The sequence below is a fragment of the Hymenobacter saemangeumensis genome (genome assembly GCF_039541835.1).
GTDB lineage: Bacteria > Bacteroidota > Bacteroidia > Cytophagales > Hymenobacteraceae > Hymenobacter > Hymenobacter saemangeumensis.
The window spans coordinates 1-47,502 of sequence record NZ_BAABGZ010000064.1 but is presented as its reverse complement, the minus strand read 5'-3'; the positions used below and the strand labels follow the sequence as shown (position 1 = coordinate 47,502).

Below are 47,502 nucleotides of genomic sequence, written 5' to 3'. Positions count from 1 at the left end.
CTCGTTCCCGCAAATCTTGTGAATACGCTTTCATGCCCGAAGGTAAGGCTGAATCATGTACACTAACCCCGAAACCGCTCTAATAAATGAGTTACCTCGACACCACCGCCGACGTGTACCGCCAGGCGGCCCAGGAGCCCCAGGTAGGGCTGTGCTGCACCACCAACCCCGTATGGCAGCTGCCCGGCCTGAGCATTCCCAAGCGCATGCTGCAGATGAACTACGGCTGCGGCAGCACCGTGAACCCGCGCGACCTGACCAACAGCCCCACCGTGATGTACGTAGGCGTGGGCGGCGGCATGGAGCTGCTGCAGTTTGCTTATTTCAGCCGCCGCCCCGGGGCCGTTATCGGCGTGGATGTAGTGGAGGAGATGCTCGACGCTTCCCGCGACAACATGGTAGAAGCCGAAGCCCAGAACGAGTGGTTTAGCCGCGACTTTATCGACCTGCGGGCCGGCGATGCCCTGCACCTGCCGGTAGCAGATGAAAGCGTGGACGTGGCCGCCCAGAACTGCCTGTTCAACATCTTCAAAACCGACGACCTGCGCCGGGCCCTGCAGGAAACTTACCGCGTGCTGCGGCCCCACGGCCGACTCGTGATGTCGGACCCCACCTGCGAGCAGCCCATGTCCGAGGAGCTGCGGGCCGACGAGCGGCTGCGGGCCCTTTGCCTCACCGGCTCCCTGCCCCTGCAGGAGTACCTGAACATGATTACCGAGGTGGGCTTCGGCACCGTGGAAGTGCGCGCCAAGCGGGCCTACCGCGTGCTCTCGCCCCAGCACTACGCCACCGATGAGCTGATTTACATTGAAAGCGTGGAGGTGTGCGCCATCAAAGACCCCATGCCGGCCGACGGGCCCTGCATCTTCACCGGCCGCACCGCCATCTACTACGGCAGCGAGGAGCTGTTCGACGACCACAAGGGCCACGTGCTGCTGCAAAACCAGCCCCTGGCCGTGTGCGACAAAACCGCCGATGCCCTGCTGGCCCTGGGCCGCAACGACATCTTCGTGTCGCCTTCCACCTATTTCTACGACGGTGGCGGCTGCTGCTAACGTTAAGGTACCGGCCCCGGAGTCTGCTCCGGGGCCGGTTTTTTATTGCCTGCCATGAAAATGCTTGCCGGTGTGGCCGCGCTGCTCTGCCTCAGTACTGCGCCTGCCCGGGCCCAGGGGAGCGTGCCGGCTGCCGAAACCCGGCGCTATGCCATTGAGGTAGCGGGTGTGCGCGTGGGCACCATGACGGCCACCCGCACGCCCCAGGCCGGTGGCACCGACGTGGTGTATTCCCTGGTTAGCGACGTGCAGGTGAACTTCCTGGTTTACCGCCTGAAAGTGTATTACCACGTGGTAAACCGCTTTCGCAACGGGCAGCTTATGCTCTCCACCGTAGACGCGCACACCAACCAGGGCGACTTTGCCTCCCGCGCCGAGTGGAAAGGCAAGCACTACGACATCGTGGCCCGGCAGTACAAGCACGAGTACAAGGCCACCGAAACCCAGCCCATCACCTTTGCCGTCACCAACCTGTTCTTTGGCGGGCCGGGGGCCAATGCCAAAGCCTACGCCGAGTACTTCGGCGACTACTTCACCCTGCACCCCGGGAAAAACGGCGTTTGCCTGGCCCGCCGCGACGGCCGCGAAGACGAGTACCGCTACGCCAACGGCCAGCTGGTCACCATCATCAAGAAGAACCCCCTCAAAAACTTCGTCATCCGCTGGCTGCCCGAGTCTTAATGAGTAATGGCGTTCAACGGACCATTAATCAGTAAACACCACTCATTAATAAACCTTCTCGCCGCGCCTGAGCCATACGCCCCAGGTGCGGGAATAGGCGTGCACTTTGGCCGTAGGGTGGCCATTGGCCCCCACGGTGGGCTGGCCTTCGTTTACCCACTCAAACAAGCCGCCGTAGAGGTTGCGCACATTGGTAAAGCCCGCCTGCTGCAGCTTTTCGCCCACTTTTTCGCTGCGGAAGCCCACCGAGCAGTACACCACGATGGGCGTATGGCGGGGCAGGTCCTGCACCCGGCTAAGTGAGAAGTCGTCGTAGCCCACCCAGCGCGCACCCCGCAGGTGGCTGACGGCGTATTCCGGGGCGGCCCGCGCGTCGAGCAGCACCGGGGCCGGCTGGGCTTTCAGGCCCTGCACGCTCACAAAAGGCACGCTGCCCTTCAGCAGGCTGCCCAGCATGGTATTGAACAAAGGGCTGCTCGTTTTGGGGGCCTCGGGCTGCTGGCCCTGGCAGGCCAGGGTGCCAAGCAGCAGGAGGGAGGCCAGCCAGGAGGTGGGGGTAGGCATAAGAAAGCAAGGCTTCGATGCACACAGAATGCGAGGTGTAAAGAAAAGCAGTGTGGCCTTTTAGGAAGAACCCCGCAGCATGCTTCGGGACAAGCTAAGCTCCTGCCCCTGCGTACAGCCCGGGCAGCACCTGCTCGCCAAACACCTCGATAAACCGCGTCTGTTCCCGGTTCACGTTGTGGAGCAGCAGCTGCTCGAAGCCCAGCTCCAGGTCTTGCTGCAGCCAGGCCAGGTGCTGCTGCGGGTCGGCGGAGGTGCGCACCATCTTTTCCACTTCAGCCAGGTCAACCAGCTCGCCAGCGGCGTCGAAGTCGGCGGGCATGCGCAGCTCGGTCAGCACCTGGTTGGGGAAGATGTTGTTGCGCCACTGCTCAACGGCGCCGGCGCGGGCGGCTTCCTGCGTTTCGGCGAAGGAGAGCTGCACCTTCAGGAACATGGGCTTGCCTTCGCCGCCCCCGGCCCGGAAAGCGTCGACCACCTGCCGCAGCTTGTCGGCGGGCTGGGAGATGGTAATCAGCGCATCGGCCCAGCCGCCCACCCAGCCGGCGGTGGGGGCCGTGACGGCGGCGCCCACCAGCAAAGGCGTTTGCCGGGGGCAGCTGTAAAGGCGGGCTTCGTCCACGGTCACCAGGCCCTGGTGGCTGACGGTTTCGCCGGCCCACAGCGCCCGGATGACGTCGACGCACTCTTTCAGGCGGGCGTTGCGCTCGGCCTTGGCCGGCCAGCGCTGCCCGGTGATGTGCTCATTCATCTGCTGCCCCGAGCCCAGGGCCAGCCAGAAACGCCCCGGAAACAGCTCGGCCAGGGTGGCCGCGGCCTGCGCAATGATGGCCGGGTGGTAGCGCTGCCCCGGCGCGTTCACCACCCCGAAGCTGAGGGAAGTAGCCTGCAGGGCCGCCCCCAGCCAGGCCCAGGCAAAGCCCGACTCGCCCTGCCGCTCGCTCCAGGGATGAAAATGGTCGGACGAAGTGCCCGCGGTGAAGCCGGCCTTGTCGGCCAGCTGGGCATAGCCGAGCAGGGTGCTGGGCGCAAACTGCTCGTGCGAGCAGTGGTAGCCAATTTTGAGCATCTATGAAAAGAAGACGGTTTGGGGTGAAGTCTTCTACGCGGCCCCTGGCCATGGGATTAGCAAGCGGCGCACAAAAAGGCGACTGTTCTGCTTACTTCGGTGCTACTGAAAAGCTGCTGCCGGTGAGCCGGCCGTACTTTGCGCCTATGTCCGACTTTCGTTTGCGCGTATTCGGGGCCGTGGCCCGGCACCTGAGCTTTACCCGGGCGGCTCAGGAGCTGTTTATCTCCCAGCCGGCTGTTACCAAGCACATTCACGAGCTGGAAAAGCAGTACGGCCTGCGCCTGCTGGTGCGCCAGGGCAACCGTGTGGCCCTCACCGAGGCCGGGCACCTGCTGCAGGCCCATGCCGCCGCCGTGGCCAGCGCCGCCCAGCAGCTCGACGAGCAGCTGCAGGCCCTGCGCGACCCCCAGGAAACCGCCGGCCGCCTGCGCCTGGGCGCCAGCACCACCCTGAATCAGTACGTGCTGCCGCGTATTCTGCCCGTTTTTCAGCAGCGCTTCCCCAACGTGGCCCTCACCCTGCGTAACGCCAACTCCGAGCACATCGCCGAAGCCCTGCTGCGCGGCGACCTCGACCTGGGCTTCGTGGAAGGCCGCTCGCGCTCCCGCGACCTGCACTACGAGCTGCTGCTGCCCGACAAGCTGGTAGCCGTGCGGGCCGCGACGGCCGCCGGCCCCGCTCCCCTGTCGCTGGACGAGGCCCTGGCCCACCCGCTGGTGCTGCGCGAACGGGGCTCGGGCACGCTGGAAGTGCTGGAGTTTGCCCTGCGCGAGCTGAAAATCAAGCTTTCTACACTGCAGGTGGCTTTTTATTTCGACAACACCGAAGCCATCAAAGGCTACCTGGCGGCAGCGCCGGGCGCCCTCGGCTTTGTCTCGCGGCGGGCCCTGGACCGCGAGCTGACGGCCGGGCGCCTGGAAATAGTGCCCATCACCGGCCTGCACCTGGCCCGGCAGTTTGAGGCCGTTTGGGTGCAGGGCCAACCTTTGTCCCGGCCAGCTCAGCGCTTTCTAAGCTTCGTACAGGCCGAGCTGAACCCGCCGATATAACTTTCGGTTATTTGCAATCAGTTTTTTGAATAACCCTTTGGCAAGCGGGCCTCGTAATTTTGAGCTGGAATTAACCTGCCGGCTCCATGCACCCTCCCCTTGCTTTTGTAACTGCCGCGCCACCGGCTTCTGCTCCGGTAACCAAGCCGGAGGTAGCAGGTCAGGGCTCGGGGGAGCCGCGCCGGAGCCGGCTGCCGCAGGTCCTGTTTTGCCTCTTGCTCCTGTTTTGTCTCACGCCCTGGGCCTCGCCGCCCCTGGCGCTGGCGCTGGGCCTGGTGCTGGCGCAAACCGTAGGCAACCCCTTCCCCGCGCGCACTAAGGCCGCCACGGCCAAGCTGCTGCAGTACTCGGTTATCGGGCTGGGCTTTGGCATGAATGCCCAGGCCGCTGTGCAGGCCGGCTCCCAGGGCTTTCTGTTCACAGTAGCCTCTATTGCCGGTACCCTGCTGCTGGGCTTTCTGGTGGGCCGCTGGCTGGGCCTGCAGCCGCGCCTCACCCACCTGATTTCCAGCGGCACCGCTATTTGTGGGGGCAGCGCCATTGCGGCGGTGGGGCCGGTGCTCGGCGCCAAAGACGAGGAAATGTCGGTGGCCCTGGGCACGGTGTTCGTGCTCAACGCTGTGGCCCTGTTTGCCTTTCCGCCCCTGGGGCACTGGCTGCAGCTCAGCCAGCAGCAGTTTGGCCTCTGGTGCGCCATTGCTATACACGACACCAGCTCGGTGGTGGGTGCCGCCGCCGCCTACGGCGACCAGGCCCTGCAGGTAGCCACCACCGTGAAGCTGGCCCGCGCCCTCTGGATTATTCCCGTGGCGTTTGGTACGGCCGTGCTGTTTCGCCAGAAAGACGTGAAGGTGAAGATTCCCTACTTCATCCTGGGCTTTGTGGCCGCCATGCTGATTAACACCTACCTGCCAGGTGCTCAGGCCGTGGGCCCGGTGCTGGTGCGACTGGCCAAAGTAGGCCTCACGGTTACGCTGTTCCTAATTGGCGCGGGGCTGTCGATGCAGGCCATCAAAACGGTAGGCGCCCGCCCTTTTCTGCTGGGACTGCTGCTGTGGGTGGTGATTTCCACGGTTTCGCTGCTGGTTATCCGGCAGGCCTTGTAAATAGCTTGCCGCCTGGGCTGCTCCGACTGCATGGAGCAGTTACGGAGTCGCTGTATCGTAGCGCGAACTTTCAGTCCGCGGGTAAGCAGGTTCGACGAGCATTTCAGCAAGTTCTCCATTCAACGAGCAAAGCCGGAGTGCAGGCTTCCGCCAAAACGTACAGCCGCTACGGGCCAGTGATTCCGGCTGCCCCCGGCGCTGGCTCGCCGCAAGCCGCCTGAGGTGGGGAAAGCCCGGTGGTAGCCCAACGCAAAAAAACCGGCCATAGTCGGCCGGGCTTTGCATGCAATGTGGTAAATATGCCGTGAGTGGCGCTTGCTCTCCGGCGCCCGACGCAGCGCTACGAAAGTTAGATGCCCGACTCCAGGTCCAGCTGCAGGCCGGCGCCAAAGCCCAGGCCTGGGATGTAGCAGACCAGGTCAACCGTTACCATGCCGTTGCCGGGTACTGTCACGGTGCGCAGGTTTTTCCGCTGCGGTCCCAGGGGGCTGGGGGTGCTGCTGCCCCTGGGGGTGTATTCGCTGTTGTAGAGCGTTACCTGGTGCAGCTGCGAGGTAGTCGCATAGTTCCCGTTGAGGAACGTCTGCACCGGCGAATCAAACAGTATGGAGCTGGTGGTGGAGCCGATGGGGTTGGCACCCAGTGAAATGCGCACGTTTTTCTGAGTCGCGTTCGGGTTGCGCAAAATCAGCTTGACGTTGTACTTGTGGCCGTATCCGGCCCAGGTGCGGGTCGACGACTGCAGCCGCATGGAGTAGGGGGCGCTTTGGTCCTGGTAATACACGGTGGAGCCCGTGGCAATGGGCTTGCGGTTGTTGGTGTTGAAGCACAGGCCCATGTAGCTGGTGGTGGCCGGCAGCGTCACGTTCACATCCCCGGAGTTATACGCCGAGTTGGAGGCAATGCCGGCTTCACGGCCGTAAGCCTCCCCCGACTCGTCCAGGATAATCCTCGGCTCATCGTGGATGGTTGGGGCCTGCTGCCCGTTGCTACCAGTGGCAAACGTCACGGCTTTGGTCAGGCTGCCGTCGGAGGTAGCTACCGACGAGAAGAAGGCGCCGCCGCCGTCCACCAGTAGCTCGTAGCGGCCTTCGGTGGCGTAGGCCGGCTGGTAAGCCGGCTTGGCCGGAAGCAGCACCTTGGCAATCTCCACCGCCTTGTTGGGCTGAATGGTAACGTTTATCTGGCTCAGGTCCACGTTCAGCCAGGCTTGCGAGCACAGGTACCAGGCGCTTTTCACAGCCGGGTCGCTCTCATTATAGCGCCATTTGTTGTTGGCGAACATCCGGCCTTTGCCCGTAATGGTGATGGGGTTGGGGCTGGGGTTGCTGGCAATGATGTGAATGTAAAGATTGCGGCTAGTGGTCGGCGACCCGGTGTTGCTGACTTCCCCCGAGTAATTGAGGTGCGAGAGGTAGAGCGCTACCGGCCCCGAGAGGGGGGTGGCCGTGCCGCCGCGCTGCGGGGCATTATTGCCATTGGTCATCATCCAGCCTTCGCCGGTAATAGCCTCGGGGTTGTTGCTTTTCCAGAACTGTGGCCCCTCCAGGCCACCGGTACCGATGACGTCGTACATCCCGGGCAGGTTGCGTAGGTCGGCGGGTGCCACTATCGCGCTGCTGCTGAGGGTGCCACCGGTCCAGGCCAGGCCCGCATGGGCATATTGGGTGGAGCTCACGCCCTGGGGCCGTACCACTTCATCAAAGGAAGGCGCGCAGCCAGCCAATAGCAAAGCACTTAGGGCACATAGAGACCCTATAACAGAAAACTGCATTTTTTTAGGTTGAAAATTGGTTAAACGTTTATTTGGTTGCGTGTTGCGCGAAAGCGTTGATGGTTCGCCGCCCACCGGCACACAGCTCATTTCCTCAGTCACCACCGACCGGGTTTTTATGCGGACGCCGTTGCAGTAAAAAGCCAGAAGGTAAGTGTCGGCGGGAAGTCTGAGCGAGCTGGTGTTGTAAGTAAAGCTGTAGTTTTCAGCAGATTGCAGCACCGCAGGCCGTGCCGTATGCCATACCCAACCCAGCAGATTGCATAGCACCACTTCGGTCGTGGCAGGCTCGGATAAGCAGTAGCTTACCCGGAGCAGGGCGCTCGTGTCGGACAGTATGGTCAGCTGCCGAACCGGTCCGGCAACGGGAACAATCTTCATGAAGGCCTATACTGGCAGCGGCGAACAGTGCCGGAAACGAAAGCCATCTGACGCAACAGGTGGCGCCGCCTGTACACGTCCACGTCTTATGTTTTAAAGGCCAGGAGCGTTTAAAAAAAAACTACTTGACTTTCAGGTCTATGTGGGTGCGCACCGGCTTGTGTTCTGGAAAAGCCTTACCACATGAGTACTCGCTGGCAAGCTGATTAACTCAAGCAGCGACAACGGGCGCCAGCTGATTGGGTAGCAGCCCGGAGGGAAGGCTGCGCGTGGCCCAGCAGGTCGCGCACTTATACCTACATGCTGCCGGCCTCAGGCAGCACGTAATCAAGCCGAAAAAGCCTCAGGGCAGGATAGGGCAGCAGAACTAGCGGGAGGGTTAAAGACGTGGCCGCCGGACGATTCATAAGCTTACTATTGACAAGCATGCGCAAACCAGAGGCTCATGCCAAGGGATTCCAAGCGCTTAGCAGGTAGACCAGCGCAGACGGCTTTTTCATCGGGCGACCAGTAAATAATTGAATGATGCTGCAAAGGTCCTTGCGTATCCGCTACTTACCTAGCGCCCCCTCTGCTCACTTGGACCAACGACGCCGGCAGAAGGACCAACGACAAAATTGTTCTGACAGCGGACCTTCGCCGTTGTAGTCACCGAGGCTATGCCGGCTGGCAGCCTCGTTCTAGAGCAGCTCGTTTTTAAATTCAAAGCGCCGCGTCGGAGCACTCTCTGCCCCCACTGCTACTGCTGGTCCGAGTGTGCAGCTCACGCAGCGCCGCCTAGTTGGTTCTACTTGCAAGCGAAGAAAGATACTGGATGCCGTGGGAGGTGGCATGTTGTTAGAATCACTCCGCACGTCGTTTGCCGCGCTTTTCAGGTCGTTGGTCCAAATTGGACTTTCCAGCCATGTATTTGTGAATTACCAACGGGTAGCTTTGCCTGAAAGTGATTTAAATAATAGCACCTACGCTTCTGGGAGTCGATGCACCGCGGCGATTGCGCCTCGCCTGCTGCACCTAGCCTAGCCCGGTGGCCTATTGGCAGTGATGCACAAAGTAGGTTTCCAAGTCCCTGGACCATTTTGATTTTCAGTTACCACTTTTTCAACCTCCTTTCCTAATACCATCATGCCTACCCCCCTCAAATCGGCAGCCTGCTGCCTTCTGGCCGCAACAGCCCTCTTCATCGCTTCTTGCCAGAAAAAACAAGTGGAGCCTTCCACGCCGGAGCCCATCAGCGACGCGGTTCGCGCCCAGATTAAAGCACTGGGCTACAGTACTGTCGATTTACGGCGTACCGAAGGCGGCTACGTAGTGGAAAACGATATTTTTCTGACGCCGGAGGACTTAATGGCCGCACCGGACGGAATAAAACTGCGGGTGGGCGAAGAGGAGCACTACCGCACCAACGCCCTGGTTACCGGGTTGCCCCGCCAGATAACCATCAGCATGGACGTGGCCAACTTCCCCGCCTCCTATCAGCGCGGGCTCGACGAAGCGGTGCGCCGCTACAATGCCGAAAACCTGCGCGTTACGTTCCGGCGCGTCACGTCGGGGGGCATGATTAAGGTGTACAAGTGGAGCGAGACGGGCGCCGTCGCGAGCTTCCCGAGCTGGGGCAACCCGGGCGGCGTCATCAAAATAAACCCGGCTTCGCTGGGCAACATCAACAGCGTGAATTACGCGGCAACGGTTATCGCGCACGAGATAGGGCATTGCATCGGCTTCCGGCACACCGACTACGCCACGCGCCAGAGCTGCGGCAGCGGGCCCGGCGAACGCGGCGGCTGGGAAGGCGCCCTGCACATCCCCGGCACGCCCACGGGCTCGGATGCCAAGTCCTGGATGCTGGCCTGCATGGACGGCGGCGACCGGCCCTTTACCGGCAACGACAAAATAGCATTGAGACAGATGTACTAAGTCAGTAGTCAGAAGTAAGTAGTGATAAGCAAGAGCTTGGCTGGCTGACTTTCGGATTGCAGAAAGCGCGTTTCTTCTTCTTGCTTTTAACTGAGTACTTGGTGCTGGCATGGCTCCCAAATTGGAGCCCGGCGGCACTGCAGTACCCTGCTACCGCACCAAGCGGACAGGTGAGGAGTTCTGCTTCGGTTCCTTCGCTACTCAGGTGGGGCCGAAGCAGTGACGTAGCAAGCAGGGCGTATCACATATAGCAGGTCGTATGCTGGTTGCACCTGTGCAAGGCGTCTTGTTTCTTCCTAATGCTCGCCCATAAGCGGGTATATGGTCAGAAGTTCGACCTGCTGAGCTTGCTCTCGTGCAAGGCGCCTAGTTCAAACCTTGTTGGCAGCGGCCGGAGACTGGCGGTACATAAGCGTGGAAAAGCGCGGCTCGTCTTCGGCTCATTATCCAGTAATGATTGTCGTCCGGCAAAGTGCCCCGTAAAACGAAAAAGCCCTTCCCGATACCGGGAAGGGCTTTTCTGTGGAGATGCAGGGTGTCGCACTTTTCCGGCTGTACCGGAATCAGGCGGCAAAACGCACCAAGGCGGGGCGAATCTCGACGGGTTTGGGCGTGCAGGCTCCGCTCTGGCCCGCTGGGGCAGGGGCGGGGCTGGGTGCATTTTCGGCCATTGCACCCACTTGCGCCCAGGCATCGAGCAGCAGCGGGCCGTAGCGTTCTACCCGGTCGTAGCCGTAGACGCTCGCGCCGGCCAAGTGGCCCAGCGCGACCTCCTTTAAATTCTGGTCACCGCCCGAACCCAGCAACACCAGCTCGGCGCCGGTGTGCCGCGGCGTGTGCGTGGTGATGACCTGCCACAGGGGCCGGGGCTCCTCGACCGGCTCGCCCTTTTTGAAGCGCACCCGTAGGAACGTGCGGTCGAGGCCGGCCAGCTGCGCCAGCTCCTTGAGGTACTGGTTGCGGTTCTGCTGCGCGATGACGGGCACCTTGCCTTGCCAGGCCTGCCAGATGCTGGCGGCGAGTGGGGGCAGCGGGAACCGTACCTGGTCGCCGGTTTTTTTCTGGTGAAAGGCCAGCAGCTGCACCGGGCCCCGCCCGGGCAGGTGCTCGGTGGTGACGTGGTGGGGCTGGATGCGGCGCAGGTCGGAGTCGCGGATGAGCATCTGTGTTTGAAACAGCAGCCGCTCTCGCTCCCGGATGAGGTAGCCCTGGGTGCGTGGGTTCAGGTCGAGGGTGCGGATAGCGTCGAGCTCTTCCGGGCGCAGGGTGGCCGCCCGGCCAAAGCGTACGCGCATCGTCATCCACGACGGAATGTGCTGCTCGCTGATGCGGTGGCAGATGCGCAGGAAGCGCACGTGCTGCACCACGGTCGTATCGGCCAGGCCCTTGCCCTGCAGGTAGCCGATGTACTTCAGAAACTCGGCCCGGGTGAGCTGGGCCAGGGTCAGGTGCGGGTTGTAGCGGGCCAGGTGCTCGACGACTTGCTTGTAGCGGCGCAACGCATCCTTCGTCGAGTGCGGGTGCTCGGCCTGCCATTGCTCGTACAACTGGGCAAAGGTGCGCGGGGCAGGGGCGGCCACGGGCGCAACCGCCGCGGCCTTGCGTTTGGCTGGCAGGGTAAGGGCTGTGAGTTGCTCGGGGGCCACGTCCTGGCCCAGCGCGTCGGCCAGTTTGAACACGTCGAGGGCGCTGGACAGCAGGTCGGCCAGCTTGCCGTTGAGGTCGGAGCTGTTCAGGTCTTTGCTCACCCACCGGCCGGGCTTGGCATCGGGGTTGAAGTGGGCGGGCAGGCAGCGCACGCCGGTGGCCAGCTTCACCCGCTGCTGGCCCCAGGTCACGTCGAGCAGCACCCGGCACCGGCCGTCGGCCAGCGGCCGGCTGGTGAGTTGGCGAAAGGTAAACCCGGGCATGGCTAGTAGATTTCCGGCGCCCGGTCCAGGCGCAGCACTTTCCAGATGCCTTTGATTTCGCCGCGCTGGGCCACCTTCATGCCGCCCTTCTTTTCATTGTCGCTCCACAGCTCCAGGTAGTGCTTGGTGCGCAGGTGATTGGTCTTAATCCGCTTCACCACCAGGTAGCCGGCGTAGCTCACCACATACACGCGGTCGGACTGGTACTCCCAGTCACCTTCGTTGACCGGCTCGGCGATGATGCGCTGGCCATGGTGCACGGTGGGCTCCATGCTGTCACCATTGACTTCGAACACCCAGCACTTCTCCAGGCGCTGCAGGTCATCATTAGGCTGAATCGGCACCGCGATGGTATCGAACTCATCCGGATTCGGGGAGTCGCCCATCTCGGCAAAGGTGGCGCGGGCGACTATGGGCACGAACCGCAGGTGGGCGTACATCTGGGGCACTGCTGGGCCGAGTGGAATAGCGGTATTGGTGATTTTGGGTTTTTCCTGTTCGCCGCCCCCTTTACCCATAAGAGTGTCAACGTCCGTGTCAAGCGCCTCTGCAAGTTTTTTAAGCACCTTATAAGAGGGGATGTTCTTCCCGTTCTCATAAAGTGAAACAGCGGCTCTACTCACTCCAATCAGCTCTGCAAGCTGCGTCTGGTTGAGGTTTTTTTCCTTCCGTAGAGATTCCAGTTTCATAGCAAAGTCGGCCGAAAGTGTCATTAAACTTGCATTTAATTTTAATTTGCTAGGAAAATCAGCAAATGTTACTTTTTTGTGTTGAGTAAGCTTGACAATGCTGAACAAACTTGCGTACCTTTGGAATGTCAAGTAAATGACAAGCCAAATGTAAGTAAAGTAACTCGACATGCAAGCAAAAAAAACAGAATTGGCAAAGCTGCTCCCCTATGGGGGCATCTCCAGCATTGCCAAAAAACTGGGTATATCCCGCCAGGCCGTCAGTGATGCACTTGCTGCAGGCCGTCCCGGTAACCGGGTAGTAATCGAGGCATTAAGGATGGCCAAGGAATCGGGCAGCCTTGAAGCTGCGCAGTCGCTGGCCTCCCTTCAGCCCTCTGCCTAATGGAACGCGCAGCCATCTCCCTCCAACTCGACTTCGGGCAAGTGCTGAACGTCTCGCTTTCCTCCGAGGCAGAGTTGCAGCTACTCACAGCTGCGGCCTGCCGGTTTGCCGATGCAAAAGCCGAGGCCGAAGTGCTGGGCCGCACCTACCACATGGGCACCAAGCCCACGCCCGGGCTCGACTACGATGACCGGCTCTGGATGCGCATTACGGGCCACAGCGTGGATACGCTCTATAAGTACCTGGCGCTGCCCGTGCGCGACGGGGGCCTGCGCCATAAGCGGCTGGGCAATAAGTACCTGGTGACGGAGGAAGATATCCTGGAATTTCTCGGCAGCCGCCGCAAGCTCGCCGCCTGATGCGCCGCCTGCTCCGCCGAGGCCTGGGCCTGACCCTGCTGTTCTGGCTTCTCTCCAACTGCTCCTTTCAACTCCCTTAATCATTCACCCTCACTCCATTTCACACATGGCAAAAGGACAATCCCTCCAGGTACAACCTGCTGCGCAGGAAGGCCTCTTCGACATCGAAAACGGCATCCAGGCGGCCCATGCCGTGCTGGAAGATGCCGCCAAACAGGCCGGCTATGGGCAAGCCCTCATCTGCATCTACGCCTGCGGCTTCGCCCTGGGCTTCGAGCTGCAACTCTTTCCGGCGCCGGCCACCAAAACCCCGGGCACCCCGACCGACAATTTCGGCGCGTGGGTGAATGCATGTACCGCCTGGCTCGCTGCCAACCCCTGCGCGAGCTACGCCAACGCTGCCCGGCTATGAAAGTGCCCGCCTGCTCCCTGCGCTGCAAGCTCTCCGAGCTGCCCGCGAAGGCTGCCTCAGTAGCCGAGAAAAAGCCCGCCGAGCGCGCCGAAACGGCTTACGCGCTGGCCTGCCTGCTGCTGCTAGCAGCCCTTCCCTACCTCCACTAGCATAAAAAAGCCCGCCGTGTTCACACCACGGCGGGCAGAGTTCAACCGAAGTCAAACCCCTTAATCATCACAAAGGTATGGCAACCGCCACGAATAAACCCACCAAGACCACCGCAACCGATTCGAAGGCTCCCGCTCCGGTGAAGCAGAAAGTCGAGAGCTACGACATCAGCCGCTCGAATGAGACGCTGGACCTGGCCAAAGACCTCGCCAAGTTCATCAAGGACAACAAGCTCAGCACCACGGTGCAGGGCAAAGAGTTTGTCAACGTGGAAGGGTGGCAATACGCCGGCTCCCGCCTGGGCATTGTGCCCGTGGTCGAGCACGTCATCAACGTCGGCAACGACCAGGAGCTGAAGTACCAGGCCAAGGTAACGCTGTGGGACATGCGCTCCCAGCACACCGTAGGCGCTGGCTTCGCCGTCTGCTCGAATAAGGAGAGCGGCAAGAAGTTCTACCAGGAATTTGCCATCATGAGCATGGCCCAGACACGGGCCATCGGCAAAGCCTACCGCAACATCCTGGCCTGGATTATCCGTGCCGCCGGCTACGAGCCTACCCCGGCCGAGGAGATGGACTACAACACCAACATGCCCGCTGCGGCCCCGGCCCCGGCTGTTGCAGTAGCAGCGGCAGTGCCCGCCATGCAGGTAGTTCCTGCTGAGGCTGAAGCTGCCAAAGCGCCGGCCGTGAAGTACGCCACGTCGGCACAGAAAGAGGAAATCATCCGGCTGCTCAACAACCCGGTGATTACGCGGGGCGAGAAGACGAAAATGCTGCTCAACATCAGCAAACTGGACGAGGAGCGGGCGGCGCAGGCTATTACCAAGCTGCGCAAAGCCATTGACGAGCGGGAGAACGGCACTCCCAGCGCTGCCTAAGGTGAACACGGCTCCCTCTTCGGCCCGGGTTGCCAAGCCAACCGACCTCATTCCGAAATGCTTCGTGTCCGACCCGACCTACTGCCTGCTCTGGTGGCTGCGCAACCCGTTGCTGGTGTACCACTACCCCAACCGGATGGCAGCGACGGAGGCCCTGGTGCCGGGCATGAGCCTCGACGAGCGCCGGAAGAAAATCTGGGCCCTGCGCGGTGCCCGCAACAAGGCCCGGGCTACCAAGCCCAGCCCGCCGGAGCCCAGCGACGAAACCCCGAACGGGCTGCCGCGCATGCCCTGGGCACAGTTCGCCGAGCTGCTGGATGAAATCGAGGACAAAGCCGAGCGCGATGACGTGCGGGCCTTTGCCCGGCGCCACACCGAGTATGAGCTGCCCTGGCTGGCCGAGCAACTGCGCTTCGCCCTGCAGGCCCGCACCCAGGAGCTGGCCACCAGCCCCGAATACCAGCATTAATCCCAACCGGCCCCGCCGGTAGGGCGGGGCCTTTTCCCCCTTAAAAACATGGCTAAGACCATCACCACCGAACCTGTTTCTAAACCCAAAACCCACAAGGCCGCTGCCCAGCAGCCGGCCACTATGGCAACGGGTCCCCTCGATGCCAACAGCCACCCCCTGGCAAAAGGCGACCTGGTGCGGGTGCTGCACCCGACCAGCCTCTACACCGGTCAGACCGGCAGCATCGTTGAGATTCACCGCCCCGGCGACAACGCGGCCATGGCCACGGTTGACTTTGGCTCGACGGAGAAAGAGGAGCGCCGTTCAGGCTTCCTGACCCGCAGCCTGGAGTTTGTCGCCCGGCCCGTTGCCTGGCTCGACAGCACCGGCCAGGCGCTGGGCGAAGGCGACTTGGTGAAAGTGTTGCCCGATGTAAGCAGCCGCCTGTCGGGCAAGCTGGCCAACGTATTAGGCAACTACGATGCGGATTCCAAAAGTGTGGAAATCCTCGTGCTGGCCACCGAGGCGACGACGCGCATTCTGCCGTGCTACCTGGAAAAGCAAGGAGTTCCCGCTCTGTCCGAGCATTCCTTGCCGCAACCCGAGCCAAAGGGGGGCGTTGCTTCCGAATATGCAGCACCCGTCCTGTCAGCCCATGCCTTGAATGTGCTCAGCATTCTCGATGCCGTAGGGGGCGAATGCCCGACTGGCAACCTGCGCACAGCTGACGTAGCTATTGCCGAGCTAAAGGCTGCTGGAATGGTAAATGAAGGCCCAGGCACCTACTATCTGACGCCGACCGGTCGCCTAGCTGTACCTGCCGATGTCAAGGAGGAAGCGCCGGCAGCCCAGCAGGAAGCTGCTGCGGTGGCCACGCCCTCGGCCGAGCTGCGCAATATTCCGTTGTCAACCATTACCGTTACCCGCAACACGCGCAAGGTGTTCGACGAGGCCGCCCTGCAGGAACTGGCGGAGAGCATCAAGGCCCAGGGCGTAATTCAGCCCATCGTTGTGCGGCCGAACCTTGCCCGGCCCGTTGGCAGCATTCACCACTACGAGCTAGTGGCCGGCGAACGTCGGTACCGGGCGGCGAAGCTGGCAGGCCTTGACGAGATTCCAGCCACCGTGCGGCACAACATGGACGACCGTTCCTTCCTGGAAGTGCAGCTGCTGGAGAACCTGCAGCGCGTGGATGTTCGACCTGCCGATGAAGCGCAGGCCTTTGCTGAACTGCTCGGCAAGGATTTCACCGCCGAGGAAATTGCGCTGAAGGTCGGCAAGCCGGTGAAGTTCGTGCTGCAACGGGCGAAGCTGGCTGCCCTGGCTCCCGTCTGGTTGAAGGCCTTGGAGGAAGAGCGGTTGCCGCTGGTAGCCGCTCACGAATTGGCCCGCCTCCCGGCGCATGTGCAGGTCGAGGCCAAGCGCATGAGCGAAAGTTGGTACGGGGGAGATAACGTTGTGTATGATGCCGGCCGGCTGATTGACATCATCCGCCGCAATGTGCTGCGGCAGTTGGCCCAAGCCCCGTTTCCGACCGAGGACGCGACCCTCTGCCCCGTGGCAGGGTCCTGCATGACGTGCCCCAAGCGCAGCGGCGCCCATCAGCAGCTGTTTGACGAGCCGGCATTCGCCGCCAAAGACCAATGCCTCGATGCCAAATGCTACGCCAGCAAGGTGGAAGCCATCACCGAGCGCCACATTGCCCGGCTGACCCAGGAGCTTGGTAAAGCCCCGCTGCTGCTGGCCTGCGACGAAAAAGTGCGCCAAGCACGCGGCGCCTTCCGCACCTACGAGTTTCACGAGCAGGGCGAGAAGGCCAAAAACGTCGTGCAGGCCGTGCACCTCGACGGCTCCAAAGCCGGCCTGGTGGTGTGGGGTAAGCCTTACGATTATGCTAAACAGGCAGCAGATAATCCCGAAGCCGAGAAGGCACGACTCAAAGCCGAGCGCGAGGCCAATATTCGCAAGAACCGCCTGAAGCGCCAGGTAAACGAGTTGTTGGCCGAACGGCTGCGCGATGCCTTTGCGTCGGATTTGGAGGATACTGGACTCGAGGCCGGCGGTGCCCCCGTGGCCCATGCGCTGCTCAACGACTTTCTCGAAAGCGCCCTGCTGTGGGGCCGCAGCTGCACCACCAAAGGCACGGTTGCGTACCTGGTGAAGCAGTACGGCTGGCAGGAGCCCACCGAGAAAGACCTGGACAACAGCCTGCGCAAAGACGACGAAGGGGGCTACACGGCTTCGCACCACCGCGATTACCTGCGCCGGCAGTTGCAGGCCATGCCCCGCCTGGGCGACAAGTTCCTGCTCTTTTTTGACCTCAAATTCCGCGACGGGTTGGATGCCACCGAGCCGGGTAACCAGCAGCTGCACCTGCTCAAGGTGCTGCCAGCCGATTACCAAGGCATGGCCGGTGTCGAGCACGTGGCGGAAAAGATGGTTGAGGAGCGGTACTACTCGACCTATCGCAACGGAAAGAAGGGAGGGACCAAGTAATGGCAACGCCCCCTCCCTCGGCGTACTTCCTGCTCACGACCAACCTGAGTCGTGGGCAGGACGATGCCACCGCCAAAAAACGCGCCTGCACCTGGAAGCGGGAGTACTTCCGCCTCGATGGCGCGACGGGCCTGCTGCTCTCGGTCAATGAATACGAGGACGGCCTGCTCTACATGTCCACCGCGGCCCCGCTGCCGGTACCGGTGCAGGCCCAGCCCAGCACCGCCGCCGTCTACGAAGCCGCCGAAGAGCGGTACCTGGCCTACGCGAAGAAGAAGCGGGAACAGGAGCGCAAGGAGAAAGAAGCCCTGCGGCTGCTGCGCGACGGTATGAAGCGGCACGAGCACGCCAGCGAGGAGGCCGGTGCTGCCGACCGCCAGCCGGCTCCAGTACCGGCTCCGGCCCTGGTAGTCGACGAGCAGCCCCAGCCCGTGGCCGGGCAGCTGCTCGACACCTTCACCGTCATCGACCTGGAATTCCAGGGTTCCGACCTGCTGGAGCTGGCGGCCATCCGCTACGAGGCCTGGCAGCCCGTGGGCGAGTACGTCAGCTTCGTGCAGTTCCGGGGCCAGGTGTACTCGGCCGTCACCCAGCTCACGGGCATTACCGGCCTGCACGTCTACAACGCCACGCCCGAGAAGCAGGTGCTGCAGCAGTTTAAGAAGCTGGCCGGCGACTCGCTGCTGGTGTGCCACAACATCTCGGCCGACCGCCGGGTATTGGAGGCCGCCCGGGCCCGGCAGGGCGCTACCTCCGAGCTGCCCAACCCCTGGCTCTGCACGCTGGCCCTGGCCCGCAAGCGCCTGCCCAAGGGCCAGAAGTGTGGCCTGAGCGAGCTATGCCATCATTTCCACATCAAAGCCCGCGGCGCCCACCGGGCCAAGCGCGATGTCGAGATGTGCTACCAGGTGCTGCGCCACCTGCACCAGCAGCAGCCAGTGACCAAGGGCGACCTGCACGGCGCGCCCAAGCCCGGCAAAGGAAAATCCACCGTGGCCGGCCCTGGCCTGCTATTCGAAGCCGCATGAGAGCTGCCCATGCCCCCGCCCTAATGGCCGCCACCGCCGGCGGCACTGCACCCGCTTCTGCCCCTCGTATGTCTGTCACCTCGCACGACCTCTTTATTCCCGAATGGATTCTCAACCTCTCCGTAGGTTGGGATGCTCGGCTCGTGCTGGCCGAGGTGCTCAACCTCTACAAATGCAAAGGCCAGGTCTGGGCCGAAGACGACTACTTCGTTGACCGGCTCCGACTCTCCAAGCGCAGTGTTGGCCGCGCAATGAAGGAGCTGGAAGTGGCCCAGGTGCTGTATCGGGACACCAAGCAAAATCGCAAACACAAGCGACTGCTTACGCCCTCATTCGACGGCAAACCAGTTGCGCATCTGGCGGCCGACCTCTTGCCAGATTGGCAAGAGCCTATTGCCAATCTGGCAAGAGGTTATAGCCAGGATGGCAAGAGCCTGTTGCCAAATGGGCAAGAGCCTATTGCCAATTTGGCAAGCATAAATAAGAACTTAATAGATAAGGGAAATACAAACCAAACAAATTCGCGGGCGGGCGAAAATTTTTCTTCCCTTTCTCAAAGTTCAGTTACTGCCCCCAACCCCGTTGCGGCGCCCCCTTCCCCGGCCGCGCCGGCAGCGGTGGCCCTCTGCCTGGAGCCGGGCACGCCGGAGAGCCGGGCCCTGGCCGCTGAGATGGCCGAGTACTGGCACATCCGGGAGGGCAAGGACGCCCGGCGGTGGGCCCAGTTCGCCACCTTCACCCGCACCCTGGCCGCCCAAGGCCGGCTCGACGAAGTGCGCGAACAGTTTGCCGCCTACAAGGCCTTCCGGGAAATACGCGGCTTCCAGCGCCACGGCATCGACAAAATCCTGGGCAGTGAAGGCCTGGGCTACACCAACAGCGCCCTGCTGCACGAAGGCAGCTGGGTGGCCCAGCTCGAAGAGGCCCAGACCGCGGCCAAAACCAAGCCCTCGTTTGGGCCCGCCCCTTCGGCTGAGAAGTCCTCTGCCGCCCCCTCCAACCGCAAACAGACCTGGAAGTAATGGCCACTGCCACCAAACCCAATACCGTGGGCCACGTCCCACCCCATGCCGCCGAGCTGGAAAAGGCCGTGCTCGGCGCGGCCATGCTCGAGGAGCGGGCCACCCGCACCGTGCTGGCCACCTTTCAAGACGAAAAGGCCTTCTACGACCTGGCGCATCAGCACATTTTCCGCGCCATGCGGGCCCTGGCCAGCGCCGGCAAAGCCATCGACAGCCTGACCGTCGTGGCCCAGCTGCGCGAACTGGGCGTACTCGAGCGCGTCGGCGGGGCCGCCTACGTGGCCGGCCTGACGCTGCGCGTGAACTCGTCGGCCAACCTGGAAACGCACTGCCGCATTGTGCAGCAGTACTACCTGCGCCGCACGGTCATCAACCTAGGCCTGCGCCTGAGCCAGCACGGCTACGACGAGGCGGCCGACCCGCTCGACCTGCTGAGCGAGGCGCAGCTGGGCCTCAACAACGTGCACCGTAGTGTGGAGGGCCGGCCGGTGCAATCGGCCGCCGGCGTCTACGATGCCGTGTTTGCCCAGCTGCTGGCTGCCGTCGAAAACCCAGGCCTGACCGGCATCCCGACCGGCATCCGGGAGCTGAACACCGCCACCGGCGGCTGGCAGGACTCCGACCTGGTGATTATGGCCGCGCGGCCCGGCATGGGCAAAACGGCGGCCATGCTGCACCACGCCCGCACGGCCGCCCTCGACCACGGCAAGGCCGTGGCCATCTTTTCGATGGAGATGCCGACCGAGCAGCTCATCACCCGCATGATTGCCAGCGAAACCGGCGAGTACACCAATGCCGAGCTGCGGCACGGCAAGCTGCGGGGCGGGGCCGAGGAAGTCGGCCGGTTGCGCACGCTGGCCGAGCGCCTGCGCACCGACAAGCTGCTCATCGACGACACCCCGGGCCTGCACATTGCCCAGCTGCGGGCCAAAGCCGCCCGCCTCAAGGCCGAGCACGACATTGCCCTGGTGCTGGTGGACTACATCCAGCTGATGAAGGGCGAGGCCAAGGGCAGCCGCGAGCAGGAAATCGGCAGCATCAGCCGCGGCCTCAAAGAGATGGCCAAGGAGCTGAACGTGCCCGTCATCGCCTTGGCCCAGCTGAGCCGCGACGTGGAGAAAAGGGGAGGGGAGCACCGCCCCAAGCTCAGCGACCTGCGCGAATCGGGCAGCATCGAGCAGGATGCCGACCTTATCATCTTCCTCTGGCGGGGCGAGTACTACGACATCACCGAGTACAGCGACGGCGCATCCACTGCCAACACCATCCTCTACGACCTGGCCAAGCACCGCAGCGGCGCGCAGGGCGAAGTCATCACCGGCTGCACCATGCACAACGGGCGGTTTTTCGACCTGGGCAGCGCCGATGCCGAGTACGCCAGCCTGCAGGTGGGCCCGACCCAGTTGGGGGCGCTGCCGGCTTCCAAGTTTGATGAACCCGACAACGACCTGCCGTTCTGATGGAAGCCTACTCCGACCACATGAAGGCCTCCGTCATCAAAATGCTGCGCGAGTCCAGCCCGGAGGAGCTGGCGTGCCTGCAGGCCTACTTCGAAATCCGCCGCGGCCCCGGCTATGACTTGCTCCTCGAGGAGATGACGCGCCGCGGCCTGCGCCCCTCCACCATTTCCCAACCCCATAAGCCCCGCGTGGGCACCCTTACCCATGGCTAACCTAACTACAACAATTACCCCCATGACCGAGGAGCGTCGGGCTGAAATCACGGCCTGCCGCGCTGCCAGCACTCCCGGCCGCTGGTATTGGGATATTCGTCCTCGGTCGAACTCTGTGAGCCTGCTTAGCGCGAATCACTCAACCGTCTTAGATGCTACCCGCTGGGGATTCGGTGGCGCAACTATCCGAATGATTGATGCGCAAAATCACTGGCTGGTTTCAGGCATTCACGAAGATGCCGAGCCGCACCCGGGCAGGAAGCATCATGCCGGCTGGACCCTAACCTCCCGCCGCCCTGATGCGGTGTTCATTGCCAACGCCGGCGTTTTCGTCGATGAGCTGCTCGAAGAGGTGGCGCGCCTGCAGGCGGAGAATAACCGGCTGGAAAACGAAGCGCAGCAGTACGTCAGGGGTGCTCAGAAGCTGGCGCAGCGGTTCACGGATAAGCCGGCATTTAGCGAGTACTACGATGCCGCCGGCAACTGCCACCGGTGCGGCCGATTCTTCACCGTTTGCAATGGCTGCCATGAGTAATACCACTTTTTCCGAAAAACAACTAGCCGCAGCACTGCAAGAGTGCGAAGATTACCAGGTATCGACTGGTACCGGCAGCCCCAGCGACCGGCAAGTTGCCGAGGCCAACCTGGCCGCTTATGCCTCGTGGGCCATTCCCGAGCTGGTTGAATACGCCCGGCGACTTGAGGAGCGCCGGCAGTACGGGGCTGACCTCATCAACGACCTGAAGCTGGAGGCTGAGCAGGCCGATGCTCATACGAAGCAGGTGGAGCAGCAGCTGGTGAACGTCATGCGGGCCGTCACCCAGATAAGGCAGCTGGCTTCGGGTAGTGCCCCGCATTGTATCAACCTGGAAACCATCGACCGGCTGCTGGCCGGCATTCAGCTTGCCGAGGCCCCGGTGGTGCAGGTGTTCCCGCCGGCCTGCCCCCGCTGCAATGAGCGCCCCAGCCGCTGCCTGTGCACCATCTCTTCCCACGCCTCCAACTAACAACCCTTTACCATCAACCATCTCATGCAACCAGAAACCCACACCACCAACCCCGAAACCACTGTAACCGAGCAGTGGGCCATTCTTGAAATCATGGGCCACGAACGCCTCGCCGGCAAAGTCTCCACCGCCCTGGTAGCCGGCGCCCAGCTGGTGCAGGTCGATGTACCCGCCTCGGAGCAACTGCCCGCCTTCACCCGCCTGCTCAGCCCCACGGCGCTGTTTTCGCTTACCCCGGTACCGGAAGCCGTGGCCCGCGTGGTAGCTGGCAACCTGCAGAAGACGGCCGTCAGCGGCATCCCGGCCTACGGCTACACCCTGGCCCAGCAAACGACGATGCGCCAGGCCCTGGGCTTACCCGCCCCGGCCCCGGCCCCGGCCCGCTCCTATGACGAGGAGGAGGAGCATGACGGCAACTACGACCGGCCCTACTAGCCCATGAGCGGCCTACGCCTCCACACCAATTCTTTCTTCAACCAAAAATTTTACAACCCTAAGCCCATGTCACCCGCCCAAGAACAAGCCCGCCAAGAGTACGTGCTCAACATTCTATCCCACTACGGAACGCCCCCGGCTGGGCACTTGCACGTTGTTCGCGAAGTCGCCCACGGTGTTGAACCTGTCCATACAATCGAAGCCATCGACCCCGATTTTCAACACGAGAATACCGTCCTCATGCTCATCCCGGAGTACGGAGATTTTCTGGACGGGCAGTGCTACGACGCGCAGGGCTACGAGGTGTTTGCCGATTGATGACCCCGCCCAAACCCGCCCGGTACCACCACGCGCCGGCCCAGCTCGACCCGAGTCGCCGGCGCGTGGTCATCGACCTGCCGGCCGAGCAACTGCAGCAGCTGCTCGACTTTCTCAAAGAAGAATTAAAAGCCAAGCCTTACGGCTAAGTCACCGGGCGGCATCCGACGCCGCAAATGCCCCCACTGCGGGGCCCGCCTCACCTAACACTGCACCGCGATGCATCGCCCCGAAAACTTCACCCACGCCCCCCACCTCTACCAGGTGGCCCCGCACCACCGCCCGGCCTCGGCCCCGCTGCGGGAGCTGCTCGTACCGGCGGCCCCCGCGCCCCAGCTCAACGTGCACCCGCTGCTCACCGTCTACCGCGACGGCCTCTGCAACCTCAACGGCGACGCGGCCCGCGCCCTGGCCCGTGCCAAGGCCGTGACGCTGGCCGCCCCCACGGCCCCGGGTAGCCGGTGGCTGCTGCTGCCGCTGGCCGAGGAACAACCGGGTAGCCTGGCGCTGTACAGCCCCGACCGGGGTGGCCAGCGCTTCCGCGCCTATGCCCTGGCCGCGGCCGTGTTTGCCCTGCTGCCCGATACCCAGAAGAAGCTCTGCCTCGAAATGGCGCCCCTGCCCGGCGGCATCTTCCAGCTCACGGTGGCCTGAGTTGGGGCCGTGTGCAACAATAAGCCGCGCATAATTCGGCTTTCGGCCGGGGAGGGGAGGAAATTTGGTCATGCCCAACGCCATTCAACTCGTCCCCATCGAGCAGGTCCGCCTCAACGAGCAGAACCCGCGCCTTATCCAAGACAACCGCTTCGAGCAGCTGGTGCAGTCGCTGGTTGACTTCCCGCAGATGCTCCACCTGCGGCCCATCGTCGTAGACGAAAACTACGTTGCCCTGGGCGGTAACATGCGCCTGCACGCGGCCCTGCGCCTGGGCTACAAAGAAGTGCCCATCGTCATGGCCACGGGCCTGACCGAGCACCAGAAGCGCGAATTCGTCATCAAGGACAATGCCTCCTTCGGCGAGTGGGACTGGAACATCCTGGCCAACGAGTGGAGCGACGAGCCGCTGGGCGCTTGGGGTCTGGACCTGCCCAAGGATTGGCTGGAGCAGCCCTCGGTCACCGTCGACAATGGCGGCGCCGGGGAGGACGGTACCGCCAATTTCGATTTCAGCGGGGAGCCCAAGGCCTGCACCCTGACCATCAAGTTTGAAAGCCCGGAGCAGCTGCAGCAAGCCGAGGAGGACATCACCGAGCTCATCGACCGCAAGTTCAACGGGGCCAGCTACACCGTGCAGGTAGGCCAGCGCCATGGGTAAGTCGTCGCACACAGTCGCACAGCAAAAAAGCAAGCTGCTCGACGCACTCCGGGCCAGCCTGGGTGTGGTCGAGACGGCCTGCAAGCGGGCGTCTGTGCCGCGACGCAACCACTACGATTGGCTGAAGAAGGACAAGAAGTACGCGGCCGAGGTGGCCGACATCGAGGACATTGCCCTCGACTTCGGCGAAAGCCAGCTGCACAAGCTCATGAACGGCTACACCGTGCCCGATAGCAAGGTGTTTCTCGACCGCGACACCAAGGAGCCCATTGTCGTGCCCATCACCAAGCACTTCGGGCCCGATGCCGGCGCCGTCATCTTCTTCCTGAAGACCAAGGGTAAGCGCCGGGGCTACATCGAGCGCACCCAGGTCGAGCACAGCGGCAGCATCGGCGGCGTCAAGGTGACCATCCACAAGGGGAAGGAGCGCAACCGTGGCTAACATCGAACTCGACATTGCCGGCACCGAGTTGCTGGAGCGGACGCTGGCCAGCTCGGCCAAGGTGCTGGTGCACGAGGGCGGCACCTCCTCCTCGAAAACGGTGTCGGTCGCCCAGGCCCACATCATTTGGAGCTTCGAGGAAATCGGCAAAACCTTCTCGGTGGTGCGCAAAACGCTGCCAGCCCTGCGCCGCGGTGCCCTCAAAGACTTCAAAATGGCCCTGGCCCTGGCCGGGTGCGAAGACTGGTTTATCGAGAACAAATCGGACCTGACGTACACCAACCGCCAGACCGGCACCATCATCGAATTCTTTGCCCTGGACGATGCACAGAAGGCCCGCGGACCCCGCCGCGACCGCTTGTGGTGCAACGAAGCCAACGAGCTCACCGAGGAAGATTTCAGCCAGCTGGCCAAGCGTACCCGGGGCCGCATCGTGCTTGACTACAACCCGTCGATGCAGCGGCACTGGATTTACACCAAGGTGCTCACCCGTCCGGATTGTCAGGTTATCCACTCGACCTATCTGGATAACTGCTTCCTGACGGACGAAAACATCCGGGAAATCGAAATCGATGTGCCCGTGTACCAACTCACGGCCGAGGAGCTGCAGCGGCCGCACCTGGAGGTGCCCGGATACCACGAGGTAGCCGAAGGCCTGTTCACCGACTGGGACGGCACCTACCAGGGCAAGGGCCACCTCATCAGCGGCGACCCCTTCCGCTGGCAGGTGTTTGGCCTGGGCCAGCGCGGGGCCCCGAGCGAGAGCATCTACCCGGCGCTCTACGACTCGCAGGGCCTGACGCCCGGGCGGCAGCGCAGCCTGGGCCTCGACCCCGGCTTCAACCACGCCATGGTACTGGTGGACCTGGAGTACCGGGCTGCCGTGCCGGTACCGGGTGCAGCGCGGCTGCCCAAGCCGGAGTTGCACATCGACGAGCTGATTCACCAGTCCTACCTCACCACCGACGACGTGATTCAGCTACTGCCCGAAGTAGGCGTGGGGAAGCGGGATGCCATCTACGTCGACTCGGCCCGGCCCGACGTGATAGCCGACCTCAAAAAGGCCGGCTACAACGCCCACGAGGCCGAAAAGGGCCCGGGCAGCGTGAAGGCTGGCATTGATGCGCTGAAGAAGTGCAAGCTCTGCTTTACCAAGCGCAGCGAGAAAACCCGCAACCAGTTCCAGGACTACCGCTGGAAGAAAACCAGCAGCGGCGAGGTGCTCGACGAGCCCGTGAAGCACGCCGACGACGGGCCCGATGCCGTGCGCTACGGGGCCCGGCCCCTGCTCAACATTGTCAACGCCCCGCGCCGCCGGTCGGCCCAATCCTCCCTTATCCGCTAAACGCACCGCCATGTGTAACAACCTTACCAAGTCCCTGCAATCCGACCGCATCAGCTACCTACTTCCTGGCATCGGCGACCAAATGGAGCTGAATTCTGGCAGCCCGCCCCTGACGGTCGTAGCCGTCCATGCGCCGCTGCCCAACGACCCACCCGGTCAAGCGCCTACGGTGGACCTCTTCTATTTCCACGAGCACCAAGTCATGCAAATCCAGCAGCTCGACATCCGCTGCCTTCGCCCGTTGTCTCAGCACTAATGCCCCAGCACATCACCCTTACCCCCGTCAGCGGTGGCCCCCTGCGCACGCTGAGCGTGCCCACCAGCTGGGCCGACATCACCCTGGCCGACTTCCTGCGCCTGCAACAGGAGGGAGCCACCGGCGAAACCTCGGTGCTGGCCATCCTGCTGGGCCTCGACGTGGCCACCGTTGAGTGCATCCGCGCCGTCGATGTGGCCTACCTCTGCCACTGCCTGGCCTTCGTGCTCGATGCCTCCGAGCTGCTGGCGCTGCCCGCCTCGGCCGACCTGCCCGACATCGGCGCCGAATCCTACGGCCTGCTGCGCCTGGCCACCGACCACGTGCAGGACCTGCCCGAGGGCACCCCGGGTATTGTGGCCGGGCCTTACCTGTATGCCCTCTACCGCTGCCAGCAGCTGTACGGCAAGGTAGACGATGCCAAGGTCGAAGCCATGCGCCAGGCCGTGCTGGCCGAGCCGGTGACCACGGTCTACGCCGATGTCGCTTTTTTTTTGAGCAGTTACAGGCATGCTATCAGCGGCACGCGCCCGACCCCGACGATGCCATCGACTTCGAAGATGCCGAGCTGGATGCGGGCATTGAAACGCTGGGCGAGCGCTTCGGTGGATTCGCTACCCTCGACAGCCTGAGCGAGTCGCTACGCCTGTCCTATGCCCAGGTGCTCGACCTCGACGCCGACACCGTGCTGCTGCACTTAAGATACGCCAACGCGAAGGCGGCGTATCAACGCCGCCTGACGAGAATTCTTAACCCAAGCAATAAGTCCTAGTTATGACAGACAATCAATTGTATGTTGAAGGGGAGCTGCTAGACCTTGATGATGCATCGCATGAAAGTTTTTACCCCACCTTCCAAGCAAACGACCGTAGCAAGCCAGAAAGCATTCAAAGCTCGTTCACGCCCGAAGTCAGTTTGCCAGGCAGTCAGCGCAACCACCGGCTGCTTGGGCAGGCGGGAACAGGTCAAGAAACGGCAGGCACCCCTTACCGGCGCTTACAAGCTTCACTGGTGTGCGGCGGCATAGAAGTGCTGCCGTTTGCAATACTCATCTTGAAAGGTTATCGAGGCGGACGTTACCATGTCCAGCTTGTCGGAGGTAATAAACGATGGATTGAAGCACTGAATCGGCCCGATGGAAAGCCTAAGCTTCTTTCGGAATTAGATCTAAGTCGATACAATCACGAGTGGACACCTGCCAACATCATTGCTCGCTTATCCTACGATTATTTCGAGCAACACGGCTACGGCTACGAGGTATATGACAGGGGAAAAGAGGTGGATTTGGACACTATAGACCCATATAGCCTATACCCGTCAATATCTGCAAGGTTGGTTTGGGAGCAACTACTGCTGGAAAGCGGATTTGCCGCAACTGACCTCACCACGGAGCCAATATTCAATCAGCTAAACATCCCCACGGCCAAGCCTTACAGCTTTTCTGAGGATTTTAGAGAGGCCAGAGGCCTAGTAGCCGGGTGGCGTTATCAAGATGGGCGGATGTTTCGCAGGTACTCTGAATTCGGCCCAGTAGTATGGTTTTGGAATTATGTAGACCAAGCGCCATACCAAAACCCAACGGAAGCCGACTTTTCAAACCACCAATACACGGTAAGTACCTTGGGCTTCTATTCGCTTTCGGCGAGCCTAGAGGTTGTGTTGTCGTGCGCCCCTAGCCCGGCTCGCGGCGAAGTCAGTGCCAAGGTAGCTATTCAAGTGAACGGCAACCAAGTGGGCACCCCTGGCGAAATCCGCGTGGGCAACTACACAAAAACGACGCTTGTAGCCAAAGCCGAACGCATCTTGTTGCAGCCCGGCGATGTTGTCCGCGTAATTTTTCAAGGCGACGAATGGCAAACCTTTGGCGGCTGGCCAACAAACCCCTTCTGGCAGGTCGGCACGAGCCGCCCGTTTATTGTAATGTCAGACGGGCGAATTGTGGACGCCCCCATCCCTTACAATCCAAATCTTTTCAGGATTGATATTGTCAACCAGTTTAGAATTGAGTTGCTTGCTGAATGGCCACGTGGGGGCATCATTTCTTTATCGGACTGGTTGCCTGCTGAGATGACGCAATTAGAGTTCGTAAAGTGCATATTTCAGCTACTAAACGCGACAGTACAAACCGACCTATACAGCCCAACGATTTACATAAGCACTGGGGAGCGAGTGCTAGCAAATGTTGGCCGCGCCTTGGATTGGAGTGCAAAGCTAGACAGAAGCACCGGGGCTGAAGGTTTGCCGGAGCGAGAGACAGAGTACCGATTCGGTGATTATGCGCAACGCAACGAGCTACGGTGGAAAGAGGATGACACAGTAGCAAAGGGCTATGGCGACGGCGCTATTTTAATAGAGGACGAATCGCTGCCCGCAGTCGGAGCACTGGCAGAGCTACCCTTTAGCGCCTCGCAACCTTCTCAGGCGCTTGGCGGGTTTTTAAAGATTTTGGGCTACAAAAGGCGCGACCCTAACCCGGCCGTGGCCGCCGAATATGATACACTAAACCCGCTGCCCCGCCTGGTATTACGGCCGGATAACCTGTTGTTCAATATCGGAGTAGTAACCAATCCCGACCGGCCGCCCAACACCCCCGCCCAAGTAACGCGAGTTACGACCGCAGCCAGTTACTTTGCCAGTGCCGCCGCACCTTTCGACCTGTCGGCTGAACGCACAATTTTACCTCGCTTTTGGGGCGACCTCAAAGCCATACTAAAGGGGGCGCGGCACTTGAAAGAGTACTTTCGATTGACGCCGCGCGACATTGCCGAACTAGATTTTGCTATACCAATTTGGTGCGCTCCTTTGGGCGACTACTTTTTAGTTAGTGCTGTGCGAGAATATAGCTCAAACCAATCGGTACAGTGCGAAATCGTGCGACTGCACCCTACCTTAATACCGCCCCCCACGCTGGGGACAGGTCAGGAGTTTTATTCAGACGAATTCTTTGGGCCAGAATTCTGGTAGAACTATTCTTGCCCATGAAAACAGATACCCGGCCTATTGGGGCCGGGTATCTGTTTTTAAGATGTGCACCGACTAGCGACGGTAATTCTCGGCAACAGTCATAGTAGTAGCTCCTGCGATAATTATTTGCTCAAACTGCATATTGGTAGCAGTGAGCACCCGCACACGATACCTGTTGCGGCGCAAAGTGGAATTTGGCCCAATCTGAATGGAATCACCCCAGGTGCGAATGGGCGTAGCTCCGCTGGCATTGATTACGCCATTCACATAAGGCTGGCGTTCGGACGTGGTGAAGTTGTAATAGTAGTCCGTATAAGGCGTAGTGAGGCTACTGACCACTGCGCCTGAAGCGGTGTTAGTAGTCACTACTTGGTCGTTCACCAGTTGCCAGCGTCCCTGTATGGTGGGGGTAGTCGTGGAGGGTGCTGGATCATCATTGCTTGCCGTGGTGCAGCCGCCCAACATCAGGACGGAAACGAGAAATAGTAGAATGTTTTTCATGCTGCAATGTACTAAGAAAGCGCAAGCAGCAAAGCCCCAGCCCCAGCCCGCCGCACTCGCTCCCGTTGGTCGCTCAGAAGCCTATCTCGGCTGCGCCGCAGATAGAACGGGCAACGATTAGCTTTTACAGTGGACTGCCTACTCTGGGGCGGAATATAGTTAAATTTAAATTCTGCTACAAGCGTCGAATGGGCGAAAAAATACCCCAACCAGTGCCGGGGTATTTTCAACCAAAAAGCAGGAATGGGCAAAAATTTAGGCGAAGTCCATTTCTACCAGCTCGCGCCCTACTTGCCGGATGCCTTCTAAAATGCGGTGCGTCTGCCGTTCGCTGGGCTTCTTAGCGCCTGAAACGTACTGCGAGAGCAAGGATTGCGTCATACCCAGGCGCTTGGCTAAGGCAGAAGCATTAATCACTTTGTAGGCATCAAAAAACGACTGCAAGTCGCAAGTCAATTTCACGTCTTCAATGGTAATGCCGTTGTCAGCCACAGGCACGGCAATGTTTAACACGGCTACAATGTTGGCCTTTAATTCGTCGGCCGTGCTGCCCACGGTATAGGCTCCTACGGCTTCGCAGTAGGCACTATACCCGGTTGAGGTTTTCTCAACAATCATTTCATACTGGGGCTTTTTCATACTGGGGAGCGGTTGAGATGTACGGTTGGGGTGAACTGACGGGGTACTTTGTTGGGGTAGCAAGGTAGTATATAAACTACCATTGTAAGAGAAAAGTTGCGGCGGGGCTATTTCAGCCCCGCCTGTTTGAGAAGTTTTGCAGCTAATCCTTTACCTACTTCGCTGCTGCCGTGGTCGGTTACTGTGATGCCCCCGGTAGGCGTAGGGGCCTTTTTCGTGGGATGCATCATTAAAAAATGGCTACCCGGTTGCTGGTGTTCGATATACCACCCAGCGCGTTTTAGTTTTCGGATTAGTTCGCTGCTTTTCATATTGCAAAGGTAGTAAATTTAATACCCACAAAGCAAGCGTCCTGGAAAACATTTTTCTAGAATGAATAAAAGCCCCGCGCGGGTAGGGCGGGGCTTTTATTCATTCTAGGCGGGCAAAGCTTGGTGAGCAAAGCGAAAGGTCTATTCAACAACCTTGCCCTTGCCGGCCTCCCTGAGCGCGTCAGCCTCAAGCTCGGCTATCAGCAGCCCGCGTAGCAATGTCGAAAGATTGCCACCCTTGCGTTTTGCCAGGGCTTTGCCTCTTTCCGCCAAGTCTTTATCGATTCGCAGGTTTACTAGTGTCTTACCTGAATTTTCTTCTGCTGCCATGTCAATTGGATTTATGGCAAAGGTAATTGTATTTACATCGAAAGCAAAAATCTTTACTAAAACTTTACTCGTCCCTTGCTTTGTCTTTATTTTGTCTTTACATTTGTATCATTCCAAAAGGGAATACTCGGAAAGCAAAAGAGGCCAGACGCTGTAACGCCTGACCTCCCACACCGGCCGCTGTAACGGCCAATGTTTACGAGGCTTTTTCAAACCTCTTTCAACACCCCAAAATTACATGGAAAATGTAATTGCCCCCACCCCCCGCGTAGAAGGTCTGCGCGTCGCCATCCTGGAACTGGTCAACGCTTCGGCCTTTACCACCCCCGCCGAAAAGGCCACGGCTGCCCAGCGCGTAGCCGCCTGCCAAAACGAAGCCACCTTGACCAAGTGGTACCGCAACACCCTTGTGGAACTGGCTGAGCGCGAAGAAGCCGCCCCGGTTCAGGCCCCGGCCATCAGCTACGCCACGGCCAGCCAGAAGGAAACCATCATTCGCCTGCTGAACCACCCCACGGTGACGCGGCAGATGAAGACCAAGTCTTTGTTGAACATCAACCGCCTGACGGTGGAAACAGCAGACAAAGCCATTGCCGACCTGCAAGCCCACATCGACACCACCACCAACGGCCCCGCCCCGAAAGGGGGCGGGTGCTACCGCTGCGGGGAAGATGTGAGCCTTTCGGGCCGCTGCTATGATTGCGGCGCCCAGCAGCACCGCGCCCCAAAGGCTGCCGCTTTCCGCAATGCCCGCGCCTTCGCCCACTACGGCAGCGCCACCCAGCCGATGCTGCCGGGCAATGAAGTGGCTTTCACCCTTTGCAACAACTAAGGATGAAGACGAGCGCCACCCCCGCCCCTGCCTTCAAAGTGCAGCAGGCCGCTGCACTGGGCCTGCCCGCCGATCTGTTCGGCTACACACCTGCCGACAACTCCTATTGGAAAGAGCCCGGCCTGCCCTGGGCCAACGCGCTGGCCGCCTCGGAAACCGCCTGGATATTTCAAGCAACCAACGACCACATGGCCCCGCGCTTCCCGGCTGGTACCCGCGTAGTGGCCGAACGGGTAGCGCAAGCTGAGCCACTGGCTGCGGGCATATACCTGTGGAACGCGGGCGAAGGGGGTGAGACCACACCCTTTTGCATGGGGCGCTTCTTTGCCGTCTCGCTGGACAAGCAGCAGTTGCTGTGTTCGTTGGACAAAACCGGGGAAGCCGTTGCGTGCGCCCTGCGCTGGGAGGATCCGGGCTTTCGGCTCTACCGGGTGGTCGGCTATTTCGATTACCCGGTGTTCTAGCGTGAGCACCAAGCAATCCAACACCCCGGCCCCGGTAGTGGGTCGGGGTGTTTCGCGGAACACTAACCGTCGAATGGCTCGCTTTATCGCCCGCGCTGAAGCTGTGCACGGGATTGGTACATACGACTACTCGCAAGCCGTTTATGTGCATAGCACGCAAAAACTGACAATCATTTGCCCCTTGCATGGCCCATTTGAGCAAACGCCCAATGGGCACGCAGGCACGCGGCGGGGCTGCCCGAAATGCGGGATTGAGCGGGCAGCTCAAAAGCTGCGCTTTACCACGGCTCATTTCATCACTCGCGCCCGCGCTATCCACGGTTCCGGCACTTACGACTACTCGCAGGCTGTCTATACTGGTAGCGTGGATAAAGTTAAAATCCTGTGTCCTAAGCACGGCGCATTTGAATTGTTAGCACAACACCATCTCAGGGGCGCTGGCTGTTCGCACTGTAGCCGAAGTAAAACGGCGGAAAGGCAGAGGCTTAATACCGCTACCTTTATTGCCAAAGCACAGGCTGTTCATGGCGTCGGACGCTACGATTACACGCAGACCATTTACACCGATTCCCGAATTAAAGTAACCATTATTTGCCCTGAGCATGGCGCATTTGAGCAGATACCAAGAAGCCACGGGGCGGGCCAAGGGTGTTTGTTGTGCGGTAATGAGGTGAAAACGCGCCACAGTCGCTTAGGCTGGGCTGTAGCGACTGCTAACCAGCCCTCAATCCTTTATTTTTTGAAGGTCTATAACGAGATTGAAACCTTCTACAAGGTGGGCGTAACCCGCCGCTCGATTCAGGCCCGTTACCGGAATCTTTTTCGTAAGTCAGGCTACCAGTACGAGGTTCTCGCCTCTTATACATCCGTTAATGCAGCAGCGATAGGCGAGTGGGAAAAAAGCATCTTGGACACATTTGCCCACCTGCGCTACCGACCAAAGCGGGCGTTTGGCGGGCGAACCGAATGCTTCAGCAGCGCCTATGAAATTTTAGCTGTATTTCCCTTTTAGATTGAAAATACCCCGGCCCCGGCTGGGGTATTTTTTTGCCCGTTCACACCTTGTTGTAGAATTAAAATTTAACTATATTCCGCCCCAGAGTAGGCAGTCCACTGTAAAAGCTAATCGTTGCCCGGTTTATCGGAGCGAAGCTCGATAGGCTTCAGAGCGACCAACGGGAGCGAGTGCGGCGGGCGGCGTTTGGGCGGTTGCGGGCCATCCTTTATTGCTTGGGGCGCTGTGCAACAATAATCAGAAGCAAGTTAGGCCCCCTGTTTTTGAGGGGTAAAATTCGTGAAAGCCAAGCGACACCGTGCTGCTCAAGCTCCGCTACGAAAATGCCAAAGCTGCCTACCAGCGGCGCCTCTCCAAAATTCAGCACCCCCAATCCCACTAATCCATGAACAAAGGCCTCCTATCTCTTGCGCTAATGAGCGCCGCACTTGCCATGCCATGCCAACCCAGTGCCGGCCCTGGCTATTCCGCATCCGGAAATAGGCAGCGTCGCGTAGGGCGCGCCCAACCTGCATTCCTTTCATCTGACGACTTGGCTAGAATCGAAGCAGCTAAAGCAAAGCAGGCACGCAAGGAAGCCCGTCGCGAAGCTGACCGTCAACGCAGTAAAAAGACAATCTAATCCATGGCCACCCCTGTCCAATTCGACGAAGCAAATACTGTCCTGAGGGCCGCCCCCGGTACCGAATCCTGGGTGCGCGACCTGCCCATTTACCGCCAGTACGCCGACGGCGTGAACGACCAATGCGTCGTGTCCTGCTGGGAGCTGAGCCCGGAAGAGCAGGCCGAAGTCGCCCGCACCGGCCGCGTCTACTTCCAGTGCTTCGGCACCACCCACCCGCCGGTTTCCATTTGGGGCACCACCCCGTTCCGTCAACCCGAAGAAGCCAGCCGCTAAGATGACCTACGCCGATACCGTCAAGCACCTGGAAGCCGTCGCCCTGGCAGTGGGCGCCGGCTCCTTCTGGCATGGCCCCAAAACCAACCAGAACATCAACTACGACGCCGCCTTTCCGCAGGTGCACCTGTTTCTGCTGCCGGCCCCGCTGGAAGGCGAGAACGTGGTGTACCAGCCCACGCTTTGCTTTTACGGCAAGGACCTGCACGAGCACGCCGCCAACCTGGTAGACGAGGCGGCGGTCGGGCAGTCGCTCGACATTCAGAATGCCATGGACATCCTGAGCCAGCAGTTTATCAACGCCCTGCGCGAAGCCGGCCGATTCGAATTGTCGGAGCGCATCGACCGGGCCCCGGTGCTGCGGAAGGGCAGCACCATCGGCACCGGCTTCCTCTGCTCGTTCACCCTGAAGGCTCCGGCTGCTTACCTATGCTAGCCTCCGCTCGCGTTGCCTTTGCCCAAGCCGGCCCCGAGCTACTGGAGGCCTGCATCAATGCCCTGCGCACACACCCGCAGCCCCCACGGGGGCGCCCCGCGCATACCACCGGCAACACCGAGCGGCAGCTGCGCTTCGAAGAAGACGACAGCAGCCTCACCATGTTTGGACCGTCCCACCTGCAAACGCTCATCACCGGCCGCGGCCCGACCAAAAGCAGCACCGCCGGCGACACGCCGCTGCGGGAGATTCTGGCGCAGTGGGCCGAGGACAAGGGCATTCAGCTGAACGACCCGAACATGACCTATAAGCAGTTCGGCTTTCTGGCTGCCCGCAAAATGCATGAATGGGGCTCAGAGCTTTACGCCATGGGCCAGCCCAGCGGCCTGCTCGACCAGGTGCTCAGTCCCGAGTTTCTCAATACGCTGAAGGCCCGCATTGCCGCCGGCGAGATGGTGGCCATCACCAGCACCCTGCGCGGTGTGCTCAACTCCTAACGTTTAACTTTTAACTGATCGCCCAATGGCCTACACTTTCGACGCTATTCAATCATGCGCCTCGGCCGGGGGCCTCATCACCATCACCACGGTCACCGGCGCCCCGGCCGGCTCGCTGCGCTGGTACGCTGATTCGGCCAACGGCATCAGCCAGGCCGGCCCGGTCGGCGCCCTGCCCTTCGCCATCGGCCCCCTGGCCAACGACACCTGGACCGTGTACCTGGAGAGCGTATCCACCCGCGAGCAATCCGACCCGCAGACCTTCAACGTGCAATGCCCGCCCCCGCCGGCCACGCTGGCGTTTGCAGCCGGCAGCCCCAGCGCGACCGACGAAACCAATGCCCCGGCTACTGGTACCGTGTCGGCTACGGCCGAAGGCGGTACCAGTCCCTACACCGTGGAGCTGGTGGAGCCCCAGCTCTCGGCGCCCGGCGCCGATGGCGTGGCCACCACGTTTACCAACGTGGCCGCCGGCAACTACACCGTGCGCGTCACCGACTCCAGCGTACCGCCTCAGGTGATTCAGGACGGCGTAACGGTAGGGCCCTACGTGCCCGGCGTCGTCGGCTGCATGGACGAAGAAGCGCTCAACTACAACCCGCTGGCTACCGAGCCCGGGGTGTGCACGTTTGGGCCGCGCTGGCGCAGCGCCTGGCGCGAAGTAGACGTGCCCGCGGTTGCCGAGCTGCCGCTGCCGGCCTACCTCGAAGCGGAGCTGTGGGTGGGCTTTCCGGCCGCTCATCCCGCCTCGGCCCTTTACCCGCTGACGCTTTTAACCACGGTGCGGGCCACCGTCAGCCCGGGCGGCATTGCCCGGTTCAAGCTCGGGCCCTTCCTGCGCCCGTTGCTGGGGGCAGCCGATGGCGCCGGCGGCCGGCGGCTGGACCTGAACAGCGACACGGCCTTCTCCGACGACCTGTATATGGGCTATGAGCTGCGCCGCAACGGCCTGCTGCTGCAGCGAGGCCTCGTGCTGAACGCCTCGCTGCCGGATGAGCAGATAGGCAAGCCAGACGACACCATTCTCTCGCCCTTCTGGCCCCGGATGCCCTACTGGCACGGCTATCAAACCTACCGGGTGGCCGTTATGGGCACCCTGCCCGGTGGCCGCTACGGGCAGTTGTATGAGGAGGCCATTACCAACTACCCCCGCGTGGAGCTGCCCTGCCCCAAGAACCCGCTGCCCGTGGCCTGGCTGGCGCCCGGGGGCGGGTATGGCTTGTGGGTATTTCAGGGCAAGCCGCGCCAGGGGGACGACGTAGGCGAAGGCAGCCTCTACAGCGAGCCGGCCACCCGGGAACGGCGCTACAGCAGTCGGGGGCAGAGCCTGAAGCTGCTGGAGGCCAGCACCGGCGTGTTCCAGGGCGATGACTGGGCCGAAGCCCTGCGCACGCTGCGCCGCTCGCCCCAGGTTTGGTACCAGCCCGGCGGCCTCGGCACACCCTGGGTGCCGATTGTGCTCAGCTCCGGCAGCTTCGATGCCGGCCGCCTGGGCAATCGGCGCAGGGAGTTTTTCATCAGTTTCTCGGAAGCCGAGCCGGTACTCGTGCAGGGGCAGTAATGAGCAGCACCAACCAGATTTTCGTGCAGGGCGTGCCCCTCGACCTCGACGAGGAGACTCAGCTGGTGCCCACGTTCCAGGCCAACGACCGCAGCAAAACCGACTCGATACAGTCGGACTACTCGCCGGAGTTTTCAGTACCAGGGACCCAGCGCAACCACCGCCTGCTCGGCGTGGGCGGCTCGGCCCAGGCCACGGCGGGCACGCCCTACCGCCGGCTGCCGGCCGTGCTGCTCTCCAACAACGTGGAGACGTTGCCGCTTGCCCTGCTTTATGTGAAGAGTTTTCAGGGCGGGCGCTACTACCTGCAGCTGGTGGGTGGCAATCGGCGTTTTATTGAAACGCTCGGCGAGAAGAAGCTGGCCGACCTCGACCTCAGCGAGTTCGACCACGACTGGACGCCGGCCACCATTGCCGCCGGCCTGCCGTTTGCCCACTGGCAGCAGCACGGCTGGGGGTATGAAGTCATCGAGCGGGGCAAAGACCTCAACCTTGGCGAAGTGGACCCTTACCACCTGTTTCCCAGCGTGGCCCTGCGCCTGGTCTGGGGGCGCATGCTGGAAGAGGCTGGTTTCACGGCAACGGACCTCACCACCGAGCCGCTATTCGCCGCCCTGAACATTCCCACGGCAGCGCCTTACACGTTTCCCGGCCCGTACCGTGACGCCCGCACCCTGGCAGCCGGCTGGCGCTACCAGGACGGGCAGATGTTTCGCCGACGCAGTGAGTTCGGGCCACTCACCTTTCCGTTCAACTTTACGACCGAGCATCCCTACAGCGCGCCCACAGCGGCTACCTTCTCCAACGGCGAGTACACCGTCAGCACCCTGGGCTACTACGACCTGACCGCCAGCCTCGACGTGGTTATCAGCTGCGCGAGTGGCTACCCGGGAGAGGTCAGCATGAAAGTCGCCCTGCATGTGAACGGCAGCGAGGTCGGCACGGTCGGTTACATCCGCGCCGGCAACTATACACGGACCACGCTCACGGCCTCCGTCACGCGCCTGCTGCTACGGCCGGGCGATGAGGTGCACGTCATCATCCAAGGCGACGAATGGCCTAATCAGTTTGGCCTGGGCCCGCGCGAGTCGTTCTGGCAAGTAGGCACTAGCCGCCCGTTTTTTGTCCGATCAGATGGAGTCATTATAGAATTTGGCCCCGCTTACAACCCCAACCTGTACCGCATCGATGCCGCCAATCGCTTTGGGGTAACGCTACTTGAGGAGTTCCCCCAGGGGGGCCGGGTGATGCTCAACCTATGGCTGCCGGATATGACGCAACTCGACTTTTTTAAGTCGGTGGTGCAGCTGCTGGGCCTGACGGTGCAGACCGACCTGTACGAGCCGCACCTCTACCTGAGCACCGGGGGGCGTGTGCTGGCCAACACCGAGCGGGCTATTGACTGGACGGCCAAGCGGGATGCGGCCGCGGCGCCGCAGGGCCTGCCCGACCGCAGCACGGCCTACCGGTTTGGAGACTTCGCCCAGCGCAACTACCTGCGCTGGTTGGAAGATGAAGCGGTTAGCGAGGGCTACGGCGACGGCATGCTTGTAGTCGAGGATGAGACGCTTCCGGAAGAGGGCACCCTGGCCGTTCTGCCTTACGCAGCCACGGAGCCCAGCCCCACGGTGCCGAGCCTGCTGCGCATCCGGAGCTACCGCCGGCGAGACCCCAACCCCGCCGTAGCGGCCGAGTACGACACCATGAGTCCAAAGCCGCGCCTCGTGCTGCGCGTGGAGCGGCCCACGTTTACTGTGCAGATAGTCATGGTGCCGCGGCGCATTGCGGGCTCGACCGTTGATGGGGTTTTCTACCCGGTCGATGTGCCGGCCGTTCTGCAGGAGGTGGTTACCACGGCCAGCTATTTCGCGGCTCCGAGTGCGCCGTTCGACCTCTCGGCCGAGCGCACACTGCTGCCTCGCTTCTGGCCCGACCTGGCCGCCACGCTGAAGGAAGCCCGGCACTTGACCGAATACTACCGCCTCACGCCCCAGGACATTGCCGAACTGGACTTTGCTGTGCCCATCTGGGACGGCGGCCTTGGGGACTTCTTCCTGGTGAGCCAGGTAGGAGAGTATGACCCCAAGCGGTCTGTCGAAGTGGTGCTCATGCGACTGCACCCAACGCTAATACCCCCGCCCGCGCTGGGCCAGGGCTTTGAGTTTTACCTGCCCGAGTTTGAGGGCACAGAGTTCTTTTAATCATGGCCGACGAAACCGTCATCCTAAAAGTGACCCTCGACGAGGGCAAAACCGAGCAGCAGCTGCAGAAGCTCGTGCTCGACATCGAGGCCACTCGTAAAAAACAGCAGGAACTCAACGCGGCCCGCAAGGCAGGTACCGTTGAAGATGCCGAGTATGCGAAGCGGTCGGTGGAGCTGCAGGCCCAGCTGAAGACCCAGCGCCAGGAGCAGACGACCCTGACCAAGAATTTAGAGCTGTACCGCACGGCATCCGGGGAGTTGGGCAATACCTACAAAGGCATGCAGGCCCAGCTCAGCTTGGCCCAGCGGCAGTTTCAGGCGTTGGACGGCTCGGCCGATAACAGCAGCGAAGCCGCGCAGGAGCTGACCAAGACCATTGACGGGTTGCGCAACACCCTTAAATCGACCGATGCCCAGCAGTCGCTGTTTGTGCGCAACGTCGGCAACTACAACGGGGCCATTGAGCCGCTGATACAGCAGCTGGTAAAGCTGCAGGAGCAGCAGAAAAAGACGGCGGAGGGCACAGAAGAGCATGTCAACGTAGCCCGGCAGATTGGCTTCGTGCAGCAGGCCGCCGCGCAGGCCGGGGCTAAAGCCGGCATGACATACGAGGAAACCCAAGCCAAGCTGAAGGGCTACAGCGATACCATCCGGCCGGCCGTTGCCAACCTGGTGCAGCTGGAAGAGGAGCAGCAGAAGGTAGCAGAAGGCTCTGAGGCATTTAATCAGATTGGGTTTAAGATTGCCCAGGCGAAAAAAGCCATTGAGGAAACCCCGGCTGAGATTAAATCAGTAGGAGAGGCTATTGAGGAAATCGATAGCACCACCAATGTTTTTGGTGGGCACATCGGCGACCTAAAACAGCGGTTCGCGCAGGCCAAGCAGGGGGTTGAGTTAGCCAAGGGCAGCTTCACCGGGCTCAAAGGAGCCATAGCGGGGACGGGCATCGGTGTGCTCATCCTGGCCCTGGGTGCGTTGTTTGAGTACTTCACGAAAACAGACGAGGGAGCTGAAGATTTAGCGGCCGGCCTTGCGTTTCTGAAGGGGCTGTTTGCCCCGCTCGGCGCAGTTGCCAGCGGTGCTGGCAAGGCATTGGTCGGGGTATTCAAAGACCCGAAGCAAGCAGCCAGCGACCTGATTGACTTTATCGAAGACCAGGTGATTAACCGCATCAAGGCCATTGGCGTTATCTGGGAGGGGTTGAAAAACGGCGACTTTAAACAGGCGACCAACGGGGTGCTGCAGTATGCCACCGGCGTCGAGGACGTTATCGGAAAAACGCAGGCCCTGGCGGCCGAGTCGAAGCGGGCAGCGAGTGCGGCCTATGAAATCAGCCGGGCCAAGGATGCGCTCGACGACGCCGAGCGCGACGAAATTGTGCGGAATGAGGAAAATAAAAACCTCATCGACCAATTAGTGCTCAGTGCCAAAGACCGCAGCCTAACGGAGCAGCAGCGCCTGGCCAACCTGGACCGGGCCGGCAGGCTGGAAACGGAAACGCTGCAGCGCACCATTACGCTGGCGAAGGAGCGCCTGCGTATTCAGCAGCTGGAAAATGCCGAGGCCGAGCGCACAGGCCGCATCAGCGACGAGCAGCGCACGGCACTGGCCGAGGCCGAGGCGGCCGTGGTGAAGCTAGCCGGCGAATCAGCTACGCAGCAGCAGGCCATTCAAAACCGGCGGGCTGCGCTGCTGGAGCAGGAAGCGGCCCGGGACAAAGCCGCGGCGGACCGGGCCAAGGCCGCCGCCGAAAAAGAGGCCGAGCGCAGGTTACAGATGCGGCGCGATGCCCTGGCGCTGCAAGGCGTCCTGCTCGACCGGGAGCTACAGCAGGTGCAGGCCGGCAGCGACCGGGAGCTGAGTATCCTGCAGCAGAAGCTTCGGGTTGGGTACCAGGCGGAGCTGAACGTTAAGAACCTCACCGTCGGTGCGAAGAAGGTCATCGATGCCAGGTATGAAAACGAGTCGCTGGCGCTGATGCTCGACTTCAACCGCAAGCGGCTGTTGGCAGCTCTGCAAACGGAGGTGGACCTCACCGCCGCGCAGCTCAGCCAGCAGCAGCAGGGCAGCGACGAGGCGCTTCGCCTGCAGCAGCAGCAGATAGAAAACCAGCGCCGGCTCGCCATTGCCGGCCTGGCCGAGAATGCCGACAACACGGCCAAGATTGCGGCTATCAACGCGCAGGCGGCCAACCAGCAGCGTCAGGCCGAATTCACCGAGGCCGTGCGTCTGCTCAACGTATACCTGGACGAGAAGCGCCGGGCCGTGGAGCGCGACCACGCCCTGGGCCTGCTTAGTGAAAACGAGTACCAGCGCAAGCTCAACGCCATCAACAAGGCGGGCGTAGAGGCGCAGGCCGTTGTGAATGCCGACTACCAGCAGAACAATGCCGAGAATGCCAAGCGGGGCGCCGATGTCGAAGTACGGGAAGCGCAACGGGTGGCCGCCGAAAAGAAGCGGGCCCGCGAAGCCGAGCAGCAGATTGACGCCGTGCGCCTGGCCGCCGCCCAGCAATTCACCGAGACCGCCATTTCCCTGCTGGGGGAGGAATCAGATGCAGGTAAGAGTTTTGTCGCTTTAAAAAAGGCACTCGCTCTTGTTGAAATCGGGCTCAACCTTCAGCGGGAATTAAGCGCGAATGCTGTAGCCGCAGCAACAATTGGTGCTTCAGCTGGCCCGGCAGGGCCGGCATTGCAAGCCGCATACTTGGCTGGCGCTAATGCGCTCTCGATTGCTAATGCGGCATTGGCTGCTGCCAACATATTGCAATTACGCAGGGGTGGCATTGCAGACGGGCCTAGTCATGAGCAAGGGGGCATACCCTTGCTGCGGCAAGGGTATCATACCGGCATCGAAATCGAGGGCGGGGAGGCAATAATCAACCGCAATAGCACCAAACTTTTCTTGCCACTGCTCAGTCAAATCAACCAGGCCGGCGGAGGGCGGGCGCTTACTGGCGCTTCCGCGCTCTCGACCCATCTGGCGCTAGGAGGTGTCACCACCGCACTTATACGCCAGTCATTAAATGGCAGCAGCGCCCCGGGAAACAGCCAGGAAGTCATTACCGCAGCCGTCAGCGCCAGCGCCAAAGAAATAGGGGCCGAAGTAGCCCACGCCCTACGCAAAAACCCGCCGATTACACGAATAACGGACGTTCAAAGTGCGCAGCAGCGCAGCTCTTTTACCACCGCTGAAACCGACGCCTAATGCAAGCCAACGAAATACTCGTAAATGGTCAGCTGCTAGACCTTGACAGCGAAAGCGCGTCAAGTTTTTTAATGACTTACCAAGCAAACGACAGGACAAAGCCAGAGAGCGTGCAGTCGGATTACAGCCCCGAGTTTTCAGCGCCTGCCACCCAGCGCAACATGCGAATTTTCGGGACAGCCGCAACGGCTCAAAACACGGCCGGCGCCCCTTATCGCCGCTTGCCGGCTGTGCTGGTGTCGGGCGGGGTGGAAACCATGCCCACGGGGGAGCTATATGTGAAGGGCTACCAAGCCGGGCGGTACCAGCTACAGTTTTTTGCGGGAAATCGTCGCTTCGTGCAGAGCCTCAACCACCCCAACGGCGACCCCAAAAAGCTTAGTGACTTAGACCTAGATAGATTCAGCCACTTATGGACGCCCGCCAACATCGTAGCTCGCCTAGGGTTTGATTTCTGGCAGGCCAACGGCTACGGTTATGAGCTATACGACAGGGGAAAGGAGTTGAAGCTAGACGAAGTTGACCCCTACGACCTTTATCCCAGCGTTTCGGCCCGCTTGGTATGGGAGCAAATACTTAGCGAGGCCGGATTTGAGGCTACGAACTTGCAGATAACCGAGCCACTGTTCGCCGCTCTGAATATTCCCACCGCCAAACCCTACGAATTTTCATCTGATTACCGCGCCGAACGCGCCTTGGTAGCGGGCTGGCGCTACCAAGACGGGCAAATGTTCCGGCGCAGGGCCGAGTTTGGCCCTATCGCGTGGCCTTTTAATTTCACTGCCGAGAATCCATACACAAGCCCAACGGCAGCCACATTTAATAATGGGGAATACACCGTTTCAACGTTGGCCCTGTACTCGATTACAGCCAGCTTAGAGGTTGTGTTGAGCTGCGCCCCCTCGCCAGCGCGGGGCGAAGTCAGTGCCAAGGTGGCAATTCAGGTTAACGGCAACCAAGTAGGCACAGCCGGGGAAATTCGCGTGGGCAACTACACCAGAACCACGCTAACCGCAAGCGCCAAAGAAATTTTGCTACAGCCCGGCGACGTGGTGCGCGTCATCGTTCAGGGTGATGAATGGCAAACCTTTGGCGGAGGCCCAACAAACCCATTCTGGCAGGTCGGCACAAGCCGCCCGTTTATTGTGAACGCCGATGGTTCTATGGTAGAGTTTGGCCCGCCTTACAACCCTAGCCTATACCGGATTGACATTGTAAATCAGTTTAAGGTGGAAATGCTGGGGGCATTCCCGCGCGGAGGCTTGGTGCGTCTTTCTGACTGGCTGCCCTCTGAAATGACGCAATGGGAGTTTGTCAAGACTTTGATTGGCCTAATGGGCTTAACGGTGCAGGTAGACCGCTACGACCCTTTTCTGTACCTAAGTACCGGCGGACGGGTATTGGCCAATGTTTCCGGCCGTGTTTTGGATTGGTCAGCCAAGCTAGACCGAGCACCTAGCTTTGAAGGGGTGGCCGACCGCGAAACCGTTTTTCGATTCGGAGAATTTGCCCGCCGCAATGAGTTCAAATGGAAAGAGGATGAAACCGTAACGGCGGGCTATGGAGACGGGGCGCTGCTGATGGAAGACGAAACGCTGCCCGCCGCAAGCACCCTAATTGAACTACCTTTTGCAGCTAGCGAAGAATCGACAATTATTAGCGGCCTGCTCTCCATACGGGGCTACAGGCGGCGCAATCCCGACCCAGCCGTAGCAGCCGAATACGACCTGCTGAGCCCGCAGCCCCGGCTAGTGCTTCGCACAGACGCGCCTGTGTTTAATATAAAGGTGGCTATGGTTCCGCGCCGCGTAGCCGGCAGCACGGTTGACGGGGTGTTTTACCCTAACGATATTCCGCCTGTGTTGCAGGACGCCGCCACGTCAGCCAGCTACTTTGCGGCTCCCACAGCTTCCTTTGACCTAGACGCACAACGCACCCTCTTGCCGCGCTTTTGGCCGGACTTGGCTGCCTGCCTAAAAGAGACCCGTTTTTTAAAAGAGTGGCTGCGCCTCACGCCCCGGGACATTGCCGAGCTGGACTTCGCCCGTCCGGTCTGGATAGAGCAATTAGGCGATTTCTTCCTGGTGAATAAAGTTAACGAGTACGACCCTAGTCGCTCAGTCGCCGTGGAGCTAATACGCCTACACCCAACCTTGATACCGCCCCCGGCCCTGGGTACAGGCTTCGAATTTTACCACGAGGAATTTGATGGGCTGGAATTTTTCTAATGAAAAAGCCCGGCTGGCATGGCTGGGCTTTTATTTTTTTTTTACCGTCGATAGTTTTCGGTTACTGTAATCGTGTTTGAGCCAGAGGTTCCGCGGCGCTCAAACTGCATATCAGAAGCCGTAAGCACCCGCACCTTATACCGATTCAGACGAAGCGGCGAGCTTGCCCCTAGTTGAATAGAGTCAGCCCAAGTAGTGATAGGGATGGAGCCACTTGTGTTTATTATCCCGTTAACATAGGGCTGCCGTTGTGTGGCTGTAAAGTTGTACACGTAGTCAGTATGGGGCGTTACTTGATTTGACACCACCGCAGTAGTTGCGGTATTGACGGTCAGCACCCGCGTATCAACCAGCACCCAGCGACCCTGTATAGTGGGGGTGGAAGTGGTGGGCGTTGGGTCATCATTGCCTGCCGTAGTGCAGCCACCCAACAGCAGGACAGAAACGAGAAATAGTAGAATGTTTTTCATGATGCAATGTACCAAGAAAAAACAAAAACCCCGGCCTGATGGTCGGGGCTTTGCAGAGGTTTTTTTAAGCCTGGGGGCTTGCGCGCCTTTTTCTTTCCCTCTCAACCTCCGTCTGTCTACGGCAGAAAGCGGAGCAATACTTAGTGCGTCTGTTCAATTTCGCAGGCACGCTCTCTCTGCAACGAATGCAACTGCGGGCTAAGAGTGCATCAGCTTTGCTCAGGATGGTTTCTGCTATCTTTTGTTTGCGCTCTAACGAAATGAGCGCGCCTCGATAAAGCACCGATACAATTTCTTCGGCTTGCCGATGCCCAAGCGCCAACTGGTAAATGTTTTCTTGCTTGCGTGGGGTGGCAGCAGCTTTCGGGCAATACCTTTTTACGAATGCCTGAAACTGGGTAAGCAAGTCTTTGGTGCCAACCAAATTGAGCACGGCTTGCCCCTTAGTTCCTTCCCCAATACACCCGTCCCCGTCTACAACCCCTCGCCAGAAATGAGGCGAATCTACCAGCTCTCGGCTCTTTGCTTGCGCTGAAATGGTTTTGTTTGGCCCGACACCGTAAGACTCTAAATCCCTGGCAATCTCGGCAGAGGCAATCGATAGCATGAATTTAGGCTGAACATTAGGACGTGTTTTACAGGAGCTGGCGTCTAGGGTGATGCTGTGAGAAGAACCCAGGAATAGGCGGTATTTTTCAATATGCTTCCTGTCCTTGGCTTGAAGCGAGAGCGTAACCCTTGCACTTAGAGGTGTGCGCCACCGAACGCAACCGTCTGCCATTAGGAAACCAACCCAGTAAGCACTTTCCGGGGTTAGCACCTTGAATGCCTTTTCATTCAGGCTTTTTGTCCGGTGGCTATACGAGGCGCAACGAGACGTATGTCCCGCCTCTTTGACTAGGCGCATAACAGTTTGCTCGTGTGTGTTGTAGCCCTTGCTGATGCTTGTGCAACTTTCCCCGTCGATGTAGCGGTGTACAATGTCGGCACGGTCAGAGATAGAAAGGTCGTTTTTCTTTGTTTTCATTTTTCTAAATATCGTTTGCAACAGGTTTCAGAAAAAACGTCCCCTTGCTAGGCAAGGCGGCTAGTATCGGTTCGGCATCCGAGTAGCACTCAGTGCGCCCGCCAAACGACAGGGCGGGCACATACGCCAACCCCGAAAATTCCGCGTGTAAGCGCTGCTCAAGGTCGAACACTAGCGCAGCATTCCAGCTACTAAATCGCGCCAACGTGCGCCATTTGTAGCACGTTTTTAAGCGGGCGAAACGGGCGCGTAAGTCATAGGTAATACCCAGCTTGTAGAACGCTTCGCCGTTGCCGTACACCTTCACCACATACAGCACCGCTTTCCGGCCCTTCTGCTGGGCTACCCAGGCAGCCCGCGAAACGCCCCGACCCGCTACCGGGGCCGGGGTGTTTGAATTTAGGCAGGCTGCCATTAGCCGAGTTCAGGGTAACGCTGGTAGTGGCTCACCTCGTACACGCCCCAGGTTTCCTCTCCGGCCGCTTCGCGCAGGGGCCACAGCATGTGTTGTTCGCGTGGGTTGCCGTTGTCGCGGGTTGCCTCTAAGCAGCTGTCGCCAATTACAGCCAGCCGCCCGGCGCACATTTCCTGTTTGCCTGTGACGTGGTTGGTATACAAATAGGCGTATACCTTGCCCACCGTCAATTGTTCGCGTGTAAATACGGGCGTAAGGTTGACAACCGTCCCGGCCGGAAATCGAGGGGCCATGCTGTTATTGCCGAACTCGACAAGCAGCCAGACTCCCGGCAGCCCGCGCTTGTCAATCGGCGGCGTGGTGCCCATGTCTTGGGGTGTCCACGGCAGGCCCGGCTCAAACCAGTAGCCGCGCTGGTCGGGCGTAAAGCCAAACAAAGTGGCCGGAAAGCCCAGGACAATGGCTTTCTCCGTTGCGTTCTGCGGAATCGTATTCGTTTTCATCGCTTGGCCCTCCCTTAGTTGTTGCCGAGTACAAAGGCCACGTCATTGCCCGGCATTGCCGGCTGGGCTGCGCTGCCGTAGCAGCTAAAGGCGTTGGCCTTGATTTGCCCGTAACGCTTTTCCCACCTGCGGCGCGGGGGCGTGGTGGTATCGATGTGGGCTTGCAGGTCGGCAATAACCTTGTTAGCTGTTTCCACCGTCAGGCGGTTGATGTTCAGCAGGCACTTGGTTTTCATCTGCCGGGTAACGGCGGGGTGGTTCAGCAGGCGAATAATGGTTTCCTTCTGGCTTGCCGTGGCATAGCTAATGGCCGGGGCCTGAGCAGGCGCAGCCTCTTCGCGCTCGGCCAGCTCCACAAGCGTATTGCGGTACCACTTGGTCAAGGTGGCTTCCGACTGACAGGCGGCTATGCGCTGGGCGGCCGTGGCCTTTTCGGCGGGCGTGGTAAAGGCCGAAGCGTTTACCAGTTCCAGGATAGCGACGCGCAGACCTTCAGCGCGGGGGGTGGGGGCAATTACATTTTCCATGTAATTTTGTGGGGTTGGGTAAGGAATGATTACCCAGCTTTCGAGGCAGCCGCGCTAACGGCCTGTCTTATCGGAGGCCAACCCTTGCCGGGGTTGGCCTCTCTTTTTGCCCTTCTGCTGGTGCTCCCCCTTTGGGAACAAAACAAAGATACGAACTATTTACAAAAAGTCAATAGTAGGGGGCGCAAAAAAGGGGCTTTAATTAAAAATACGTGTAAATACTGAGGTGGTCGGGTAATCATGGACAGAATAGGGTCTTATCTTTCGAATGTCATGAAAGACAGTCCCCACCCTGCCAAACGT

Annotated in this window: 52 protein-coding genes and 1 pseudogene; 38 read left to right on the top strand and 15 right to left on the bottom strand. The window is 60.6% G+C overall.

The window, feature by feature from the left end:
- The first annotated feature begins 86 nt into the window (after positions 1 to 86).
- Entirely contained in the window at positions 87 to 1,055 is a 969-nt protein-coding gene (gene arsM / locus ABD919_RS15395; RefSeq protein ID WP_345236921.1) for an arsenosugar biosynthesis arsenite methyltransferase ArsM, read from the top strand.
- Positions 1,056 to 1,109: 54 nt separating this feature from the next.
- Entirely contained in the window at positions 1,110 to 1,736 is a 627-nt protein-coding gene (locus tag ABD919_RS15390; protein WP_345236920.1) for a DUF6134 family protein, read from the top strand.
- Positions 1,737 to 1,781: 45 nt separating this feature from the next.
- Here ABD919_RS15390 and ABD919_RS15385 read toward each other — a convergent pair whose 3' ends face one another.
- Both ABD919_RS15385 and ABD919_RS15380 read right to left on the bottom strand, forming a co-directional pair.
- Complete coding sequence (locus ABD919_RS15385) at positions 1,782 to 2,300, bottom strand: rhodanese-like domain-containing protein (protein WP_345236919.1); 519 nt, start codon at positions 2,298 to 2,300, stop codon at positions 1,782 to 1,784.
- Between the two features lie 94 nt (positions 2,301 to 2,394).
- Entirely contained in the window at positions 2,395 to 3,369 is a 975-nt protein-coding gene (locus ABD919_RS15380) for a TIGR03885 family FMN-dependent LLM class oxidoreductase (protein WP_345236918.1), read from the bottom strand.
- Positions 3,370 to 3,515: 146 nt separating this feature from the next.
- Here ABD919_RS15380 and ABD919_RS15375 point away from each other — a divergent pair, with 146 nt between their 5' ends.
- On the top strand, positions 3,516 to 4,421 hold the full coding sequence (locus ABD919_RS15375; RefSeq protein ID WP_345236917.1) for a LysR substrate-binding domain-containing protein: 906 nt from the start codon (positions 3,516 to 3,518) through the stop codon (positions 4,419 to 4,421).
- Between the two features lie 86 nt (positions 4,422 to 4,507).
- Positions 4,508 to 5,527 carry a YeiH family protein gene (locus tag ABD919_RS15370; RefSeq protein ID WP_345236916.1) on the top strand — a complete coding sequence of 340 codons (1,020 nt, stop codon included), beginning with the start codon at positions 4,508 to 4,510 and terminating at the stop codon, positions 5,525 to 5,527.
- A 349-nt stretch (positions 5,528 to 5,876) separates the two neighbouring features.
- Here ABD919_RS15370 and ABD919_RS15365 read toward each other — a convergent pair whose 3' ends face one another.
- Positions 5,877 to 7,253 (bottom strand): DUF3370 family protein, encoded by a 1,377-nt coding sequence (locus ABD919_RS15365; protein ID WP_345236915.1) that lies wholly within the window; start codon positions 7,251 to 7,253, stop codon positions 5,877 to 5,879.
- Between the two features lie 1,554 nt (positions 7,254 to 8,807).
- On the opposite strand from ABD919_RS15365, the gene ABD919_RS15360 reads away from it, so the two are divergent.
- The gene (locus tag ABD919_RS15360) at positions 8,808 to 9,599 is read left to right on the top strand and encodes a M57 family metalloprotease (RefSeq protein WP_345236914.1); all 792 of its coding nucleotides are present in this window, start codon (positions 8,808 to 8,810) and stop codon (positions 9,597 to 9,599) included.
- A gap of 563 nt (positions 9,600 to 10,162) precedes the next feature.
- On the opposite strand, the gene ABD919_RS15355 is transcribed toward ABD919_RS15360, so the two are convergent.
- From ABD919_RS15355 to ABD919_RS24005, 3 genes and pseudogenes are all read right to left on the bottom strand, one after another.
- A complete protein-coding gene (locus tag ABD919_RS15355; protein ID WP_345236913.1) occupies positions 10,163 to 11,509 on the bottom strand; it encodes a phage integrase SAM-like domain-containing protein in 1,347 nt (448 codons plus the stop codon).
- 2 nt (positions 11,510 to 11,511) lie between these two features.
- Positions 11,512 to 12,027: a S24 family peptidase gene (locus ABD919_RS15350; RefSeq protein WP_345236912.1), complete on the bottom strand. Its 516-nt coding sequence runs from the start codon at positions 12,025 to 12,027 to the stop codon at positions 11,512 to 11,514.
- A 9-nt stretch (positions 12,028 to 12,036) separates the two neighbouring features.
- Positions 12,037 to 12,198: pseudogene (locus tag ABD919_RS24005) on the bottom strand (helix-turn-helix domain-containing protein); the annotation flags it as partial.
- Between the two features lie 169 nt (positions 12,199 to 12,367).
- Here ABD919_RS24005 and ABD919_RS15345 point away from each other — a divergent pair.
- From ABD919_RS15345 to ABD919_RS15235, 23 genes are all read left to right on the top strand, one after another.
- The gene (locus ABD919_RS15345; RefSeq protein ID WP_345236911.1) at positions 12,368 to 12,583 is read left to right on the top strand and encodes a hypothetical protein; all 216 of its coding nucleotides are present in this window, start codon (positions 12,368 to 12,370) and stop codon (positions 12,581 to 12,583) included.
- A complete protein-coding gene (locus tag ABD919_RS15340; RefSeq protein ID WP_345236910.1) occupies positions 12,583 to 12,942 on the top strand; it encodes a helix-turn-helix domain-containing protein in 360 nt (119 codons plus the stop codon). The genes ABD919_RS15345 and ABD919_RS15340 overlap by 1 nt, the downstream gene beginning before the upstream one ends.
- Positions 12,943 to 13,048: 106 nt before the next feature.
- The gene (locus ABD919_RS15335) at positions 13,049 to 13,354 is read left to right on the top strand and encodes a hypothetical protein (protein WP_345236909.1); all 306 of its coding nucleotides are present in this window, start codon (positions 13,049 to 13,051) and stop codon (positions 13,352 to 13,354) included.
- On the top strand, positions 13,351 to 13,503 hold the full coding sequence (locus ABD919_RS15330; protein WP_345236908.1) for a hypothetical protein: 153 nt from the start codon (positions 13,351 to 13,353) through the stop codon (positions 13,501 to 13,503). Before ABD919_RS15335 ends, ABD919_RS15330 begins: the two co-directional genes overlap by 4 nt.
- Positions 13,504 to 13,580: 77 nt before the next feature.
- On the top strand, positions 13,581 to 14,384 hold the full coding sequence (locus ABD919_RS15325) for a hypothetical protein (RefSeq protein ID WP_345236907.1): 804 nt from the start codon (positions 13,581 to 13,583) through the stop codon (positions 14,382 to 14,384).
- A gap of 1 nt (position 14,385) precedes the next feature.
- Complete coding sequence (locus ABD919_RS15320; RefSeq protein WP_345236906.1) at positions 14,386 to 14,853, top strand: hypothetical protein; 468 nt, start codon at positions 14,386 to 14,388, stop codon at positions 14,851 to 14,853.
- Positions 14,854 to 14,901: 48 nt separating this feature from the next.
- The gene (locus tag ABD919_RS15315) at positions 14,902 to 17,331 is read left to right on the top strand and encodes a ParB/RepB/Spo0J family partition protein (RefSeq protein ID WP_345236905.1); all 2,430 of its coding nucleotides are present in this window, start codon (positions 14,902 to 14,904) and stop codon (positions 17,329 to 17,331) included.
- The gene (locus ABD919_RS15310) at positions 17,331 to 18,359 is read left to right on the top strand and encodes a 3'-5' exonuclease (protein WP_345236904.1); all 1,029 of its coding nucleotides are present in this window, start codon (positions 17,331 to 17,333) and stop codon (positions 18,357 to 18,359) included. Before ABD919_RS15315 ends, ABD919_RS15310 begins: the two co-directional genes overlap by 1 nt.
- Positions 18,356 to 19,381: a hypothetical protein gene (locus ABD919_RS15305; RefSeq protein ID WP_345236903.1), complete on the top strand. Its 1,026-nt coding sequence runs from the start codon at positions 18,356 to 18,358 to the stop codon at positions 19,379 to 19,381. Before ABD919_RS15310 ends, ABD919_RS15305 begins: the two co-directional genes overlap by 4 nt.
- Positions 19,381 to 20,841, top strand: a complete 1,461-nt coding sequence (gene dnaB, locus ABD919_RS15300; RefSeq protein ID WP_345236902.1) for a replicative DNA helicase — start codon at positions 19,381 to 19,383, stop codon at positions 20,839 to 20,841. Before ABD919_RS15305 ends, dnaB begins: the two co-directional genes overlap by 1 nt.
- On the top strand, positions 20,841 to 21,053 hold the full coding sequence (locus ABD919_RS15295) for a hypothetical protein (protein WP_345236901.1): 213 nt from the start codon (positions 20,841 to 20,843) through the stop codon (positions 21,051 to 21,053). Before dnaB ends, ABD919_RS15295 begins: the two co-directional genes overlap by 1 nt.
- Before the next feature lie 22 nt (positions 21,054 to 21,075).
- The gene (locus ABD919_RS15290; protein ID WP_345236900.1) at positions 21,076 to 21,588 is read left to right on the top strand and encodes a hypothetical protein; all 513 of its coding nucleotides are present in this window, start codon (positions 21,076 to 21,078) and stop codon (positions 21,586 to 21,588) included.
- Positions 21,581 to 22,060, top strand: coding sequence for a hypothetical protein (locus ABD919_RS15285; RefSeq protein WP_345236899.1), 480 nt, complete (start codon positions 21,581 to 21,583; stop codon positions 22,058 to 22,060). Before ABD919_RS15290 ends, ABD919_RS15285 begins: the two co-directional genes overlap by 8 nt.
- A 24-nt stretch (positions 22,061 to 22,084) precedes the next feature.
- Complete coding sequence (locus tag ABD919_RS15280; protein WP_345236898.1) at positions 22,085 to 22,495, top strand: hypothetical protein; 411 nt, start codon at positions 22,085 to 22,087, stop codon at positions 22,493 to 22,495.
- Between the two features lie 66 nt (positions 22,496 to 22,561).
- Positions 22,562 to 22,813: a hypothetical protein gene (locus ABD919_RS15275; protein WP_345236897.1), complete on the top strand. Its 252-nt coding sequence runs from the start codon at positions 22,562 to 22,564 to the stop codon at positions 22,811 to 22,813.
- Positions 22,813 to 22,962, top strand: a complete 150-nt coding sequence (locus tag ABD919_RS15270; RefSeq protein ID WP_345236896.1) for a hypothetical protein — start codon at positions 22,813 to 22,815, stop codon at positions 22,960 to 22,962. Before ABD919_RS15275 ends, ABD919_RS15270 begins: the two co-directional genes overlap by 1 nt.
- Before the next feature lie 70 nt (positions 22,963 to 23,032).
- On the top strand, positions 23,033 to 23,467 hold the full coding sequence (locus ABD919_RS15265; RefSeq protein WP_345236895.1) for a hypothetical protein: 435 nt from the start codon (positions 23,033 to 23,035) through the stop codon (positions 23,465 to 23,467).
- A 70-nt stretch (positions 23,468 to 23,537) separates the two neighbouring features.
- Positions 23,538 to 24,128: a ParB N-terminal domain-containing protein gene (locus ABD919_RS15260; protein WP_345236894.1), complete on the top strand. Its 591-nt coding sequence runs from the start codon at positions 23,538 to 23,540 to the stop codon at positions 24,126 to 24,128.
- Positions 24,121 to 24,570 (top strand): hypothetical protein, encoded by a 450-nt coding sequence (locus ABD919_RS15255; RefSeq protein ID WP_345236893.1) that lies wholly within the window; start codon positions 24,121 to 24,123, stop codon positions 24,568 to 24,570. The genes ABD919_RS15260 and ABD919_RS15255 overlap by 8 nt, the downstream gene beginning before the upstream one ends.
- Positions 24,563 to 25,915, top strand: a complete 1,353-nt coding sequence (locus tag ABD919_RS15250; RefSeq protein ID WP_345236892.1) for a PBSX family phage terminase large subunit — start codon at positions 24,563 to 24,565, stop codon at positions 25,913 to 25,915. The genes ABD919_RS15255 and ABD919_RS15250 overlap by 8 nt, the downstream gene beginning before the upstream one ends.
- A 10-nt stretch (positions 25,916 to 25,925) precedes the next feature.
- Positions 25,926 to 26,171, top strand: coding sequence for a hypothetical protein (locus tag ABD919_RS15245; protein WP_345236891.1), 246 nt, complete (start codon positions 25,926 to 25,928; stop codon positions 26,169 to 26,171).
- Positions 26,171 to 26,803: a hypothetical protein gene (locus tag ABD919_RS15240; RefSeq protein WP_345236890.1), complete on the top strand. Its 633-nt coding sequence runs from the start codon at positions 26,171 to 26,173 to the stop codon at positions 26,801 to 26,803. The genes ABD919_RS15245 and ABD919_RS15240 overlap by 1 nt, the downstream gene beginning before the upstream one ends.
- 142 nt (positions 26,804 to 26,945) lie before the next feature.
- Positions 26,946 to 29,135 (top strand): hypothetical protein, encoded by a 2,190-nt coding sequence (locus ABD919_RS15235; protein ID WP_345236889.1) that lies wholly within the window; start codon positions 26,946 to 26,948, stop codon positions 29,133 to 29,135.
- A 72-nt stretch (positions 29,136 to 29,207) separates the two neighbouring features.
- On the opposite strand, the gene ABD919_RS15230 is transcribed toward ABD919_RS15235, so the two are convergent.
- From ABD919_RS15230 to ABD919_RS15215, 4 genes are all read right to left on the bottom strand, one after another.
- A complete protein-coding gene (locus tag ABD919_RS15230) occupies positions 29,208 to 29,636 on the bottom strand; it encodes a hypothetical protein (protein ID WP_345236888.1) in 429 nt (142 codons plus the stop codon).
- 255 nt (positions 29,637 to 29,891) lie between these two features.
- Positions 29,892 to 30,275, bottom strand: coding sequence for a hypothetical protein (locus ABD919_RS15225; protein ID WP_345236887.1), 384 nt, complete (start codon positions 30,273 to 30,275; stop codon positions 29,892 to 29,894).
- 107 nt (positions 30,276 to 30,382) lie between these two features.
- Positions 30,383 to 30,586 (bottom strand): type II toxin-antitoxin system HicA family toxin, encoded by a 204-nt coding sequence (locus tag ABD919_RS15220; protein ID WP_345236886.1) that lies wholly within the window; start codon positions 30,584 to 30,586, stop codon positions 30,383 to 30,385.
- Positions 30,587 to 30,727: 141 nt separating this feature from the next.
- Positions 30,728 to 30,916 (bottom strand): hypothetical protein, encoded by a 189-nt coding sequence (locus ABD919_RS15215; RefSeq protein ID WP_345236885.1) that lies wholly within the window; start codon positions 30,914 to 30,916, stop codon positions 30,728 to 30,730.
- 238 nt (positions 30,917 to 31,154) lie between these two features.
- Between ABD919_RS15215 and ABD919_RS15210 the strand changes: the two genes are divergently transcribed.
- The 10 genes from ABD919_RS15210 (at position 31,155) to ABD919_RS15165 (ending at position 44,257) form a co-directional block, all read left to right on the top strand.
- The gene (locus ABD919_RS15210) at positions 31,155 to 31,748 is read left to right on the top strand and encodes a hypothetical protein (RefSeq protein WP_345236884.1); all 594 of its coding nucleotides are present in this window, start codon (positions 31,155 to 31,157) and stop codon (positions 31,746 to 31,748) included.
- A 2-nt stretch (positions 31,749 to 31,750) separates the two neighbouring features.
- The gene (locus ABD919_RS15205; RefSeq protein ID WP_345236883.1) at positions 31,751 to 32,212 is read left to right on the top strand and encodes a hypothetical protein; all 462 of its coding nucleotides are present in this window, start codon (positions 31,751 to 31,753) and stop codon (positions 32,210 to 32,212) included.
- Positions 32,213 to 32,285: 73 nt separating this feature from the next.
- The gene (locus ABD919_RS15200; RefSeq protein ID WP_345236882.1) at positions 32,286 to 33,224 is read left to right on the top strand and encodes a GIY-YIG nuclease family protein; all 939 of its coding nucleotides are present in this window, start codon (positions 32,286 to 32,288) and stop codon (positions 33,222 to 33,224) included.
- Between the two features lie 628 nt (positions 33,225 to 33,852).
- Positions 33,853 to 34,125: a hypothetical protein gene (locus ABD919_RS15195; RefSeq protein ID WP_345236881.1), complete on the top strand. Its 273-nt coding sequence runs from the start codon at positions 33,853 to 33,855 to the stop codon at positions 34,123 to 34,125.
- A 1-nt stretch (position 34,126) separates the two neighbouring features.
- Positions 34,127 to 34,561, top strand: a complete 435-nt coding sequence (locus ABD919_RS15190; protein WP_345236880.1) for a hypothetical protein — start codon at positions 34,127 to 34,129, stop codon at positions 34,559 to 34,561.
- Positions 34,555 to 35,058, top strand: a complete 504-nt coding sequence (locus ABD919_RS15185) for a hypothetical protein (RefSeq protein WP_345236879.1) — start codon at positions 34,555 to 34,557, stop codon at positions 35,056 to 35,058. Before ABD919_RS15190 ends, ABD919_RS15185 begins: the two co-directional genes overlap by 7 nt.
- Positions 35,059 to 35,083: 25 nt before the next feature.
- Complete coding sequence (locus tag ABD919_RS15180) at positions 35,084 to 36,619, top strand: hypothetical protein (protein ID WP_345236878.1); 1,536 nt, start codon at positions 35,084 to 35,086, stop codon at positions 36,617 to 36,619.
- A complete protein-coding gene (locus ABD919_RS15175) occupies positions 36,619 to 38,820 on the top strand; it encodes a hypothetical protein (RefSeq protein WP_345236877.1) in 2,202 nt (733 codons plus the stop codon). Before ABD919_RS15180 ends, ABD919_RS15175 begins: the two co-directional genes overlap by 1 nt.
- Before the next feature lie 2 nt (positions 38,821 to 38,822).
- Positions 38,823 to 42,029: a coiled-coil domain-containing protein gene (locus tag ABD919_RS15170; RefSeq protein ID WP_345236876.1), complete on the top strand. Its 3,207-nt coding sequence runs from the start codon at positions 38,823 to 38,825 to the stop codon at positions 42,027 to 42,029.
- Positions 42,029 to 44,257, top strand: coding sequence for a hypothetical protein (locus ABD919_RS15165; protein ID WP_345236875.1), 2,229 nt, complete (start codon positions 42,029 to 42,031; stop codon positions 44,255 to 44,257). The genes ABD919_RS15170 and ABD919_RS15165 overlap by 1 nt, the downstream gene beginning before the upstream one ends.
- A 41-nt stretch (positions 44,258 to 44,298) precedes the next feature.
- On the opposite strand, the gene ABD919_RS15160 is transcribed toward ABD919_RS15165, so the two are convergent.
- The 5 genes from ABD919_RS15160 to ABD919_RS15140 form a co-directional block, all read right to left on the bottom strand.
- Positions 44,299 to 44,727, bottom strand: coding sequence for a hypothetical protein (locus ABD919_RS15160; protein WP_345236874.1), 429 nt, complete (start codon positions 44,725 to 44,727; stop codon positions 44,299 to 44,301).
- Positions 44,728 to 44,791: 64 nt separating this feature from the next.
- A complete protein-coding gene (locus tag ABD919_RS15155) occupies positions 44,792 to 45,775 on the bottom strand; it encodes a hypothetical protein (RefSeq protein ID WP_345236873.1) in 984 nt (327 codons plus the stop codon).
- Positions 45,759 to 46,169 (bottom strand): GIY-YIG nuclease family protein, encoded by a 411-nt coding sequence (locus ABD919_RS15150; RefSeq protein ID WP_345236872.1) that lies wholly within the window; start codon positions 46,167 to 46,169, stop codon positions 45,759 to 45,761. The genes ABD919_RS15155 and ABD919_RS15150 overlap by 17 nt, the downstream gene beginning before the upstream one ends.
- Positions 46,169 to 46,672, bottom strand: a complete 504-nt coding sequence (locus ABD919_RS15145) for a hypothetical protein (protein ID WP_345236871.1) — start codon at positions 46,670 to 46,672, stop codon at positions 46,169 to 46,171. The genes ABD919_RS15150 and ABD919_RS15145 overlap by 1 nt, the downstream gene beginning before the upstream one ends.
- Positions 46,673 to 46,686: 14 nt before the next feature.
- The gene (locus ABD919_RS15140) at positions 46,687 to 47,199 is read right to left on the bottom strand and encodes a hypothetical protein (RefSeq protein WP_345236870.1); all 513 of its coding nucleotides are present in this window, start codon (positions 47,197 to 47,199) and stop codon (positions 46,687 to 46,689) included.
- Between the last annotated feature and the right edge of the window lie 303 nt (positions 47,200 to 47,502).

Bases quoted from the DNA above. Each gene is read 5' to 3' on its own strand.
- ABD919_RS15255 (WP_345236893.1), top strand. From the start codon at position 24,121: ATGGGTAAGTCGTCGCACACAGTCGCACAGCAAAAAAGCAAGCTGCTC.
- ABD919_RS15380 (WP_345236918.1), bottom strand. From the start codon at position 3,369: ATGCTCAAAATTGGCTACCACTGCTCGCACGAGCAGTTTGCGCCCAGC.
- ABD919_RS15325 (WP_345236907.1), top strand. From the start codon at position 13,581: ATGGCAACCGCCACGAATAAACCCACCAAGACCACCGCAACCGATTCG.
- dnaB (WP_345236902.1), top strand. From the start codon at position 19,381: ATGGCCACTGCCACCAAACCCAATACCGTGGGCCACGTCCCACCCCAT.
- ABD919_RS15260 (WP_345236894.1), top strand. From the start codon at position 23,538: ATGCCCAACGCCATTCAACTCGTCCCCATCGAGCAGGTCCGCCTCAAC.
- ABD919_RS15165 (WP_345236875.1), top strand. From the start codon at position 42,029: ATGCAAGCCAACGAAATACTCGTAAATGGTCAGCTGCTAGACCTTGAC.
- ABD919_RS15390 (WP_345236920.1), top strand. From the start codon at position 1,110: ATGAAAATGCTTGCCGGTGTGGCCGCGCTGCTCTGCCTCAGTACTGCG.
- ABD919_RS15360 (WP_345236914.1), top strand. From the start codon at position 8,808: ATGCCTACCCCCCTCAAATCGGCAGCCTGCTGCCTTCTGGCCGCAACA.
- ABD919_RS15350 (WP_345236912.1), bottom strand. From the start codon at position 12,027: ATGGGTAAAGGGGGCGGCGAACAGGAAAAACCCAAAATCACCAATACC.
- ABD919_RS15290 (WP_345236900.1), top strand. From the start codon at position 21,076: ATGACCGAGGAGCGTCGGGCTGAAATCACGGCCTGCCGCGCTGCCAGC.
- ABD919_RS15305 (WP_345236903.1), top strand. From the start codon at position 18,356: ATGAGAGCTGCCCATGCCCCCGCCCTAATGGCCGCCACCGCCGGCGGC.
- ABD919_RS15295 (WP_345236901.1), top strand. From the start codon at position 20,841: ATGGAAGCCTACTCCGACCACATGAAGGCCTCCGTCATCAAAATGCTG.
- ABD919_RS15200 (WP_345236882.1), top strand. From the start codon at position 32,286: ATGGCTCGCTTTATCGCCCGCGCTGAAGCTGTGCACGGGATTGGTACA.
- ABD919_RS15180 (WP_345236878.1), top strand. From the start codon at position 35,084: ATGGCCTACACTTTCGACGCTATTCAATCATGCGCCTCGGCCGGGGGC.
- ABD919_RS15190 (WP_345236880.1), top strand. From the start codon at position 34,127: ATGACCTACGCCGATACCGTCAAGCACCTGGAAGCCGTCGCCCTGGCA.
- ABD919_RS15140 (WP_345236870.1), bottom strand. From the start codon at position 47,199: ATGGAAAATGTAATTGCCCCCACCCCCCGCGCTGAAGGTCTGCGCGTC.
- ABD919_RS15145 (WP_345236871.1), bottom strand. From the start codon at position 46,672: ATGAAAACGAATACGATTCCGCAGAACGCAACGGAGAAAGCCATTGTC.
- ABD919_RS15205 (WP_345236883.1), top strand. From the start codon at position 31,751: ATGAAGACGAGCGCCACCCCCGCCCCTGCCTTCAAAGTGCAGCAGGCC.
- ABD919_RS15215 (WP_345236885.1), bottom strand. From the start codon at position 30,916: ATGGCAGCAGAAGAAAATTCAGGTAAGACACTAGTAAACCTGCGAATC.
- ABD919_RS15315 (WP_345236905.1), top strand. From the start codon at position 14,902: ATGGCTAAGACCATCACCACCGAACCTGTTTCTAAACCCAAAACCCAC.
- ABD919_RS15230 (WP_345236888.1), bottom strand. From the start codon at position 29,636: ATGAAAAACATTCTACTATTTCTCGTTTCCGTCCTGATGTTGGGCGGC.
- ABD919_RS15170 (WP_345236876.1), top strand. From the start codon at position 38,823: ATGGCCGACGAAACCGTCATCCTAAAAGTGACCCTCGACGAGGGCAAA.
- ABD919_RS15285 (WP_345236899.1), top strand. From the start codon at position 21,581: ATGAGTAATACCACTTTTTCCGAAAAACAACTAGCCGCAGCACTGCAA.
- ABD919_RS15265 (WP_345236895.1), top strand. From the start codon at position 23,033: ATGCATCGCCCCGAAAACTTCACCCACGCCCCCCACCTCTACCAGGTG.
- ABD919_RS15355 (WP_345236913.1), bottom strand. From the start codon at position 11,509: ATGCCCGGGTTTACCTTTCGCCAACTCACCAGCCGGCCGCTGGCCGAC.
- ABD919_RS15150 (WP_345236872.1), bottom strand. From the start codon at position 46,169: ATGGCAGCCTGCCTAAATTCAAACACCCCGGCCCCGGTAGCGGGTCGG.
- ABD919_RS15330 (WP_345236908.1), top strand. From the start codon at position 13,351: ATGAAAGTGCCCGCCTGCTCCCTGCGCTGCAAGCTCTCCGAGCTGCCC.
- ABD919_RS15160 (WP_345236874.1), bottom strand. From the start codon at position 44,727: ATGAAAAACATTCTACTATTTCTCGTTTCTGTCCTGCTGTTGGGTGGC.
- ABD919_RS15345 (WP_345236911.1), top strand. From the start codon at position 12,368: ATGCAAGCAAAAAAAACAGAATTGGCAAAGCTGCTCCCCTATGGGGGC.
- ABD919_RS15275 (WP_345236897.1), top strand. From the start codon at position 22,562: ATGTCACCCGCCCAAGAACAAGCCCGCCAAGAGTACGTGCTCAACATT.
- ABD919_RS15375 (WP_345236917.1), top strand. From the start codon at position 3,516: ATGTCCGACTTTCGTTTGCGCGTATTCGGGGCCGTGGCCCGGCACCTG.
- ABD919_RS15280 (WP_345236898.1), top strand. From the start codon at position 22,085: ATGCAACCAGAAACCCACACCACCAACCCCGAAACCACTGTAACCGAG.
- ABD919_RS15225 (WP_345236887.1), bottom strand. From the start codon at position 30,275: ATGAAAAAGCCCCAGTATGAAATGATTGTTGAGAAAACCTCAACCGGG.
- ABD919_RS15195 (WP_345236881.1), top strand. From the start codon at position 33,853: ATGGCCACCCCTGTCCAATTCGACGAAGCAAATACTGTCCTGAGGGCC.
- ABD919_RS15210 (WP_345236884.1), top strand. From the start codon at position 31,155: ATGGAAAATGTAATTGCCCCCACCCCCCGCGTAGAAGGTCTGCGCGTC.
- ABD919_RS15310 (WP_345236904.1), top strand. From the start codon at position 17,331: ATGGCAACGCCCCCTCCCTCGGCGTACTTCCTGCTCACGACCAACCTG.
- ABD919_RS15220 (WP_345236886.1), bottom strand. From the start codon at position 30,586: ATGAAAAGCAGCGAACTAATCCGAAAACTAAAACGCGCTGGGTGGTAT.
- ABD919_RS15335 (WP_345236909.1), top strand. From the start codon at position 13,049: ATGGCAAAAGGACAATCCCTCCAGGTACAACCTGCTGCGCAGGAAGGC.
- ABD919_RS15235 (WP_345236889.1), top strand. From the start codon at position 26,946: ATGACAGACAATCAATTGTATGTTGAAGGGGAGCTGCTAGACCTTGAT.
- ABD919_RS15370 (WP_345236916.1), top strand. From the start codon at position 4,508: ATGCACCCTCCCCTTGCTTTTGTAACTGCCGCGCCACCGGCTTCTGCT.
- arsM (WP_345236921.1), top strand. From the start codon at position 87: ATGAGTTACCTCGACACCACCGCCGACGTGTACCGCCAGGCGGCCCAG.
- ABD919_RS15185 (WP_345236879.1), top strand. From the start codon at position 34,555: ATGCTAGCCTCCGCTCGCGTTGCCTTTGCCCAAGCCGGCCCCGAGCTA.
- ABD919_RS15270 (WP_345236896.1), top strand. From the start codon at position 22,813: ATGACCCCGCCCAAACCCGCCCGGTACCACCACGCGCCGGCCCAGCTC.
- ABD919_RS15245 (WP_345236891.1), top strand. From the start codon at position 25,926: ATGTGTAACAACCTTACCAAGTCCCTGCAATCCGACCGCATCAGCTAC.
- ABD919_RS15385 (WP_345236919.1), bottom strand. From the start codon at position 2,300: ATGCCTACCCCCACCTCCTGGCTGGCCTCCCTCCTGCTGCTTGGCACC.
- ABD919_RS15240 (WP_345236890.1), top strand. From the start codon at position 26,171: ATGCCCCAGCACATCACCCTTACCCCCGTCAGCGGTGGCCCCCTGCGC.
- ABD919_RS15340 (WP_345236910.1), top strand. From the start codon at position 12,583: ATGGAACGCGCAGCCATCTCCCTCCAACTCGACTTCGGGCAAGTGCTG.
- ABD919_RS15175 (WP_345236877.1), top strand. From the start codon at position 36,619: ATGAGCAGCACCAACCAGATTTTCGTGCAGGGCGTGCCCCTCGACCTC.